This is a genomic window from Streptomyces sp. NPDC006743 (genome assembly GCF_040703815.1).
Classification (GTDB): domain Bacteria; phylum Actinomycetota; class Actinomycetes; order Streptomycetales; family Streptomycetaceae; genus Streptomyces.
In genome coordinates, this window is record NZ_JBEYJA010000045.1 from 1 (window position 1) to 56,512 (window position 56,512).

The following is a 56,512-nucleotide window of genomic DNA, read 5'->3' on the forward strand; positions in this document are numbered from 1 at the left end:
CGCTCCCGCAGCCCCGAAAGATCATCGCGCCCAACGGCCACGGTCCTCGCAACTCCCACAGATCGCGGGTGTTGCGAGGACCGTTAGAACCCAAGTTCGGCCGGGGCCCTTGCGCGTGTACGGGCGCACCGCCTGCGCGTTCACCCGTGGCGCCCGTCAGAGCAGTTTGCGCGCGGCCCTTCTCAGGTCGTACTCGTGGATGATCGCCTTGGCGTGGCCGTACGCGAGGTTGTGCTCCTGGCGGAGCCAGCTGAGCCGCTCCTCGAAGCAGAGGGCGGGGCCTTCCTCGACGGTGCGCAGCCAGTCGGAGACCTCACGACCGGTGCACTGGGGGATGCGGGCGAGCAGATTGCGGTGGGTCTCTTCGGAGAAGACTTGGGACATCGGCGCCTCCGGACGCTTTCGAAGCCGGTCCTTCACGTCACCGTGCCTGAGCGGCGCCGCGTTGGCAACAGTCCGGGTGCGGCGCGTAGTCTCGCGGCGTGGTGGACACGACATCTCTGACCCGGGCAGTGGATCACTTCGCCGACCGTCTGAGGGCGGCTCCGCAGAGCCGGCTCCAGCGCGCGGGCGCCGCCGAGGCGCTGGGGCTGGCCAGGGAGTTCGCCCGGCGGGCGCAACTGCTGGAGGACCCCGGGGCCGAGCCGCGCGAGATGCCCGACGCCGGGATGTTCGCGGCGGCGGACCAGGTGACCGTCGCCGGACACGATCTGGCGCTCCTGCTCACCAGCGACGCCGAGGTCGAGGAGGCGGTACGGCTGGTGGAGGAGGCACAGAAACGCGCGGGCGTGTGACCGCCCGCGCGAGCAGGACACCGGATCAGCCCCTCAGAGCGAGGCGATGACCCGGTCCGCCAGGATGTACACGTTCTCCTCGCCGCAGGCGAAGGTCAGGGTGTAGGCGCCCGACACGCCCGAGCCGCCCAGCAGCACCGGGGACTCGCCCGCCTGCAGCGCCGCGGCCAGCCGTTCCGCGGTCTCGCGGTGGCCCGGGGTCATGCACAGCGTCGTACCGTCGGCGAAGACGTAGACGTCGAGGGTGCCCAGCGGGCCCGGGCGGACGTCGGCCAGCGCGACCCGCTCGTCGGCCAGCTCCTCCAGCGTGGCGACGGTGCGCTCGTGGTCGCCCACGACCGGAGAGGGGTGCGGGGTGAAGTCCGGGTGCGAGGGGTGGCGGCGGCGGGCCGCGGCCAGCTCAGGGGAGTCGCCCGCGGTGCCCGCGGCCGGGTCCTTGCCGGACAGACCGGAGAACTCGTCGGCCTCCGCGCCGGACTCGGTCACCGGCTCCAGGTACTCCAGGCCGGCCAGGTCGGCCTGGCGCGGCAGGAACAGCTCGCTGTCGGGCAGTCCGAGCAGGGACGGGGTGTCGGCGGCGTCCCGCGCCTCCTGGGCGGCCCAGAAGGCGCGCGCCTCGGCGAGTTCCCGCTCCCGCTCCTCCGCGAGCGCCTGGACCACCGCGGTGCGTATCTGCTCGGTGTCGGCGTGCCCGCGGGCGGCGGGCAGCAGGGCGCGCGCGGTGACGGCGTGGTTCTCGGCGAGCTGGTTCTGCAGGGCCGTGACCTGGCGGCGCAGGGCGAAGAGGGTGCGCAGGACGGCGACGCCCACGGCGCCGGTGGCGGCCGTGGTGACCAGCAGGGCGATGGGCATGGCGCTCACTGACGTACTCCCGGGTTCATGGTCGACCCCCGACTTCCTACATCAGCTTGAAGGGTGGACTATCAAGCTGTCAGTGCGTAACGTCACGAAACGGACAGGAATGTGGCGTGCGGGACGCTTGAGCCGCCAGTGGGGCCATCGCTGACCTGCGGAGATCTCCTCCCCGAGGGAGATAGGTCACACTCTGGGGGAGATTGGATCACAGAACGGCCCGGAATCCGCGAGTTTTCCGGATTCCGGGCCGTTCGTTCACGGTGGGTGCTATGGCGGCCACTGACGGTGCATCAAGTGGCCGTGCGGGTGGGGCGGAAGGGTCAGCTGAGGCGCTCGACGACCATCGCCATGCCCTGGCCGCCGCCGACGCACATCGTCTCCAGACCGAACTGCTTGTCGTGCCACTGCAGGGAGTTGATCAGCGTGCCGGTGATGCGCGCGCCGGTCATGCCGAACGGGTGGCCGACCGCGATGGCGCCGCCGTTGACGTTGAGCTTGTCGAGGTCGATGCCGAGGTCGCGGTAGGAGGGGATCACCTGGGCGGCGAACGCCTCGTTGATCTCCACCAGGTCGATGTCGTCGATGGTCAGACCGGCCCGCCGCAGCGCCTGCCTGCTGGCCTCGACCGGGCCGAGGCCCATGATCTCCGGGGACAGGCCGGAGACGCCGGTGGAGACGATCCGGGCGAGCGGGGTCAGGCCCAGCTCACGGGCCTTGGTGTCGGACATGATGACGAGCGCGGCGGCGCCGTCGTTGAGCGGGCAGCAGTTTCCGGCGGTGACCAGGCCGTCGGGGCGGAAGACCGGCTTGAGCCCGGCCACGCCCTCCATGGTCACGCCGGCGCGCGGGCCGTCGTCCTTGCCGACGACCGTGCCGTCGGGCAGCGTCACCGGGGTGATCTCCCGCTCCCAGAAGCCGTTCTTGATGGCCTGCTCGGCCAGGTTCTGCGAGCGGATGCCGAACTCGTCCATGTCCTGGCGGGTGACGCCCTTGAGCCGGGCCAGGTTCTCGGCGGTCTGGCCCATCGCGATGTAGGCGTCCGGGACCAGGCCGTCCTCGCGCGGGTCGTGCCAGGTCGTGCCCTCCTGCTCGGCGACGGCGGCGGTACGGGCCTCCGCCTCGGCGAAGAACGGGTTGTGCGTGTCCGGCAGGCTGTCGGAGTTGCCCTTGGTGAAGCGGGAGACCATCTCGACACCGGCCGAGATGAACACGTCGCCCTCGCCCGCCTTGATGGCGTGCAGCGCCATGCGGGAGGTCTGCAGCGAGGAGGAGCAGTAGCGGGTGATCGTGCAGCCGGGCAGGTGGTCCATGCCCATCTGCACGGCGACGATCCGGCCGAGGTTGTTGCCCTGCTCGCCGCCGGGCAGACCGCAGCCGAGCATCAGGTCGTCGATGTCCCGCGGGTCCAGCTCGGGGACCTTGGCGAGCGCGGCCTGGATGATCGTGGCGGTGAGGTCGTCCGGGCGCAGGTCCTTGAGGGAGCCCTTGAAGGCGCGGCCGATGGGCGAGCGGGCGGTCGAGACGATGACGGCTTCGGGCATCACGGCTCCACGGGAGGGGGAGAGGACGGGCAGGGCTGGATGGGAAGTTACCCGTACGTATGGTCCTGGTCACGGGGATGGCGGTGTGACCCTGACCGCAGTTTTCTAAGCGCTTGCTTTGCTGGGCGGCGGACGATCGGCGCGAGGGTGCCGCGCCGCCGGGCCGCCGGTCCACGGCGGCGCGCTCACGCCGAGGGGGTGACCTGGGCCGGGCCGGGTTCCGTGACCCGCCGGCGCCGGCGGCGTTTGAGGAGGGCCCAGGGGCCGCGCGGGCCGGTCGGCATCGCGGCCGCGACCTCCGTGCCCGCCTCGGACGCCGCCTCCGCCGCCGCCCGCGCCACCGGCAGGAAGCCCTCGCGCCGCGACACGTCCGGCCGTTCCTCCTCCGCCGGCCACAGACCGAGCGCCGCGCACACCGTCGGCAGCACCGCCATCGCCGCCGTGGCGTACCCCTCGGCGGACGGGTGGTAGTTGTCGGGGCCGAACAGCTCGCGCGGGTTGGCCGCGAACTCCGGGCCCAGCAGGTCGCCCAGCGACACGGTGCGGCCGCCCTGCTCCACCACCCCGATCGTCTGCGCCGCCGCCAGTTGCCGTGAGGCGCGCCGGGCCAGGTAGCGCAGCGGCTGCTGCACCGGCTCGATCGTGCCCAGGTCGGGGCAGGTGCCGACCACCACTTCCGCCCCGGCCGTGCGCAGCCGCCGTACCGCCGCCGACAGATGGCGCACCGAACGCGTCGGCGGCATCCGGTGGGTGACGCCGTTCGCGCCGATCATGATCACGCAGACGTCCGGCACCTGGTCCGGGCCGGCCAGCACCAGGGCCACCTGGCGGTCCAGGTCGTCGGAGCGGGCGCCGGGCACCGCGACGTTGCGCAGCCGCACCGGACGCTCGGCCACCGCCGCCAGTCCGGACGCCAGCAGCGCGCCCGGGGTCTGCCCCGCCCGGTGGACGCCCTGCCCCGCGGCCGTGGAGTCACCGAGCATGGTCAGCCGCAGCGGCGGTGCGCCGGGGGTGTCGTAGACCTGGCCGTACAGACCGGCGGCGACCGGTACGTGGTTGTCCGTGCCGTTGCCCACATGGCGCCTGGCCATCTGCACCTCGGCCACCAGCAGCCCCACGGCGGCGGCCCCGACCAGCCCCAGCCCGCCGCCCCCGTACGCCGCGCCGGCCGCGATCCGCCGGGCCACCCGCGCCCTCGACATGCTCGTCATGCCGCCGCCACCTCCCGCATAGCCGTCCACCCAGTGCTTGCCCCGTACCGACCGTCGCCCAATCTCGACAGGGAGTGAACAGCCGCCCCGGGCGCAGTCCCAGCCTTTAGGCTGGCGGAACCACCACGACCACACCTTTTGCAGCGACCGGAGACAACGGTGCGATTCCACGACTCGATGATCAGCCTCGTCGGCAACACCCCGCTGGTACGGCTCAACAGCGTCACCAAGGGCATCAAGGCGACCGTCCTGGCCAAGGTCGAGTACTTCAACCCGGGCGGCTCCGTGAAGGACCGCATCGCCCTGCGCATGATCGAGGCGGCCGAGCAGAGCGGCGAGCTGAAGCCGGGGGGCACGATCGTCGAGCCGACCAGCGGGAACACCGGGGTGGGACTTGCCATCGTGGCCCAGCAGAAGGGCTACAAGTGCATCTTCGTCTGCCCGGACAAGGTCTCCACCGACAAGATCAACGTGCTGCGCGCCTACGGCGCGGAGGTCGTGGTGTGCCCGACGGCCGTGGCGCCCGAGCACCCGGACTCCTACTACAACGTCTCCGACCGCCTCGTGCGGGAGACCCCCGGCGCCTGGAAGCCCGACCAGTACTCCAACCCCCACAACCCGCTCTCGCACTATCACTCCACCGGCCCCGAGCTGTGGGAGCAGACCGAGGGGAAGATCACCCACTTCGTGGCGGGCGTCGGCACCGGCGGCACCATCTCCGGCACCGGCCGCTACCTCAAGGACGTCAGCGACGGCCGGGTCAAGGTCGTCGGCGCCGACCCCGAGGGCTCGGTGTACTCCGGCGGCTCCGGGCGGCCGTACCTCGTCGAGGGCGTCGGTGAGGACTTCTGGCCCACCGCCTACGACCGGGACGTGGCCGACGAGATCGTCGCCGTCTCCGACAAGGACTCCTTCCAGATGACCCGCCGCCTGGCCAAGGAGGAGGGCCTGCTGGTCGGCGGCTCCTGCGGCATGGCGGTCGTCGCGGCGCTGGAGGTGGCCGAGCGGCTCGGCCCGGACGACGTCGTCGTGGTGCTGCTGCCCGACAGCGGGCGCGGGTACCTCTCGAAGATCTTCAACGACGAGTGGATGGCCGACTACGGCTTCCTGGAGGACGAGGGCCCGAGCGCCCGCGTCGGCGACGTGCTCAGCGACAAGGAGGGCGGCTCCATCCCCTCCCTCGTCCACATGCACCCGGACGAGACGGTCGGTCAGGCCATCGAGGTGCTGCGGGAGTACGGCGTCTCGCAGATGCCCATCGTGAAGCCGGGCGCCGGGCACCCCGACGTCATGGCCGCCGAGGTGGTCGGCTCCGTCGTCGAACGAGAGCTGCTGGACGCCCTGTTCACCAAGCGGGCCTCGCTGGAGGACCCGCTGGAGAAGCACCTGTGCGCCCCGCTGCCGCAGGTCGGCTCGGGCGAGCCGGTCGCCGACCTCATGACGGTGCTCGGCACCGCGGACGCGGCGATCGTCCTGGTGGAGGGCAAGCCGACCGGCGTGGTCAGCCGTCAGGACCTGCTGGCCTTCCTCGCCAAGGGCGGCAAGCAGTAGCGGACGCCCGCCGCGAGCAGGAGGGACGCCCGGTGAACGGGGGCGGCCCGGTCCAGGGGAACGCGCGGTGACCTGCGGCCGAGGGGCGGTCGCGCAAGCGCTACGCGGGTGTCACGTGCCCGCAGCACCCGCTTAACACGCGTCCGGCACAGTGGTGGTTGTCGGCAGGGAGGCGGGGCCACCGCCCGGGCGTCACGACACGCTCCGGGAAGGCACTTCCTCCGGGCCGGCGACCCGATACGGCGTCAAGGACAACCGGAGCGGCTCCCGGACCTCCATGGACGCCCCGGACGCAGGGCCCGGCCTGACCCGGCCCGCGTCCCCCGCGGGGACCGCCGTCGTCCCGCCCCCCAGTGCTGGGGGTGCGGCGGTCCCCGCGCACCTCTCCTGCGCCGGTCCCGCGCACCTTCCCCGGCGGCGCTGCGCGGGCCGGCGGCCGCGCAGCGTGCCTGCCGGGGTCAGCTGCCTGCCGTGCCTGCCTGGTGTCAGTCGTCCCAGTCGTCGTTCCCGGAGGGGCGGTGGCGCCGGCCGAAGAGGCCCGGGTTCGTCCGGGCGGCCTGGACGGCGTTGACGCCGACGATCCCGGCCCAGGCGACGATCAGGCCGGGCAGGTGGGCGGTGCCGGCACCGATGGCGGAGAGCGGCACGGCCAGCACCAGGGAGACGATGCCGAAGCCGAAACGCTCGCCGAAGGAGTCGGTGGCCCGGGGCGAGCGGGCGCCGCGGGTCGCCGTCATCTGCTGCTCGGCGAGGTGACGCCGCAGGCGGCGCTCCACGGCGCCGTCGATGCGCTGGTCGACCTTCTCCAGGAACGAGTCGACCAGCGCGGACTCGTACTCGGCGCCCAGTTCCCCGCGGGCCTGCAGGGTGGCGTTGAGTTCCTTCTTCAGATCGGTGTCCCGCGTGTCCATTCCGGTCATGCCGACCAGGCTAGGCAGCGCGGCGGCCCGGCGCACTGGGGCTAGCCCCCCTGCCCGCCGGGGGCCGGCCGCCGTCGGCGTCACCCGGACTGCGGCTGCGGTGGGCACGCCGACGGCGGTGGCCGTCGCAACGGCCCCGGGTCGGGGCCGGTCCGCGGTCGCAGGGGTCGCGCGCACCGCGTCCGTCCAGGATCAGCACGCAGACGGTCACGCACCGCGCCGACCGGGCGACACTTGGTGGTACTTGGTGGTTTCCTTGCCCGGCCTGTATGACTTCATGCAGAGTTCTTGGTGTCTGAATACCAACTGGTCGGGGAGTACTCTCCCGGGGCGTCGACGACTTCTGGAGGGGGAGCACGTCATGAGCGTGACCGACAGCCCTGCCGCACGGCTGCAGGCGCTCTTCGAGGGGCACCGGCTCACGCCGACCCAGCGGCGCATCGCGCACAGCATGGTCCGGCGCGCCGCCGAGGTGCCGTTCCTGTCCAGCGTCGAGCTGGCCGAACTCGCCGGGGTCAGCCAGCCGTCGGTCACCCGCTTCGCGGTCGCGCTCGGCTTCGACGGCTACCCGGCGCTGCGCCGGCACCTGCGCGAGGTGGCGCCCGCCGAACCGGCGGACCGCCCCGCCTCGGCCAACGAGTACCAGCAGGCCGTCGAGGCGGAGATCGAGAACCTCCGCCACCTGGCCGAGGCCCTGGCCGACCCGGGGCCGGTGCAGGAGGCGGGCCGCCTCCTGGCCGCCTCGCGCCCGCTGCCGGTCCTGGGCCTGCGGGCCGCGGCCTCCCAGGCGTACGGCTTCGCGTACTTCGCCGCCAAGGTGCACCCGGACGTACGGCTGCTCGACGAGGGCGGCACGATGATCCAGGACCGCATCGACGGCGCCGTACGGGCCGGGGCGTCGGCGCTGCTGTGCTTCGCGCTGCCGCGCCACCCGCGCGAGGTGGTGGAGACCCTCGCCTACGCCCGGCAGGCCGGTCTGGCCGTCGTCACCGTCGCCGACTCGGCGTTCGCCCCCGTCGCCCGCCACTCCGACCTGCTGCTGCCCGCGGCCGTCGGCACCGGGCTCGCCTTCGACACCGCCTGCGCCCCGATGCTGCTGGGCCGGGTGCTCCTGGAGGCCATGTGCGACGACCTGCCCGACGCGCAGGCACGGCTGGAGGAGTTCGACGCGAAGGCGGCGGCCCGCGGACTGTTCGAGGACTGAACGGACCGGGGACTGCGATCTCTTGGTCCCGTGTTCGCGGGCTCGGTGCTCTCAGACTCGTCTCACGAACGCTCGCTAGCCTCCCGCCCGGACCGACCGGAGGGTGCCGGGGAGAGAAGGAGGCAGCACGTGGCACGCGGAACGCGCGGGGACCGTGGGGGCCGAGGAGAGCGTGGAGACCGTGGCGGACGGGGGCTGGCCCGGGTGGCCGTCGTCGTCCGGGCCGGGGCGGCACCGATGTGGTGGCTGGGGGTGGTCGCCGCGGGGGCCGGAGCGCTGCCGCCGGGGCTGACCGGGCGGCGGATCGGGGTGCTGTCGGGAGCCGCGCTGTTCCTGGTGGCCGCGGCCGTCGTGGCCTGCGCGCGGCGCCGCCGCTACCTCGCGCTCGCCCGGGGTGCCGCCCGAGCCGGACGGCACGACGTGCTCCAGGACCGCGCGGTCAGCGTCCGCGCCTGGCGCCGGGGGCACCGCTGGTGGCTGCTGCTGGCGTTCGCGGCCGCGCTGGGCAGTTCCTTCGCCCTGCCGGCGGCCGGCGGCATGCTCCTGGCGGGCGCCGGGACCGGGCTGCGGCTCAAGGCCGCCTGGCTCGGACGGCGCGAACGGGCCGGGGACGCGCTGCTGTGGGTGCGCGTGGACTGGCTCGGCCGGGACGGCGGGCGCCCGGCGGGCAAGGCGGTCAGGGCCTACCGCAGCACGGGCATCGCGGCGGGCGACGCGGCCCCCGGAGGGACCCGCCGCCGCACCGCGGCACTCGTCTAGTACGGCCTCGCCCTGCCGGCAGGGCCTCGTTCGCTACGGCCTCTCGGCATACCGGCGCGCCGTACGGCCGGGGACGGGGGCGACTCCGAGCCGTCTGGCTCGGGCTGCGGTCCGGCTCGGGGCTGCCGCCTGGCTCGTGCCCGCACTCCGGCTCGGGGCTGCGGTCCGTCTGGCGCCTGCCGCCTGGCTCGTGCCCGCCATCCGGCTCGGGGCGCCGCCAGGCTCGCGCCTGCCGTCCGGCTCGCGCCTGCCGTCCGGCGGCTCAGACCTCCAGGTCCTCCTCGATGCGCTTGAGCTGGTGGCGGGCCATCGCCAGGTTGGCCCGCTTCGCGTCCAGCACGAGGTAGAGGAAGAGCCCGTTGCCGCTCCGTCCGCTGATCAGGCGGATCACGTGGTACTGGTCGGTCAGGGTGATCAGGATGTCCTCGATCTGCCCCTTGAGGCCGAGGTGCTCCATGGTGCGCATCTTGGCCCGTACGACATCGGTGTTGCCGGCGGCGGCGACGTTCAGGTCGAAGGTCTTGCTGCCGCCCATCGTGCCCAGCGCCATACCGGTGGTGTAGTCGACGAGCGCGACGCCGGTGGCACCCTCGATGGAGGCGAGCGCTTCCTTCAGGCAGGTCTCGGTGTTGGCCATGGCCGTCTCTCCTTTTTCCTTCGTCAGCTTTCGGTGGTGGCGGTGCCGGCGGGCGCGTGACCGCCCGGCGGGATGCCTGGGGTGGCCGGACCGCCGGGGGCGGCGCCCGGTTCGGCGCCGGGTGCGGCGCCCGCGGTGGACGAGGCCGGTTCGGGGCATTCGGGGGATTCGGTGGATTCGGTGGGCGCGGCGGTTGCGGCCGTCGAGGTGGTGCGGGGCGCACGCGGGGTCCTCGTCCGCAGGGGAGCGGGGCGCGCGGGCGGTTTCACCGGTCTGGCCGGGGCCCTGCCGGGGACGGCTGCCGCCGCCCCGGCGTCGACCAGTTCGCCGATACGGGCCCCGGCCCGGCGGCCCTCCAGATGGAGGCGGCCGACGTTGACGCGGTCCTCGGCGAGCAGCGTCAGCACGGCGCCGCGTCCCGCCGCGTAGGTGGCGACGTAGCCGTGCACGCCCCGTACCAGCAGTTCACGCAGCCCGCCCCGGCCGGTCACGTCCGCCATGCGGACGGCCACACCCAGCGCGGTCGCGGTCAGGGCCGCCACGCCCTCCGGTTCCACGCCCGGGGTGTCGTGGGCCAGGACCAGGCCGTCGACGCTCGCCGCCAGCGCGCCGGTGAGCTGGGGTACGCGCGCCCTCAGCCGCCGCAGTTCCTCCAGGATCTCGGGCTCGGCTGCCATCCGGTGTCTCCTCTCAAAGGGCCTCCAGCGCATCCCTGAGCCTCTTCAGCAGCGTGATGTGGGGGTCGGTGCCGTGCGCCGGCTGCGTGAGCCAGGGGTCGGCGGAGCCGGCGGGCGACGGCAGGGCGACCGTGGGCCCGGTGTCCCCCGGCCCGGTGTCCGGGGGGCCGGTCTCCGTGAGCCGTGTGTCCGGGGGGCCGGGGAAGGCGGGCACCGGCGCCGCATACGGGTCCGGCGGGCCGGGCGTTCCGGGCGGTGGGTCCGGCCGCCGCTGTGGTGCGAGGAGGCCCGCGGCGGCCAGGCGCCGCACGTCCACCAGGGTGTGGAACGCCTGCCGCCCCAGGTCCCGGGCCAGGTCGGCGGCCGTGCGGGTGCCGTCGACCAGGTCCAGCAGGGCCCGCTGACGGGAGGTCAGCCGCGGTGCGGCGGTGACGGAGGTCCGCAGCAGCGGGGCGCTGTCCGGCCGCGCGTCGGGCCAGATGCGGTCCAGCAGCGCACGCCGACGCAGGGTCGCGCGCTCCAGGGCGTCGACCGGGACCGTCGGGACGGTGCCGAGTCGGTGGGCGGCGGCCCCGTAGCGGAAGCGGCCCGGGGTGCTGCTCGGCGCGAGGACGAAGTAGGCGGCGTCGTAGAGCGTGCCGAGGTGGCACAGGTGCAGGGCACCCTCGGTGAGGCGGCCGTCGGCCAGCAGGACCTGCGCCGCGCCCGGCGGGCCGCCGGCCCGGGAGACGGCGTCCCGCCAGACCTCGGGGCGCAGCGTGCCGTGGGTGGTGAGGAGTATGTCCAGCCCGGGGGCCAGCGGGCTCTCGGCGTGTGCCACGCGGCCCTCGTCGAGGTGGAGCGTGCCGCGTTCGCGGACGAGGAGGCCGGTGGCCCGCTCGGCCGCCAGGCGGGTCAGCATCGGTGAGACGCCGCCCCAGGCCCGCTCGCTGTCCGCTCTGTCCCGCACGGGCAGCGGGGGAGGAGTGTCGACCACGGTCATCCCAGCACCAGCCGCTCGGCCATCTCGCCCAGGCGTATGCGGGCGAGGGCGAGGTTGCCCTCGGCGCGGGTCAGCCACAGGTGCAGGAACACGCTGCTGTCGAACGTGGTGTCCACGAAGCGCAGCAGGTGGTAGCTGTCGCGGTTGCTGACGATCAGGTCCTCGACCGGCGGGCGGTCGCCTCCCTCGGGGTCGTCGGCCGCGGCGAACGCGCCGTGTTCCGCGGCCAGCCGGGCCAGTTCCGCGGCTTCCGCCGCGGTGGTCTCGTGGTCGCCGCCCGGGGGCTCCCCGACGGCGCCCAGGGCCAGCCCGCTCGTCCAGTCGACCAGCGCGGCGCCCCGCGCTCCGGGCAACCGCATGGCTTCCAGCAGGCACTCGTCGATTCCGGGCACGGTCGTTCCCCTCCCGCCTGGGGTTTCGGCTGAGTGAGGCAGACGCTACGCAGGGTGTGCGGGGGCGGTGGGGGTTACGGCATTTTCCAGTGGAACATGCGCCCGAGGAACTAACGTGGGTCGGCTGACCCCGGCAACACGCCCCCCGCACACGGCAGTACGCCCTCGCGGCAGCCCCCCGTCCCTGGCAGCACGCCCGCCCTCCGCACCCCCCAACCCCTGGCGGCACGCCCTCCCTCGGCAGGAGGACACCCGCCGGGTGACACGCCCGCCCTCGACAGCAGGGCACCCGTCGGCGGCACGCCCAGCCGCCGGCTGGACTCCCTCAACGGCCGGGCCCGGTGGTCCGCACCGCTGATCCCCTGTGGGTGCCCCGCCCGTCACCCCGCCCCTTCCGTCCCCCGCCCCTTCCGCCCATCCCGCACTCCGCGTCCCCGCCCCGCGCCCCTCGCGCAGGGCTCCGCCGGCTCCCGCAGGGCTCCTCCGTGTCTCCCCCGATGACGTATTGACTAGTTCTATTCAACGGGTCAGGATGTGAATAGAAGCCGTAACAATCCCTCGGGAGCAACCGCCAGGAGGCAGACCATGTCAGGACCCCGCCCCGTTCGAGCACCGCGCGGCACGGAACTGAGCGCCCTGGGATGGCAGCAGGAGGCCGCCCTGCGGATGCTGCAGAACAACCTCGACCCCGAGGTCGCCGAGCACCCCGACAAGCTCGTCGTCTACGGCGGCACCGGCAAGGCCGCCCGCGACTGGCGCTCCTTCGACGCCATGGTCCGCACCATGAGGACCCTCAAGGCCGACGAGACCATGCTCGTGCAGTCCGGCCGCCCCGTCGGCGTCATGCAGACCCACGAGTGGGCCCCGCGCGTCCTGATCGCCAACTCCAACCTCGTCGGCGACTGGGCCAACTGGGAGGAGTTCCGCCGCCTGGAGGCCCTCGGCCTGACCATGTACGGGCAGATGACCGCCGGCTCCTGGATCTACATCGGCACCCAGGGCATCCTCCAGGGCACCTACGAGACCTTCGCCGCCGTCGCCGCGAAGAAGTTCGGCGGCACGCTCGCCGGGACCATCACCCTCACCGCCGGCCTCGGCGGCATGGGCGGCGCCCAGCCGCTCGCCGTGACGATGAACGACGGCGTCGCCCTCTGCATCGACTGCGACCCGCGCGCCATCGACCGCCGCATCGAGCACCGCTACCTCGACGTGCGGGCCGACAGCCTGGAGCACGCCCTCCAGCTCGCCACCGAGGCCCGCGACCAGCGCAGGCCGCTGTCCATCGGCGTCCTCGGCAACGCCGCCGAACTGGTCCCGCAGCTCCTCGCCATGAGCGCGCCCATCGACATCGTCACCGACCAGACCAGCGCCCACGACCCGCTGGCCTACCTGCCCGTAGGCGTCGCCTTCGAGGACATGGCCGACGCCGCCGCCAAGGACCCGGCCGGCTTCACCGCCCGCGCCCGTGAGTCGATGGCCAGGCACGTCGAGGCCATGGTCGGCTTCCAGGACGCCGGGGCCGAGGTCTTCGACTACGGCAACTCCATCCGCGGTGAGGCCCAGCTGGCCGGGTACGAGCGGGCGTTCGCCTTCCCCGGCTTCGTCCCCGCCTACATCCGCCCGCTGTTCTGCGAGGGCAAGGGCCCCTTCCGCTGGGCCGCCCTGTCCGGCGACCCCGCCGACATCGCCAAGACCGACAAGGCGATCCTGGACCTCTTCCCGGAGAACGAGTCCCTGGCCCGCTGGATCAAGATGGCCGGCGAGCGCGTCCACTTCCAGGGCCTGCCCGCCCGTATCTGCTGGCTCGGCTACGGCGAGCGCGACAAGGCCGGCGAGCGCTTCAACGACATGGTCGCGAGCGGTGAGCTGGCCGCGCCGGTCGTCATCGGCCGCGACCACCTCGACTGCGGTTCCGTCGCCTCCCCGTACCGCGAGACCGAGGCCATGCTCGACGGCTCCGACGCCATCGCCGACTGGCCGCTGCTGAACGCCATGGTCAACGTGGCCTCCGGTGCCTCCTGGGTGTCCATCCACCACGGCGGCGGCGTCGGCATGGGCCGCTCGATCCACGCCGGGCAGGTGACGGTCGCCGACGGCACGAAGCTCGCGGGGGAGAAGATCCGCCGCGTCCTCACCAACGACCCCGGCATGGGCGTCATCCGGCACGTGGACGCCGGGTACGACATCGCCGACTCCGTCGCCGACGAGCGCGGCGTGCGCGTGCCGATGCGTGAGGGTGAGGGCGCGTGACCGTGCGGGACGGCGGGCGCGCGGGCGACCGGCCGGCGGGACCCGGAACCCGGCCCCCGGGCGCGGGTCCTGCCGCGCCCGCCCTCCCCGCCGGGCCGGCGGCGAACGCCGGCCCGGCGGGGACCCCCGGCGCGGCGCGGAACGACTTTGCACCGCGCGCAGGGGGCGCCGGCGCGTCCTTCCACGAGATGTGGCGCGACCTCGCCCCCATCGGGCGGCACGCCGGGTCCGGCGGTTACCGGCGCTTCGCCTGGACCGGGGCCGACGCCGAGTGCCGGGCCTGGTTCGAGGAGCAGGCCCGCGCGCGCGGACTGGCCTACGAGGTCGACCGCAACGGCAACCAGTGGGCCTGGCTCGGTGACCCGGCCGCCGGGGACGCCGTCGTGGCCGGCTCCCACCTGGACTCCGTACCCGACGGCGGGGCCTTCGACGGGCCCCTCGGGGTGGTGTCGGCGTTCGCCGCGCTCGACGAACTGCGCCGCAGGGGAGCACAGTTCGGCAAGCCGCTGGCCCTCGTCAACTTCGGCGACGAGGAGGGCGCCCGCTTCGGGCTCGCCTGCGTCGGCTCGCGGCTGACCGCCGGGCAGCTCACCGTCGAGCAGGCGCACCGGCTCACCGACGGCGACGGGACCACGCTGCCCCGCGCCATGGAGGCCGCCGGCTACGACCCGGACGCCATCGGCCCGGACCCGGAACGTCTCTCCCGCATCGGCGCCTTCGTCGAACTCCACGTCGAACAGGGCCGCGCCCTGGACCTGACCGGCGACCCGGTCGGCGTGGCCAGCGCGATCTGGCCCCATGGGCGGTGGCGGTTCGACTTCCGCGGCGAGGCCAACCACGCCGGCACCACCCGGCTGGCCGACCGGCGCGACCCGATGCTGTCGTACGCCGAGACAGTGCTCGCCGCCCGCCGCGAGGCCGAACTCGCCGGCGCCGTGGCCACCTTCGGCAAGATCGCCGTGGAGCCGAACGGCGTCAACGCGATCCCGTCCCTGGTGCGCGGCTGGCTCGACTCCCGCGCCGCCGACCAGGCCACCCTGGACACGGTGGTCACCGGCGTGGAGAAGGCGGCCCGCGCGTACGCGGCGGCGCACGGCATCGACCTCGACGTGGTCCGCGAGTCCTTCACGCCCGTCGTCGAGTTCGACCACGCCCTGCGCGACGAACTCGCCCGCATCCTGGGCCACCGCGCCGGCCTGAAGGTGCCCGTCCTCGGCACAGGGGCCGGACACGACGCGGGGATCCTGTCCGGGAGCATCCCGACCGCCATGCTGTTCGTGCGCAACCCCACCGGTGTCTCGCACTCCCCGGCCGAGTTCGCCGCCGAGGACGACTGCGTGGCCGGGGTGCGCGCCCTCGCCGACGTACTGGAAGGACTGGCCTGCACGTGACCACCACCGAGCGGACACGGACGTACTGGCTGGAGCACGCCTGGCTCGGCACGCACGTCGAGCCGGACGTGGCGCTCGACGTGCGCGACGGCCGCATCGCGGCCGTCCGCACGGGGGTCGCCGCCCCGCCGCCGGGCGCCGAACCCCTGCGCGGCCTCACGCTCCCCGGCCTGGCCAACGCGCACAGCCACGCCTTCCACCGGGCGCTGCGCGGCACCGTCCAGGTCGGCTCCGGCACCTTCTGGACCTGGCGCGAGGTCATGTACGCCACCGCCGACCGGCTCACCCCGGACACCTACCGGGCCCTGGCCCGCGCGGTGTACGCCGAGATGGCGCTCGCCGGGATCACCGCCGTCGGCGAGTTCCACTACGTGCACCACGCGCCCGGCGGCGCCCGCTACGCCGACCCGAACGCGATGGGCGAGGCCCTGGTCGAGGCCGCCGCCGAAGCCGGCATCCGCATCACCCTCCTCGACACCTGCTATCTCTCCGCCGGCTTCGGGCAGCCGCCCGACGAGCACCAAAGACGCTTCTCCGACGGGACGGCCGAGGCCTGGGCCGAACGCTGTTCAGTTCTCAAGGAACGGGATCACGCGCGGATCGGTGCCGCCGTGCACTCGGTGCGGGCGGTGCCCGCGCGGGAACTGGCCACGGTGGCGCGCTGGGCCGAGGAGCGGCGGGCCCCGCTCCACGTCCACCTCTCCGAGCAGACCGCGGAGAACGACGCCTGCCTGCACGCCCACGGGTGCACCCCCACCCGGCTGCTGGCCGACCACGGCGTCCTCGGCCCGCGCACCACCGGCGTGCACAACACCCACCTCACCGAGGACGACATCGCCCTGCTCGGCACCACCGGCACCGGCACCTGCATGTGCCCGACGACCGAACGCGACCTCGCCGACGGCATCGGCCCGGCCCCCGCCCTCCAGCGCGCCGGCTCCCCCCTCAGCCTCGGCTCCGACAGCCACGCCGTCATCGACCTGTTCGAAGAGGCCCGCGCGATGGAGCTGAACGAGCGCCTGCGCAGCCGCACCCGCGGCCACTGGACGGCCGCCGCCCTGCTGCGCGCGGCCACCGGGGACGGTCACGCCGCCCTCGGCTGGGACGACGCGGGCAGCCTCACCGCGGGCGCCCTCGCCGACTTCACGACGATCGCGCTGGACTCGGTCAGGACAGTGGGGCCGCTGCCACGGCTGGGCGCCGAGACGGCCGTATTCGCCGCGAGCGCGGCGGACGTGCGCCATACGGTCGTGGGCGGGCGCCATGTCGTACGCGACGGGGCGCACGCCCTGGTCCCCGACGTGCCGTCAGAGCTGGCCGCAGCGGTCGAAGCCCTGCGCGGCTGAACCCCACCGTCATCCCCGAGGACACCATGAGCAGCAGGAACGCCGGCAGCAGCACCGGCACCAGCACCGTCATCACCAACATCGCCACACTGGTCACCAACGACCCCTCCCTCGGTGACACGCCGTCCCCCCTCGGCCTGGTCCGGGACGCGGCCGTCGTCATCGAGGGCGACCGCATCGCGTGGACCGGTGAATCAAGCAAAGCACCCGCCACTGACAACCGGGTCGACGCGGGCGGCCGGGCGGTGCTGCCGGGCTTCGTGGACTCCCACTCCCACCTGCTCTTCGCGGGCGACCGCACCGAGGAGTTCAACGCCCGGATGTCCGGCCGGGCCTACAGCGCCGGCGGCATCCGCACCACGGTCGCCGCCACCCGCGCCGCCGGCGACGGGGAACTGGAGGCCAACCTCACCCGTCATCTCGCCGAGGCCCTGCGGCAGGGCACGACCACGTTCGAGACGAAGTCCGGCTACGGCCTGACCGTCCCCGACGAGTCCCGCGCCCTGCGCATCGCCGCCGCGCACACCGACGAGGTCACCTACCTCGGCGCCCACATCGTCCCCCCGGACCACGCCGAGGACCCGGCGGCCTACGTGGAACTGGTCACCGGCGAGATGCTGGAGGCGTGCGCCCCGCACGCCCGCTGGATCGACGTCTTCTGCGAGAAGGGCGCCTTCGACGGCGACCAGGCCCGTGCGATCCTCACCGCCGGCCGGGCGAAGGGACTGCACCCGCGCATCCACGCCAACCAGCTGTCCTACGGCCCCGGTGTGCAGCTCGCCGTGGAGCTGGACGCGGCCAGCGCCGACCACTGCACCCACCTGACGGACGCGGACGTCGACGCCCTGGCGCACAGCGACACCGTCGCCACGCTGCTGCCCGGCGCCGAGTTCTCCACCCGCGCCCAGTGGCCCGACGCCCGCCGGCTGCTGGACGCGGGGGCCACGGTCGCCCTGTCCACCGACTGCAACCCGGGCTCGTCGTACACCTCGTCGGTGCCGTTCTGCATCGCGCTCGCCGTACGGGACATGGGCATGACCCCCGACGAGGCGGTCTGGTCGGCGACGGCGGGCGGGGCGGCGGCCCTGCGCCGCACCGACGTCGGCCGCCTCACGCCCGGTGCCCGCGCCGACCTGCTCGTCCTGGACGCCCCGAGCCACGTCCACCTGGCCTACCGTCCGGGCGTGCCCCTGGTGAGCCAGGTGTGGCGACGCGGCGTGCGCGAGGTCTGAGCCGAAAACCGGCCCCCAGGGCGGGGGCCGGGCCGGCGGTCACTCCTCGACCGTCAGCGCCTTGCGCAGCCGTACCAGCGTCCGCGACAGCAGCCGTGAGACGTGCATCTGGGAGATGCCCAGCTCCTCGCCGATCTCCGACTGGGTCATGTTGGCGACGAACCGCAGCGAGAGGATCTTCCGGTCCCGCGCGGGCAGTTCGGCGATCAGCGGCTTGAGCGACTCGACGTACTCGATGCCCTCGATCCCGTGGTCCTCGTAGCCGATACGGTCGGCGAGGGTCCCCTCGGAATCGTCGTCGTCCGGCTGCGCGTCCAGCGACGAGGCGGTGTAGGCGTTGGACGCGGCCATGCCCTCCACCACCTCGTCCTCGGTCAGACCGAGATGGCGGGCCAGCTCCGCCACCGTGGGGGCGCGGTCGAGGCGCTGGGCCAGTTCGTCACCGGCCTTGGCCAGGTCGAGCCGCAGCTCCTGCAGCCGGCGCGGCACGCGCACGGACCACGAGGTGTCCCGGAAGAAGCGCTTGATCTCGCCGATGATGGTAGGCATCGCGAAGGTGGGGAACTCGACGCCGCGGGAGAGTTCGAAGCGGTCGATCGCCTTGATCAGGCCGATGGTGCCGACCTGGATGATGTCCTCCATCGGCTCGCTGCGGGAGCGGAAGCGGGAGGCGGCGAACTTGACCAGCGCCAGGTTGAGTTCGACGAGGGTGTTGCGGACGTAGGCGTACGCGTGCGTGCCTTCCTCGAGGGACTCCAGCCGCTCGAAGAGGGTCTTGGACAGGGCCCGTGCGTCGTCCGGGGCCACTTCGTCGTACGGGGGGATGTCAGGGAGCCCGGCCAGCGCGGCGGGCGGTTCTCCCGCCGGTGCGGCGGCGGGGCCGCTCCGTCCGGCGCGTACGCCGTCGTCGGGGGCGAGGGGATCGAGGCGGTCCGGAGGGAGTGTCGACGTCGCCGTCTGGGTATGCGAGGCGTCGAGCCGGGGTGACATGATGTCCTCCATCGTTCTCGGCATATGGCTGCCGAAGCCAGTTCGTGCACTGCGGTGTGCGGCGCCTCCAAAGCCGGCCGTGTCGGTTACGTGTCCCTACTAGCCCTACCCGCTTTCCCGACACGACCGCAAGTGCGTTCTGTGGACATATGTCCGTTTGTGTGCGGTTGTTCGGGTGTCGGAGCGGTCGGGGAAGGCGTAGTGTTCGAGGGCGTCAGTCAGCAGCCAAGACTCCGGGAGTGAGAGACGGCATGGACCGCGGGACGGTCGGCAGTGCACAGTCGGGCCGGCTTCTGGTGGAAGTGCGGCAAGAGGGCTCCAGCGCCGTGGTGACACCGGCAGGCGAACTGGACCACCACACGGCGGACCTGCTGCGTGAGCCGCTCGAGGCGTGCGTCGACAAGGGCCGCTCGCGCCTGGTGGTGGACTGTTCCCGGCTGGAGTTCTGTGATTCCACGGGACTGAACGTGCTGCTGGGGGCGCGCCTGAAGGCGGAGGCGGCCGGGGGAGGTGTGCACCTGGCGGGGATGCTGCCGGTGGTGGCGCGGGTGTTCGAGATCACAGGGGCGGACGCGGTCTTCACCGTGCACGACACGCTGGAGGACGCCTTGGCCGACGACACCGGCCCGGTCGCCGGGACGGACGCGGCCGGCGGGGCCGACGCGGCCGGACCGGTCGGCGGAGCCGGCTGAAACCGACGGCGGTGCCGTCGGCGTGTCCTCTTCCGTGCTCCTCGCTCCTTTCGGCTCCTTCGGCGCGGCTTCGCGGGACGCCGCCCGGAACCCCTCCGGCCGGTCCGCTGGGCCGGGTCCGCAGCGGCCGCCGCAAAACAGGTGGTGTTCCGAGGGATCGGTCGGGCAGGAGCATCGTGAAACGGATCGACCGGTGGCGTACCGGCCATGTACGAACGTGGTGACTTTTGAATCGTGAACTGGTGAATCGGTGAGGTGAAGCGCTGATGAGCACCACCCGGCCTTGTTCGCCGGGCGACCGTGGCCCGGAGCCCAGCGGCGCTTCCGGGGCGTCCGAGGGGGACGTGCCGGCCGACGACGCCTCCGCAGCAGGGGGTGCGACGGCCGTGCCGGCGACCCCGTCGGAGGGCCGCCAGGTCCGCAGACTGAGCTTCGACGGCGCGAGCGGCGTCGTACCGCTGGCCCGTGACTTCGCCCGTCAGGCGTTGTACGCGTGGGGGTGGCTGCCCGCCGCGACCGCCGACCGGCGCGCCGCCGCCGAGGACGTGCTCCTCGTCGTCTCCGAACTGGTCACCAACGCCTGCCTGCACGCCGAGGGACCGGAACGGCTGGAGATCACCTGCGACAACAAGGTGATCCACATCGAGGTGTCGGACCGGGGCTCGGGCCAGCCCGCGCCGCGCACCCCGCACCGGGCCGGCCGCCCCGGCGGCCACGGCATGTTCATCGTCCAGCGCCTGTGCCTGGACTGGGGCGTGATCCGCGTCCCGGGCACGGCGGGCAAGAAGGTGTGGGCGGAGCTGGGCGCACCGGCGTAGGTCCGGGACAGGCCCTGGCCGCGCGCCCGCCCGCGGCGCCCGCGTGCCCGCCCGCGCGCACCCCCTGCGCGCCCGCCCGCGCACCCCGTGGGGGCTCGCGCGGGGGCGCTTGCGCCGGGGCCGCGCCGTCGCGACGCGTCCCGCTCCTGACCGCCGTACGGCCTCTCCTGCCACCGCGCGGCCACCCGGGCCGCCTGCGGCCGCCACCGTCCCCCGGCCCGCCCCCGCCCCATCGCTACGGCACCCCGATCCCGCGCGCACGGCAACCCCCGCACGTGAACTCCCGTACGCGGACCTCAGTACGCGTCCTCCGCACGCGTACCCCTGCACGCACACCGCCGCCCCGCGGAAACCGCCCCACGCAACCCGCCCCACGGAAAGCGCGAGAGCCGCCGCACCCTTGCGGATGCGGCGGCTCTCGGCGAACCGGGCGGGATGGTGTCAGCGCACGTCGCCCATGAGTTCCTTGACCCGCTTGCGGTACATCCACACCGCGAATCCGGCGACGACCGCGAGGGCGGCCTCCAGCGCGACGATGCCCGTCTTGTCGAGGTTGACGTTGGCGATGGAGAGCAGACCGGTCGTGGCGTCACCCGCGCTGACGGCCAGGAACCAGACGCCCATCATCTGCGAGGCGTACTTGGCGGGCGCCATCTTCGTGGTGACCGACAGGCCGACCGGGGAGAGGGTCAGCTCACCGACGGTCTGGACGAAGTAGATCGCCACCAGCCACAGCGCCGCCGCCTTGTGCCCGCCGTCGGCGATGCCCAGCGGGGCGAGGAAGAGGAAGAAGGACGCGCCGATCAGCACGAGGCCCATCGAGAACTTGACCGCGGTGCTCGGCTCCTTGCCCCGCCGGGCCAGCGCCAGCCACGCCCAGGCGAAGACCGGCGCCAGCGCCATGATCATGACCGGGTTGACCGACTGGTACCAGGAGACCGGGAACTGCCAGCCGAAGACGCTGTTCTCGGCCGACTTCTCGGCGAACAGCGACACGGTCGAGCCGCCCTGGTCGTAGATCATCCAGAAGACGGCCGCGGCGACGAAGAACCAGATGTACGCGCTCATCTTCGACTGCTCGGCCCGGTCCAGCTCCTTGTCCCGCTTGATGCGGGCGATGACCAGGACGGGGATGATCACACCGGCGAGCGTGAGCGGGACCATCAGCCAGTTCAGGGTGTAGACCCCCGAGAAGCCGACGATCGCGTAGAAGACGACGGCGACGGCCGCCCACCCGGCCGCCTTGGTCAGCGTGGACCTCTTCTCCTCGGCGGTCATCGGCGTGGGGACGATGTCCGAGCGGGAGCTGAGGTGGCGTGAGCCGAGCAGGAACTGGGCCAGGCCCAGCGCCATGCCGAGCGCGGCGAGCGCGAAGCCGAAGTGCCAGTTGACCTTCTCGCCGATGGTGCCGATCGACAGCGGGGCGAAGAAGGCGCCCAGGTTGATGCCGATGTAGAAGAGCGTGAAGCCACCGTCGCGGCGCGGGTCGTCGGCGCCCTTGTAGAGGTGGCCGACCATCGTGGAGATGTTGGACTTCAGCAGGCCCGAACCGATGGCGACCAGACCGAGACCGGCGAAGAAGGTGCCGCTGAAGGGCAGCGCCAGGGTCACGTGTCCCAGCATGATGACGGCGCCGGCCACCGCGACGGTCCTGCGGGGGCCGAGGATCCGGTCGGCGACCCAGCCGCCCGGCATCGCGAGCAGGTACACCAGGGACAGGTAGACCGAGTAGATCGCGGTCGCGGTGGCCGCGTTCATGTGCAGGCCGCCCGGTGCCACCAGGTACAGCGGGAGCAGGGCCTTCATGCCGTAGTAGGAGAAACGCTCCCACATCTCGGTCATGAAGAGAGTGGCCAGGCCGCGGGGGTGGCCGAGGAAGGTTTTCTCGGAACCGGGGGTGCCCGGGCGGACCGAGTCCTTCGTCAGGCTGGACGCCATGGTCGTTCCTTGCTGGTCGGGACGCGCCACGGCGAGCCGGTACGCGCCCGGTGGGGGGCTGGCCGGCACCGGCGGGCCTGTCGTCCACCCCACGCCCAGGGGAGTTCGCCCCGGATCGCGGGGTGAGGGACGGCGGCCACCGGGATCCACGCCTCGCGACGCGACGATGCGTCCGGTGAGGCCCGGCCCTAGGTCGTTCCTTTCGAGGCCGGGGAGAACCGGCCCGCACGCAAAAGGGACCTTCAGCGTCGAACGAGCGCCAAAGGTCCGCTGCGTGCTACAGGCGTTCAACTCACCATACGGCAGGACAGTGCCGGATATGGAAGGACTTGAGACGGGGATCACAGGAGATGAGGGAACCGCGCGGCCCCTCTCGAGGGTTTCCTCAAGGATGGCATCCCAGGTCAGCGGCCTGGCACGGACGAGGTGAAAGGTCCGTGACCCTGACGCGGGGGCGGGCGCGACCATAGCGCCGCAAGGTAAGAGCACCGGAAGCCGATCACACCGCGGGCCACCCCAGCGGGCGCCACGGGCGGACTACCATCACCCCATGACCCGTGTACTGCTCGCCGAGGACGACGCGTCCATCTCGGAGCCGCTGGCCCGCGCACTGCGCCGGGAAGGTTACGAGGTCGAGGTGCGTGAGGACGGACCCACCGCGCTCGACGCCGGAATGCAGGGCGGTGTCGACCTGGTCGTGCTGGACCTCGGCCTGCCCGGCATGGACGGCCTGGAGGTCGCCCGTCGGCTGCGTGCCGAGGGCCACACCGTGCCCATCCTGATCCTGACCGCGCGCGCCGACGAGGTCGACACGGTCGTCGGCCTGGACGCGGGCGCCGACGACTACGTCACCAAGCCGTTCCGGCTCGCCGAACTCCTCGCCCGGGTCCGGGCCCTGCTGCGCCGCGGCGCCGCCGAGCCCCAGCAGCCGCCCGCCACCCACGGCGTGCGCATCGACGTGGAGTCGCACCGCGCCTGGATGGGCGACGAGGAACTCCAGCTCACCGCCAAGGAGTTCGACCTGCTGCGGGTGCTGGTGCGGGACGCGGGCCGGGTCGTCACCCGCGACCAGCTGATGCGCGAGGTCTGGGACACCACCTGGTGGTCGTCGACCAAGACTCTCGACATGCACATCTCCTGGCTGCGCAAGAAGCTCGGCGACGACGCGGCCAACCCCCGCTACATCGCCACCGTGCGGGGCGTGGGTTTCCGCTTCGAGAAGAGCTGAGTCCGCCGTGCGGGTCCCCCCGGGTCCGGGCACCGTCAGGTAAGAGGTCATGCGCCGCAGACTGATCCAGTCCACGCTCGCCGTGGTGCTCGTCGTGATCGCCGTCTTCGGCGTCTCCCTGGTGATCGTGGAGACCCGCACGATCAGCAACAGCGCGCAGGAGCGGGTCGACTCCGAGGCGCTGCGGCTGGCCAGCATCGTCGACAGCAGACTGCTCGGGGACGAGACCGTCAACGCCGGGATCCTGGCCGAACAGGTGGCCGCGGGCCAGTACGCGGTGATCGGCCTGCCCGGGCACCCGCCGATCGAGATCGGGACCAAGCCCTCCGGTGACGTCATCCACTCCACCGCCACGGGCGAGCAGGGCGAGACGGTACGGATGGAGGAGCCGCGTTCCTCCGTCACCCGCGAGGTCGGCCGGACACTGCTGATCATCGGGCTGGTGGCGCTGCTCGCGGTGGTGGCCGCGGTGCTGCTCGCCATCCGCCAGGCCAACCGGCTCGCCTCCCCGCTGACCGACCTCGCGGAGACCGCCGAGCGGCTCGGCTCCGGCGACCCGCGGCCCCGGCACAAGCGCTACGGCGTCCCCGAGCTGGACCGGGTGGCCGATGTGCTGGACGGCTCCGCCGAACGCATCGCCCGGATGCTGACCGCCGAGCGGCGCCTGGCCGCCGACGCCTCCCACCAGCTGCGCACCCCGCTGACCGCGCTGTCCATGCGGCTGGAGGAGATCACCCTCACCGACGACCCGGACACGGTGAAGGAGGAGGCGAACGTCGCGCTGACCCAGGTCGAGCGGCTGACGGACGTGGTGGAGCGGCTGCTGACGAACTCCCGCGACCCGCGCACCGGCTCCGCCGTCTCCTTCGACCTGGACGAGGTCATCCAGCAGCAGATCGCCGAGTGGCGTCCCGCCTACCGCAGCGCGGGCCGGGCGATCGTCAGCTCCGGCAAGCGGCACCTGCGGGCCGTGGGCACGCCGGGCGCGGTCGCGCAGGTACTGGCGGCACTGATCGAGAACTCGCTCATGCACGGCGGCGGCACGGTGGCGCTGCGCACCCGCGTGACCGGCAACCAGGCGGTCGTCGAGGTCACCGACGAGGGCCCCGGCGTCCCCGCCGACCTGGGCGCCCGCATCTTCGAGCGCACCATCAGCGGCCGCAACTCCACCGGCATCGGCCTCGCCGTCGCCCGTGACCTGGCCGAGGCCGACGGCGGCCGCCTCGAACTGCTCCAGGCCCAGCCCCCGGTCTTCGGCCTGTTCCTGTCCCGCACGCCCCCGACGAAGAGGGCGGCGGAGGACGAGCCGACGGTGCGGTAGCGCCTTCCCCGAGCGGCGGTGGCCCCCGGCATGGCGGTGGCCCCCGGCGCGGCGGCGGCCCGCGCGGCCGGCCGTCGGCCGTGCCGCGGCGGTCGGGCTGAGCCGGGGGCGCCGGTGCGGCTCAGCGAAGGGTGCCGGGTCCGGCTCAGCGGAAGGCGTCGGTGCGGGGCTTCTTCGTCTCCGCCCGGTGGCCCGCCTGCGTCCGGCTCGTGCGCGGGGCCGCCTCACCGGCCGCCGGCAGGGCGCGGAAGACCCAGGAGCGGTACGACCAGAAGCGGAACAGGGTCGCGATGCCGATGCCGAGGAACTTGAAGACGTTGCTCTGCAGCGGGCTGTCCCAGCCGAAGCCGTACGTGGCCAGGTAGAGGACGCCGTTCTCGATCACCAGGCCGATCGCGCTGAACAGCAGGAACAGGGTCAGTTCCTTGGTGCGCCCGCCCTTGTCGCGGTCCCGGTAGGTGAAGTAGCGGAAGCCGATGTAGTTGAAGACGATCGACACGATGGTGGCGATGACGCTCGCCCGCACCACCTGGAGGTCGGTCGTGTGCCGCACCAGGTTGAACACGAGCAGGTTGACCAGCAGCCCCGCTCCGCCCACCGCGCCGAACTTGGCGACCTCCCGCCACAGCCGCCCGACGCGGCCCAGCACCGGGTTCGGGGGCGCCGGTGGCGCCGATCGGTGCCCCGAGGAACCACGTCCCATGGTCGTGCAGGCCCCCGTCCGGGTCGGTGTCGTCAGCCCGCCCATGCTATCCAGCGCGGGCGGGTGCCGCCCGCGCACCGGGCCAGGGAGGAGAAACGGGTCGCGCCGGCCGCCGCGGAGCGGGCCGGAGCGGCGGTACGGGGCGCGGAATCCGGCCGCACCCAAGCGGCCGATACGCTAGGGGCGTGACGTTCCCGGTAGTCGGCATGGTCGGCGGTGGCCAGCTCGCTCGTATGACACACGAGGCGGGCATCCCGCTGGGCATCAGGTTCAAGCTTCTCAGTGACACCCCCCAGGACTCGGCGGCCCAGGTCGTGAGCGATGTCGTCATCGGCGACTACCGCGATCTGGAGACGCTGCGTGCCTTCGCGCGGGGCTGCGACGTGATCACCTTCGATCACGAACACGTACCCACCGAACACCTGCGCGCCCTGGAGGCGGACGGCATCCCCGTCCGGCCCGGGCCCGACGCGCTGGTGCACGCCCAGGACAAGGGGGTGATGCGCGCGCGGCTCGACGCGCTCGGCGTGCCCTGCCCCCGGCACCGGATCGTGACCGATCCGGCCGACGTGGCGGCCTTCGCGGCCGAAGGGGACGGCTTCCCCGTCGTCCTCAAGACCGTCCGCGGCGGGTACGACGGCAAGGGCGTGTGGGTGGTGGACTCCGCCGAGGAGGCCGCCGACCCCTTCCGCGCCGGCGTTCCCGTCCTCGCCGAGGAGAAGGTCGACTACGTCCGCGAGCTGGCCGCCAACGTCGTGCGCTCCCCGCACGGCCAGGCCGTGGCCTACCCGGTGGTGGAGTCCCGGCAGGTCGGCGGCGTCTGCGACACCGTGATCGCCCCGGCACCCGGCCTGGACGAGGACCTGGCGCTGCGGGCCGAGGAGATGGCCCTGCGCATCGCCAAGGAGCTGGGCGTCGTCGGTCACCTCGCGGTCGAGCTGTTCCAGACCCGCGACGGCCGCATCCTCGTCAACGAGCTGGCGATGCGCCCGCACAACTCCGGCCACTGGTCGATGGACGGCGCGGTCACCTCGCAGTTCGCCAACCACGTCCGCGCGGTCCTGGACCTGCCGCTGGGCGACCCGCGCCCGCGCGCGCCGTGGACGGTCATGGTCAACGTCCTCGGCGGCGACTACCCGGACATGTACTCGGCGTACCTGCACTGCATGGCCCGCGACCCCCAGCTCAAGATCCACATGTACGGCAAGGACGTGAAACCCGGCCGGAAGGTCGGACACGTCAACACCTACGGCGAGGACCTGGACGACGTGCTGGAGCGCGCCCGTCACGCAGCCGGCTACCTGAGAGGCACGATCACCGAATGAGCCCAGTTGTTGGCATCGTCATGGGGTCGGACTCCGACTGGCCCGTCATGGAGGCCGCCGCGAAGGCGCTCGACGAGTTCGAGATCGCCTACGAGGTCGACGTCGTCTCCGCGCACCGGATGCCGCACGAGATGATCGCCTACGGCGAGCAGGCCGCCGAACGCGGGCTCAAGGCGATCATCGCGGGCGCGGGCGGCGCCGCCCACCTGCCCGGCATGCTCGCCTCCGTGACCCCGCTGCCGGTGATCGGCGTGCCGGTGCCGCTGAAGTACCTGGACGGCATGGACTCGCTGCTGTCGATCGTGCAGATGCCGGCCGGGGTGCCGGTCGCCACGGTGTCGGTCGGCGGCGCGCGCAACGCGGGCCTGCTCGCCGCGCGCATCCTCGCCGCGCACGACGAGGACCTGCTGGCCCGGATGCGCGAGTTCCAGCAGGACCTCAACGACCAGGCCACCGAGAAGGGCAAGCGGCTGCGCGCCAAGGTCGAGGGCTCGGCCGGCTTCGGCTTCGGCACGGGGAAGTGAGCACGGTGAGCCGACTGGAGGAGGCCCGGGAGCTCCTGCGTGAGTTCCCGGTCGTCGACGGCCACAACGACCTGCCCTGGGCGCTGCGCGAACAGGTCCGCTACGACCTCGGCGCCCGGGACATCGCCGGCCGCCAGGACGCCCACCTGCACACCGACATCCCCCGCCTGCGCGCCGGCGGGGTCGGCGCGCAGTACTGGTCGGTGTACGTCCGCTCGGACCTGCCCGACGCGGTCCCGGCGACGCTGGAGCAGATCGACTGCGTACGGCAGCTGCTCGCCCGCTATCCGGAGCACCTGGCCCCGGCGCTGACCGCCGCCGACATGGAGGCGGCCCGCGGGCAGGACCGGATCGCCTCCCTGATGGGCGCCGAGGGCGGCCACTCCATCGCGAACTCGCTGGGCACCCTCCGTGGCCTGTACGCGCTCGGCGTGCGCTACATGACGCTCACCCACAACGACAACGTGGCGTGGGCGGACTCGGCGACGGACGAGCCCGGCGTGGGCGGCCTGTCGGCGTTCGGCCGCGAGGTGGTCCGCGAGATGAACCGCCTGGGCATGCTGGTCGACCTGTCCCACGTGGCCGCGACCACCATGCGGCACGCGCTGGACACCTCGGCGGCCCCGGTGATCTTCTCGCACTCCTCCGCCCGGGCGGTCTGCGACCACCCGCGCAACGTCCCGGACGACGTGCTCGAACGCCTGCCCGCCAACGGCGGCATGGCCATGGTGACGTTCCTGCCCAAGTTCGTGCTCCAGGCCGCCGCCGAATGGACGGCCGCCGCGGACGAGAACATGCGCGCGCACGGCCTGCACCACCTCGACACCACCGAGGAGGGCATGAAGGTCCACCGGGCCTTCGAGGAGTCGAACCCGCGCCCGGTCGCGACCGTGGCGACGGTGGCCGACCACCTGGACCACATGCGCGAGGTGGCCGGCGTCGACCACCTCGGCATCGGCGGCGACTACGACGGCACGGCCTTCACCCCGGAAGGCCTGGACGACGTCTCCGGCTACCCCCGCCTGGTCGCCGAGCTGCTCGACCGGGGCTGGTCGAAGACCGACCTGGCCAAGCTGACCTGGCAGAACGCGGTCCGCGTGCTCGGTGCGGCCGAGGACGTGGCCCGCGACCTCCAGGCCACCCGCGGCCCGTCGAACGCGACGATCGCGGAACTGGACGGCTGACGGACGCCGTCGCTACGCGTGCTCGATCCGGCAGAGGCAGAACGGATGCCCTGCCGGATCGGCGTAGACCCGGAAGTCCTTCTTCTCGCTGTCCTCCACGTCCAGCGGACGCGCCCCGAGCGCGAGCACCTTCTCGTGGGCGGCGTCCATCTCCTCCCAGGTGGAACCGGCGTCGAAGTCGACGTGGAACTGCTGCGCGTTGCGGTCCGCGCGCGGCCACTCCGGCGGAGTCAGGCCGGGCGCCCGCTGGAAGGAGAGCCGGGGGCCGTCCGGGACGGGCAGGACGACCCAGTCGTCGTCCTGCGCCTTCGGTGTGCCGCCGCTGATGCGGGCGTAGAAATCGGCGAGCGCGTGCGGGTCGGGGCAGTCGATCACGATGGAACGCAGACGTGCCACGGCGGGCATGGGAACCTCCTGGTGTCGTCCCTCGGTCAGCCGGCGCAGAGGCAGAACGGGTGCCCGGCCGGATCGGCGTAAACCCGGAAGCCCGTGGCGCCCTGCTGGGCCAGCGGCCTGGCGCCGAGCGCGAGGACGCCCTTCTCGGCCGCGTCCAGGTCCTCGACGTCCAGGTCCAGGTGGAACTGCTGCGAGGCGTCGGCGGAGGGCCACTTGGGCGGCACGAAACCGGGCGCCTTCTGGAAGGCGAGCGCCACACCGCCCGGCACCTTCAGGTCCACCCAGTCGCCCTCGCCCTCGACGGTCCCGCCCAGTACCTCGGCGTAGAAACCGGCGAGTGCGCGCGGGTCGGGACAGTCCAGTACGACGACACCCAGCTTGGCGAGAGCCATGTCTTCCTCCCAGTGTTCGGGGTCACTCCTGCGGTTACCTGTAGAGCCGGGTAACCAGTAACCGTTACCGCATGCTCGCCGGTCGCGGGTAACGACGCAATCGTTCCGGAGGTACCGTCGCTGACATGAGTGACAGATCGCCCGCACCCGGCGGCCTGGCGCTGGTCGAGTCCCTGGTCAACACCCTGGACATCGAGGCGGCCGCCGACTCGCTCGACACGGCGCAGGGCCGCGCCCGCCTCGGGATCGGCGAGGCGGAACTGCCGCAGGCGCGCGAGCTGCGGGAGTCCCTGCGGGCGGCGCTCCTCGCGCACGCCGGCCACCCCCCGCACCGCCCGGTGACACCGCTGGGCGACCTGCTGGCGCGGGCCCCGCTGCTGCTCGCCGTCGACGACCGGGACGGCAGTGCCACCCTCACCCCCGCCGACGGCGGGCCGCTGCTCTCCCGGGTCGCCGCCGCCGTCGCCGAGGCACTGGTCGCCGGCACCTGGAGCCGCCTGAAGGCCTGCGAGGCCGGCACCTGCCACTGGGCGTACTACGACCGCAGCCCGGCCGGCCGCCGCCGCTGGTGCTCGATGCAGGTGTGCGGGGCGCGCGCGAAGATGCGCCGGTACCGCGCCAGGGAGCCCTGATCACCGGCCCGGTGGTGCAAGAATGCGGGAAGACGCCGGTTCGGCCGACTGAGCCTCGGCCGAACCGGCGTCGCCCGTACGGGGTCCGCCGCGCTACGCCGTCGGGCGTCCCATCGCCCGGTACGTCCACCCGGCCCGCCGCCACAGCTCCCCGTCGAGCGCGTTGCGCCCGTCGAGGACGAGCCGGGCCGCCGCGGCCTCGCCCAGCTCCGCCGGGTCCAGCTCGCGGAACTCCTGCCACTCGGTGAGGTGCAGGACCGCGTCGGCGCCGCGGACCGCCTCCAGCGCCGAGCCGGCGTAGCCGAGCGTCGGGAAGAGGCGGCGCGCGTTGTCCATGCCCTTGGGGTCGTAGACGGTCACCTGACCGCCCTGGAGGTGGATCTGCCCGGCCACGTTGAGCGCGGGGGAGTCGCGTACGTCGTCCGAGTCGGGCTTGAACGTGGCGCCCAGCACCGCGATCCGCTTGCCGAGGAACGGCCCGCCGCCCAGCGCCTGCCGGGTCAGCTCGACCATCCGCCCGCGCTGGCGCATGTTGATCGAGTCGATCTCGCGCAGGAACGTCAGCGCCTGGTCGGCACCCAGCTCACCGGCGCGCGCCATGAAGGCGCGGATGTCCTTGGGCAGGCAGCCGCCGCCGAAGCCGATCCCGGCGCGCAGGAACTTCCGGCCGATCCGGTCGTCGTAGCCGATCGCCTCCGCGAGCTTGGCGACGTCACCGTCCGCGGCCTCGCACACCTCCGCCATGGCGTTGATGAAGGAGATCTTGGTGGCCAGGAAGGAGTTCGCGGAGGTCTTCACCAGCTCGGCGGTGGGGAAGTCGGTGACGACGAAGGGGGAGCCCTCGGCGACCGGCGCCGCGTACACCTCCCGCAGCAGCTTCTCGGCCCGCTCGCTGCGTACGCCGACGACGATCCGGTCCGGGTGCAGTGTGTCGCGGACGGCGAAGCCCTCCCGCAGGAACTCGGGGTTCCAGGCCAGCTCGGCGTCCTCGCCCGCGGGCGCCAGGGCGGCGAGCGTGCGGGCCAGCCGGTCCGCGGAGCCGACGGGCACCGTGGACTTGCCGACGACGAGGGCGGGCCCGGTCAGGTGCGGGGCGAGCGAGGCGACCGCCGAGTCGACGTAGGACATGTCGCAGGCGTACTCGCCGTGCTTCTGCGGGGTGTTCACGCAGAGGAAGTGGACGTCGCCGAAGGCGCCCACCTCAGCCCAGTCCTGGGTGAAGCGCAGCCGCCCGGTGGAGCCCTCCAGTCCGGCCACGTGCCGGCGCAGCAGGTCCTCGAGACCGGGCTCGTACATGGGGACCTCGCCCCGCCGCAGCATCTCGATCTTCTCCGGGACGACGTCCAGGCCCAGCACCTCGAAGCCCATCTCGGCCATGGCCGCGGCGTGGGTCGCGCCGAGATAGCCGGTGCCGATCACGGTGATCTTCAGGCTCATGGATGCTCCAGGAGGGATGATGGCAATGCGCTGCCCGAGCATATCGGGGGCGTGCGCGTAGCCCGTGCCGGGCAATGTCCCACCTGTCACCCGCTGTCGCCAAGCTCACGTACCGCTCACGTGAGCAGGCCCCTAAAATTCGAGTTACTTAACGGTAATTAGCATCACCGCAACACGGCACCACCGCTCGTCATCACCTGACACACCTGTCATCACCTGTCATCACTGGTCGTCTTTGGAGCGTGAGAGACCTTGGCCGGATCGGCTGACTTCGACCTGTACCGCCCGTCCGAGGAGCACGACATGCTCCGCGACGCCGTCCGCTCGCTGGCCGAGGCGAAGATCGCGCCGTACGCCGCCCAGGTGGACGAGGAGGCCCGCTTCCCGCAGGAGGCCCTCGACGCTCTGGTCGCGAACGACCTGCACGCCGTGCACGTGCCGGAGAGCTACGGCGGCGGGGGCGCGGACGCCCTCGCGACCGTCATCGTCATCGAGGAGGTGGCCCGCGTCTGCGCCTCCTCCTCCCTGATCCCCGCCGTGAACAAGCTGGGCTCGCTCCCGGTGATCCTCTCCGGCTCCGAGGAGCTGAAGAAGAAGTACCTGGGCCCGCTCGCCAAGGGCGACGCGATGTTCTCGTACTGCCTCTCCGAGCCGGACGCCGGTTCGGACGCGGCCGGCATGAAGACCAGGGCCGTCCGCGACGGCGACCACTGGGTCCTCAACGGCGTCAAGCGCTGGATCACCAACGCGGGCGTGTCCGAGTTCTACACGGTGATGGCCGTCACCGACCCGGAGAAGCGCTCCAAGGGCATCTCCGCCTTCGTCGTCGAGAAGTCCGACCCGGGCGTCTCCTTCGGCGCCCCGGAGAAGAAGCTCGGCATCAAGGGCTCCCCGACCCGCGAGGTCTACCTCGACAACGTGCGCATCCCCGCCGACCGCATGATCGGCGCCGAGGGCACCGGCTTCGCCACCGCGATGAAGACCCTCGACCACACCCGCATCACCATCGCCGCCCAGGCCCTCGGCATCGCCCAGGGCGCGCTCGACTACGCCAAGGGCTACGTCAAGGAGCGCAAGCAGTTCGGCAAGCCGATCGCCGACTTCCAGGGCATCCAGTTCATGCTCGCCGACATGGCCATGAAGGTCTCCGCCGCCCGCGCCCTGACCTACCAGGCCGCCGCCGCCTCCGAGCGGGTCGACGCCGACCTCACCTACCAGGGCGCCGCCGCGAAGTGCTTCGCCTCGGACATCGCCATGGAGGTCACCACGGACGCCGTCCAGCTCCTCGGCGGCTACGGCTACACCCGTGACTACCCGGTGGAGCGCATGATGCGCGACGCGAAGATCACCCAGATTTATGAGGGCACGAACCAGGTCCAGCGGATCGTGATGGCGAGGAACCTGCCGTAGCAGGGCTTTGCGGGTCAGGAGCGCGGATCGTGAGGGCGAGGAACCTGCTGTAAGGAGCCCGCAGCCGGGCCCGGTGCGCAGCCGGCCGGTGCTCCGTCCCGCGCCGTCTGTGTTCGCCGGGCGCCGTCCGCCTGCCCGCGTCCCGGCCTGCGCCGCCGTTTCGCCCCGCCGTCCTCCGTCCCCGCCGGGCGGAGGGCGGCGGCGCCCAGTGGTGAGCGCGGTCGGCGGCTCGGGGTCCCGCGCCCTCTCGGCACACTCGAACGGACGCAGCGGAACCGGAACCTCCGTCGAATGGCGGGCCGGGGTCGGCGGGCGTACGACGGAAGGGCACGGGGCCCGCCCCGGGGCCCCTCCGGCCTCCAGGAGAAGCCATGACCCACACCCAGCCCGGAGCCATGACCGCCATGAGCAAGGAGATGCAGGACTGCGTCGACGCCTGCATGACCTGCCACAACATCTGCGAGGAGGCCATGAGCTCCTGCATGCAGATGGGCGGCCAGGCGCAGATGCAGATCATGCGCGCGCTCATGGACTGCTCCGAGACGACGCGGATGTGCGCGGACATGATGATGCGCCGCTCGCCCATGTCCTCGGAGATGTGCGCGATGTGCGCCAAGGCCTGCGACATGTGCGCCGAGGCGTGCATGTCCATGCCCGACGACCAGACGATGATGCGCTGCGCGGAGGCGTGTCGCCGCTGCGCGGAGATGTGCCGGTCGATGACGGGCGCCCGGATGTGATCCGTCCCCCGGTACGGCGACGGGGCCCCGCGGGCATGTTTTCCGCGGGGCCCCGCTGCCGGCGCCGTCCGGCCGGGCGTGTCCGTCCGGTCGTGCGTCGGTTCGGTCGTGCGTCGGTTCCGTCGTGCGTCCGCCCGGTCGTGCGTCGGTTCCGTCGTGCGTCCGCCCGGTCATGCGTCCGTCCGGTCGTGCACCGGTCCGCCCGGAGGTGGCAGGTGGCTCGGCGGTCCGGTCAGTTGCCGGAGACGGTCACCTTCTGGTCGTTCTTCAGCTCGTCCACCAGGGTCTTGACCTTCGCCTGGTCCCAGCGGACGTTTCCGCCGATGAAACCGGCGACGGGCATGTTCATGGAGGTGCCGTCACCGCCGCTGACGCCCTTCATCGCCCAGAACATGGACGCCAGGTCCCACAGGCTCATGTCCTTGTCGACGATGAGGGAGTCCAGGCCCGCGCCCATCGTCGGGTAGAACTTGAACGGGTTCAGGACCGTCGTCGGGGTGGCGACCTCGTGAGCCAGCGCGGAGAGGAACTTCTGCTGGTTCTTGGTGCGCTGCAGGTCGGAGGCGGCGAAGGCGTGCCGGGTGCGGACGAAGGCCAGGGCCTGCTCGCCGTTCAGCGTCTGCTTGCCCGCCTTGAAGTCGGCGCCGGACCACTTGTCCTTGAAGGGCTTGTCGATGGTCATCTCGACGCCGCCGACCGAGTCCACGATGTTGGCGAAACCGGCGAAGCCTATCTCGACGTAGTGGTCGATGTGCAGACCGGTGTTGTACTCGATGGTGCGCACCAGCAGGGTCGGGCCGTCGTAGGCGTAGGCCGCGTTGAGCTTGTTCTGCCCGAGGGGGCCCTTGATCTTGCCGGACTCCGAGCCGCGGAACTGCGGGATCGTGACGTTGGAGTCACGCGGCAGCGAGATCAGCGTGTCCCCGTTGTCCCCGACGTGCAGGATCATCATGGAGTCGGTGCGCTTGCCCTCGGCGGAGCCGGTGTGCAGCTTCTTCTTGTCCGCGGCGGAGAGGCCGTCGCGGCTGTCCGAGCCGACGATCAGGTAGTTCGTGCCCTTGCCGGCCTCCGGCCGGTCGATGACCTTCGACAGGTCGACCTCGCGGTTGAGCTTGGAGTCGGCCCAGAAGTAGGTGCCCACCGAGGTGACCACGAGGAGGGTGACGAGCGTGATCGCGGTCCACTTGATGCGGCGGCGCCAGTTCGGCGCGGGCCGCGGCCCGCGGGTGCCGCCCGCGCCCGGACCGGTCGGCCCGCCGGGACCGCCGCCTGGCCTGCCGTAGACATGTCCGGTGTTGTAGCCGCTGTCGTAGCCCTGGCCGTCGTCGTAGCCGGGGCCCTCGCCGCCGTCGACGTACGACGGCTGCTGCGGGACGCCGTACGGCGGCGCCGCGGGACCCTGGCCGCCGGGGCCACCGCGCCCGCGCTGCCCGGGCGGAACCGCCGGACCGCCGCGCCGCACCTGGCGCATCACCCGTGCGCCCTCCGGCTGCGCGCCGGCGCTGCCGCGTCCGTAACCGGGTCCGCGGTTGTCGTCGGACCACCCCTCGGGCCAATCATTCATGTGGCCCAGTGTGCCGGGCTGCGGGGTGTGCCTTACAAGGGCCGTCGGAAAATAAGGTCACGGCTGTTGCCAAGCTGACACAAATTCCCCGGATGCCGACGCGGCATAAGGTGGAGCCCATGACAGATCAGGCCACCGTCGCGGAATCCGGAACACCGGAGATACCGGGCAAGCCGACCTCGGCGTCCCGGACCACCCTCAGCCACATCATGACCCACAGTGACACCAACCTGCTGGGCACGGTGCACGGCGGAGTGATCATGAAGCTGGTCGACGACGCCGCGGGTGCGGTGGCCGGGCGGCACAGCGGCGGGCCCGCCGTCACCGCCTCCATGGACGAGATGGCGTTCCTCGAACCGGTCCGCGTCGGTGACCTGGTCCATGTGAAGGCCCAGGTCAACTGGACCGGCCGGACCTCCATGGAGGTGGGCGTCCGGGTGCTGGCCGAACGCTGGAACGAGTCCGCCCCGGCCACCCAGGTCGGCTCCGCCTACCTCGTCTTCGCCGCCGTGGACGCGGACGGCAAGCCCCGCGCGGTGCCGCCGGTGCTGCCCGAGACCGAGCGGGACAAGCGGCGCTACCAGGAGGCCCAGATCCGCCGCACCCACCGCCTGGCCCGCCGCCGCGCGATCAAGGAGCTGCGGGAGAAGCGGGCGGCGGAGGGCATCGAGGACTGAGGCACCGGCACGGAGGACCTGACGCGCCCGGTCGGATTCCGAGGCGCCGCCGTGGCGACCGGTTCCGCGGGCACCGCCGCGGTCCCACAGGCACCGCCGCGGTCCCACAGGCACCGTCCAGGCCCCGGTGCCCCGCGCGTCTCAGTCGCACGCCACCTGGTCGCCCCGCACCACCTCGTTGGCGTCCTGGACCGTGGTGCGCACACGCACCTTCCGCACCTCGCGGAAGCCACTCCCGGCGATCACCCGCAGCGTGGCGCCCTGCCCCGGTACGGGCCGCAGCTCGCTGCCCGGCAACGCCGCGGCGAGCGACCTGGCCGAACGGTCCCACCGGGGGTCGTAGAGCACGACGGTCCGCTCGACCCCGCGTTCCTTCGCGTCGACGGGCGCCTTGGTGGTGCTGAACCCGGCCCCGGCCAGCGCGGTGTCCACCCGCCGGGCGAGTCCGGCCGTCCCGGTGCCGTTCTCCACCTGGACCCGGATGCGCTGCGGGGGGACCTCCACGGCCGCCGTGCCGTCCGGTGTGCGGGCCGGTCTGCGCACGGCCAGCGGATGGTCGTCGCGCAGCGCGCTGAAGAGCCGGTCCGCCTGTGCCCGGTCCCACTTCACGGTGGAGCCGAGCCCCTTGACCGGGAAGGACGTCTGGGCGACCGGGACGGTGGTGAACTCGGACGAGGACGGCGAGAAGTTCCGCATCGCCCGCCCGAGGTCGAGCAGCTCGTCGGTGTGGAAACCCTGGTCGGCGCGGACCGAGCCGAGCACGGCCCGGGTCACGTCCCGGAACTTCATGGGGTTCAGCAGCACCCGCGAGGAGGTCGCCCGGTCGATCAGCGCGGCCAGGAAGAGCTGCTGGCGCTTCATCCTGCCGAAGTCGCTGGCCCCGTCGACGTGCCGGGAGCGGACGTACTGCAGCGCCTGGCCGCCGGTGAGGGTGTGGACGCCCGCGGGCAGGTCCAGGCCGGTGTAGGTGTCCTTCATCGGCAGCGCGGTGCAGATCTCGACGCCGCCGAGGACGTCCACGGTCCGCATGAAGGTGGTGAAGTCCACCTCGAGGTAGTGGTCGATCTTCAGGTGGGTCATGCTCTCGACCGTGCGCACGGTGAGGCTCGGGCCGCCCTCCGCGTACGCCGCGTTCAGCTTGACGGGGTGCGGCGGGTGCTGCTTGCCGGTGTTCCGGTCGAGGTGGGCGGGCAGGTCGACGTAGGAGTCCCGGGGCAGGCTGACGACGCTGGCCCGCTCCCGGTCCTGGGAGAGGTGCACGATCATCATCGTGTCGGTGCAGTGGCAGGGCTGGCCGCCGAGCCGGTAGCGCTGCCGCTCCTGCTCGCTGATCTTGTCGCGGCCGTCGGTGCCGACCAGCAGGACGTTCATGCCGTGGCCCGTCGGCGGCCGGTTCTTCATGTCCTTGAAGAGGTCGATCCGCGTGATGTCGGCGTCCAGGCTGGAGACCACCGCGTGCCCGATCCCGGCGGAGGCGAGGACCACCACGGAGACCGTGGTCGCCGCCCGCATGGCCCAGCGCGGCCTGCGGCGCGGCGGGGGCGCGTACGGCGTGCGGGCCGCCCGCGAAGGCGCGGCGGGCTGCCGCGGTCCGCGCCGCGGGGGGGCGGGCGGCCGGGGCGGCCGGGGCGACGTGGTGGACATGGGGGACACCTCCGCATAGGGCGTGGGTGGACACCGTGAGCACCGTAGGCCCATACGATCTGCTGCCCGACCAGGCGGACCCCGCGGCGCGCACCGGTGTCCCCCGTTCGCGGTAACGTGAGCACCGATGAACGCCAACTCCGACGTGCGGTTCCCCGCCGTTTCTGTGATCATGCCCGTCCTCAACGAGGAGCGGCATCTGCGCGGGGCCGTCGAAGCGATCCTCGCGCAGGAGTACGACGGCGAGATGGAGGTCGTGATCGCCCTGGGTCCGTCCACGGACCGCACGGACGAGATCGCCGCCCAGCTCGTCCGTGACGACCCGCGCGTGCACACGGTCCCGAACCCCACCGGCCGCACCCCCGCCGCGCTCAACGCCGCGATCAAGGCCTCCCGCCATCCGATCGTGGTCCGCGTCGACGGCCACGGGATGCTCTCGCCGAACTACATCGCCACGGCGGTGCGGCTCCTGGAGGAGACCGGCGCGCAGAACGTGGGCGGCATCATGCACGCCGAGGGCGAGAACGCGTGGGAGCACGCGGTCGCCGCCGCCATGACGTCGAAGATCGGTGTCGGCAACGCGGCCTTCCACACCGGCGGTCAGGCCGGCCCGGCCGAGACGGTCTACCTGGGCGTGTTCCGCCGCGAGGCGCTGGAGCAACAGGGCGGCTACAACGAGGAGTTCATCCGCGCCCAGGACTGGGAGCTGAACTTCCGCATCCGTGAGGCGGGTGGCCTGATCTGGTTCTCGCCCGAGCTGCGGGTCTCCTACCGGCCCCGGCCGAACGTGAAGGCGCTCGCCAAGCAGTACAAGGACTACGGCCGCTGGCGGCACGTCGTCGCCCGGTACCACGAGGGCTCCATCAACCTGCGCTACCTCGCCCCGCCGACCGCCGTGTGCGCCATCGCCGCCGGGATCGTGGTGGGCGCCGCGGTGACCCCCTGGGCGCTCGTCGTCCCCGGTGGCTACCTGGCCGCCATCGTCGCCGGTTCGCTGCCGGCCGGGAAGGGCCTGCCCCTGGCGGCGCGCCTGCGCATACCGGTGGCCCTGGCCACCATGCACATGTCGTGGGGCTGGGGCTTCCTGACCAGCCCGAAGTCCCTGGCCAAGAGGGTCATCGCCTCGCGTCGGCCGGCGGTCGTCACCACCGGCTGAACAGCCGTCCCACATGCGAGGGGCCCCTCACCGCGCCGCGGTGAGGGGCCCCTGCGCAGACGGACCCGCTCCTACCACCGGTAGGGCGCGTACACGTCCATGCACTGCGTGGTGTCAGCGCCGTTGATGGCGTCGGAGTTCTCCGGGATGTCGCCTGCCTTGGGGGCCTTCTGCTTCGGGTAGCTGCTGCCCTGGCGCCAGTCCGCGCCCACGACGACGGTGACCCCGGAGACGTCCGTCGACTTCTCCACCGACGTCGTCGGGATGCCGAGAGCGGTGGCGACCCGCTCGGCGTCGCCCTTCAGCTCGGCGCTCGGGTAGCGCACGACCGTCTCGGACGCGGACGGGGTCACCGAGCTGTCCGCTGCCGCCTTGCCGAAGCCTTTCTGCGCCAGCTCCTGGCTGATGGCGGTCGCCCGGTGCGGGACGGCGGCGAGGGTGGAGGTGCCGGTGCCGTTCTGCACCGCGACGCCGATCTGGCCGTCCGGGTGGGCCGGCTGTGTGGCGGGCGGGCTCTTGTCGCCGCCCCCGTCCCCGTTCTTGCCGGCGCCCTTCTTCGCGTCCTCGGGCTTGCCGTTGGAGTCGAAGGCCACGTCGTCGCGGAGCAGCTTCCACATCTTCTGGGCGTTGGCGCCGTCCGGAACGCGGTGGTCGCGGTTCTGCGGGTCCTCGACGTTGGGCATCGTCGTCATGGTGATGCGGTCGGTGGGGACCGTCTTGAGCTGCATGCTCAGGTCGTACAGCTTCTTGGGGGTACCGATCTCCTCGGACACCCCCAGCGACTTCGTGGCCGCCTCGGTCAGGTTCAGCAGCCGGCCGGTGTCGGTGAAGATGCTCTGGCTCTTGAGCGTGCGGATCATCGAGTTCAGGTACATGTGCTGGGCCCGGGCCCGCAGCAGGTCGCTGCCCCAGGCGTGCCGGGTGCGCAGCCACTGGAGGGCCTGCACGCCCTTGACCTTGTGGGTGCCGGCCGTCAGCTTCAGACCGGACCCGCCGCGCTGGGCCGCCGTCGAGTGGTCCCACACGTTCTGCCTCACGCACACGTCCACGCCGCCGATGGCGTCGGCCATCTTCACCACGCCCGCGAAGTCGATCGTCATCCAGTGGTCGATGTACACACCGGTGAGGTTCTGCCAGGTGGCCAGCGTGCAGCCGGCTCCGCCGCGCGCGAGGGACTCGTTGATGATGGTGTTGACCGGCGGATACTCCTTGCCGGTCTTCGGGTCCCTGCACTTGGGGATGTCCACGCGGGTGTCGCGCGGGATGCTCACGACCTCGGCGCTCTTGCGGTCCGCGGCCAGGTGGATCAGCATCTGCACGTCGCCCAGCGGCGGGTTGCCGCGGTTCTCCCGGCTGCCGCCGAGCGCGACGTTGGCGTCGGAGTTGCGGCTGTCGGAGCCGATCAGCAGGATGTTCACGGGCGTCTGGCCGTCGGCGTTGGCCTTCGTCTTCTGGGCCTTGGAGTCGCCGCTGTCGCGCTCGCCCTTGCGTATGTTGCCGTTGAGGTGTTCGTAGTAGAGGTATCCGGCGCCGGCCGTGCCCAGTATGACCACCGCGAGCACCGTGGCCGACCAGCGCAGCACGCGCCGTCTGGGTCCTCTGCCGCCGGTGCCCCGGCCGCCGTTGCCCCGTCCGTGTCCGCTTCCGCCCCGACGGCTGTGTCCGCCTCCGGCGCTCTTCTCGTGCTGCGCCAGAGGCATCGTGTCCTCGACCGCGGGCCCCTCCCCGCGCAGACCGCTCTGCGTCAACTCCCCATCCTCCCCGCCCTCATGTCATCGAACAGGCCTGTCGTACGCCGTGTTAGACGTACGACAGGCCCGTCAGGTCACACGGTGCGCTCAACTGGCGCACTGAACCTTGTCCGCCGTGTGCTGTCCCTCCACCGTGGGTGCCTTCTGGGGTGCGGTGAGTGACACTCCCGCGCCCTTGTAGTCCTTGCCCAGGGTCAGCGTCATCGTCGGCAGGCCCTGGGAGTTGGTCACGCTCTCGCCCGGCTTCAGCGCGGAACCCGGCAGTCCCATGAGCGCGGCGAGTTCACGGGCCTGGGCGGCCTGGTCGGGCCCGTACTCCAGCGTGGTCTTGGCCAGCTTCTCGGGCGCGTTGCTGCCGTTCTCCGACTTGAGCACGCCCTGCTGGTTCTGGAGCCAGGTGAGGGTCTCCTGCGCGGCGCCGGCCTTGGCCCCGCCGTTGAGGATGCGCACCCGCACCTCGGAGGCGGCCGACCGGGTGCCCTTGAGCCGGGCCGCCTGCGCGTCCTTCGCCTGCTGCTGCTTCTTCTTCACCTCGGTGAAGGAGACGTCGCTGCCGATGGCGTCGAAGACCTGGGGGGCGAGGGTCTGGTCGACGATGACCGTCTTGTGCACCGGGCCGTCGTCCGGGTTGTCGCGCACCGGCACGGTCAGGAAGGTGATGTTCTTCGTCGGCACCTTCTTCAGCTCCAGCGCCACGTCCTTGAGCGTGCTCGCCTTGCCGATGCCGGTGTCGACGGTCAGCGACTTGGTGGCCGCGTCCGCCAGGTCGTACAGCTTGACCGGGTTGGTGAGGGTGTCGCTGGAGGCCATCTTGCGCATCAGCGAACTGAGGAACTGCTGCTGCACCTTGATCCGGTCCAGGTCACCGTGGTTGCCGAAGCTGTGCCGGGTGCGGACGAACGCCAGCGCCTGCTCGCCCTCGATCTTGGACGAACCGGCGGGCAGGTCCAGGTGCGAGTCCTTGTCGTTGACGGGGTGCTTGAGGCACACCTCGACGCCGCCCACCGCCGACGTCAGGGTCTTCACCGCGTTGAAGTCGGCCATCATGAAGTGGTCGGGGGCGATGCCCGTGACTTCCTTGACCGTGCGCATGGTGCATCCCGGGTCGCGCCCGTCCTGGCCGAGGCTCTCGTTGAACCGGACCTTCGACGAGCCCGGGATGACCTTGGTGCTGCCGTCGGGCTGCTTGGTCGGGCAGTCGGGGATGTTGACGATCAGGTCGCGGGGGATGCTCAGCGCGGTCGCGTTCGTACGGTCCTTGGCGACGTGCAGCAGGATGTTGGTGTCCGCGTGGCCGACGCTGCCCTTGTCGCCGTAGCCCTCGTTGCCCGCCCCGGTCCGCTTGTCGGTGCCGATGACGAGGATGTTGAAGGCCTCGTCCTTGCTGAAGCCGTCCTTGGCCGCGCTGCCCACGTCGGTGGTGGTGACGTTGCCCTCGAGGTGCTTGAAGATCAGGTAACCCGCGGTGCCGACCCCGACCAGGACGAACGCCATGGTGCCGCCGGTCCACACCAGGACCTTCTTGGTCCTCGACTTCTTCTTCTTTTCCGGGCGGCGTCCCCGCCGGCCGGGCGGCTGCGGCTCCTCCGCGGGCGCGCCGCGGCGGCGGCGCGGACCGGGCACGGTGGGCGCCGGGGCCGTCTCGTGCGTCTGTTCCCCGCCGGGCGGGGCACCGCGCCGGCCCGCGGCGGTGCCCTGCGCCCCGGGGGCGGAGGGTCTGCGCGGGCCGGGGACCGCCGACTGCGGAGGGGAAGGGTTCAGTCGCAGTTCGTATTCACCAGTGGCCGGATTGAGTACCCACTGGTCTGCGGGATCGATGTTGTCCGCCCGCCCACGGCCTTGCGCGTCCACGGTTGTCCGAACCCTCCGTCGGGGCCACGCGGCGCCTTCCCCCCAGGCGCTCAGGTCTGGTTCACAGTGCACGACCCCAGGGTGACCTCGCGGCCGGTAGCACCGGATCGCTCACACTATCCGGCCTGTTGAGGCCTGAGCGACGTCGGTGACGAATTCCACGCCCCTACAACTGGGCAATCCGCCCATTTCTCTGGACAAAAGTTCGCCCTTGGCCGCAGTTTTACCCGCGAGGTTCCCGGGCGGCGCTATTCCGGTGAGGACGGGGGCGGGTGAGGACGTCACGCCGGGGGCGTGGACCGGGCCGATCGCGCCCCCGACGTGCCCGCGGAAATGCACTGAACGTAGTCGTACGGCTGCGGAGGCGATTCCCCGGCCGGGGGTCTCCGGTCGGGAAAGCGGGAACGCGAGCGGGACGGGAAGCTGCCCCGGAAGCCGGTCCGGAAGGGCAATCCGCGCAGCTGAATTACCGCTGTTCGCCCCGTAATCCCGTGAGACCTCCACGACCGCCTCCGCCGGCCGGCCCCGGGCGGCTGCCGGGCATTGGCTCGCGGCGCCCAACTCCGGGCAGCCGGCCGGCGGTTCACGCCCTCATGGCTGACGAGCGGTCACGCGCGGGTGTGCGCCCGCGGAGCGGAGGTCACCGCGCGGTCGCCGTGATCCGTTCGCTCTCGATGCGCTTGGCCAGGCCGGCCTCGTCCAGCCGGTCCAGGTTCCGGCACAGGACGACGGATCCGCCGGCCGCGAGCGGTGCGTACAGGCCCGCGCTCAGCCCCTCCCAGGTGTCGTACGGCAGCCCCGACAGCAGCCGGGAACCCGGTCCCGTCAGGCCCAGTCCGGGGGCGTCGGCGCGGGCCCGTTCCACGACCTCGGCCGCCGTGTACTCCGCACCGGCCACGATCAGCGCGGGCGCCTCCGGGTCCACGGGCGCGAACGGCGCGAACCGGTCGCCCTGCCCCGGCACCTCGACGGCGTAGTCGGCGAAACCCGCGGGCGGCTGCGGGAACCGCCCGCCCAGCGGCCTCAGCGCCAGCGCGACCCGCTCGCCCGTGCAGGCGCGCGCCGCCTCCAGCGTGTCCGGCCCGCTGACGACGACATCGGCGGCCGCCGGGTCCCCGCCGGCGTCCGCGACCGCGCCCACCGACGCGCACGCCAGCAGCCACACCGCCGTCTGCCAGTGCGCGGGCAGCAGCAGCGCGACCCGGTCACCGGGCCCCGCGGCGAGGTCCCCCTGGAGGAGGTTCGCCGTCTTGGCCACCCAATTGCCGAAGGTGGCCACCGACAATTCGACGCGTTCGCCCGTCGCGTCGTCGTAGAAGGTCACCAGGGGGCGTCCCGGGTCCGCGGCGAGCGCGGAACGCAGCAGGTCGGCAGGGGTGCGTTCGGTGGCGTTCACCCGCGCAAGCGTACGCGGCGGCGCGCGCCCGCACCCGGGGACTACGGCCCACGGGGGCCCGTGGGGCCACCGGTTCGGGGGAACGACACCCGACGCACCGTCAGTTCGTAGATGGACATATATGTCTGACTATGTCCAAGATCAGGGGCATGCGTCGATACGGATTCCTTGCGTCCTCGATCGGTGTCACCTGCGTGGCCGGCCTCGCTGTCGCGCCCGGTCTGCCCGCGGCCGCCGCGACGGCCACGGCGGCGGGGGCGGCGGTGCCGCGGGCGGCGGCCCACCTCGTCCCGGCCGCCGTTCCCGCCCAGGCCCCGGCCGCCGCCCCGGCCTCCGTTCCGGCGACCGTGCCGGCGGCCGTCCCCGGCAGCACCCAGTCCCTGCCCCTCGCCCCGCGCACCGAGGGCCGCGTCCGCGGCCGGGCCCGTGGCGCGGCCCCCGGCGCCGCCCTCGAACAGGGCCTGTACCGCGCGGACGTCCGCCACTTCTCCCTGGTCGGCGTCGTCTGGGACAACCCCGGCACCGAACTCCACGGCACCGTCCAGATCCGCACCCGCTCCGCCGCCACCGGCACCTGGTCCGACTGGCAGGACGTCGACACCCACAACGCCGACCACGGCGCCGACCCCGGCACCGCCGAGCGCGCCACCGGCCACGTCCGCGGCGGCACGGCGCCGCTGTGGGTGGGTGACAGCGACGGCGTCGACGTGCGCGTCCGCGCGGACACCGGCGACCGGGAGACCGGCGCCCCGGCCGATCCGCCCGCCCCGCTGCCCTCGGGGCTGCGCCTGGAACTCGTCGACCCCGGCGACACGTCCGCGGCGGACTCCCCGGCCGACCAGTCGCGCACCGGCGAGCTGTCCGAGGCGGCGACCGCCGCGTCCGCGGCCAACTCCGGCCTCGCCTCCCTCGGCGCCACCGAGATCCCCGCCCTCGACCGCGCGGCCACCGAACGCGAACTGCTCGACCTGCGCGGCGACGAACTGACGGACGCCCAGCGGGCCAAGCCGCACATCGGCGCGCGCCCGCGCATCGTCACCCGCCGCGGCTGGGGCGCGGACGAGTCGCTGCGCTCGCGGGGGTTCGTCTACACGAAGAAGGTGAAGGCGGCGTTCGTCCACCACACCGCGACCGGCAACAAGTACCGCTGCTCGCAGACCCCCTCGGTCATCCGCAGCATCTACCGCTACCACGTCAAGAGCATGGGCTGGCGGGACATCGGCTACAACTTCCTGGTCGACAAGTGCGGCACCGTCTACGAGGGCCGCGCCGGGGGCGTGGCGAAGCCGGTGCTGGGCGCCCACACCATGGGCTTCAACAGCAACAGCGTGGGGATCGCCGTCATCGGCACCTACAGCAAGTCCAAGCCCTCCTCGGCCGCCGTCAAGGCCGTCGCCAAGCTCACCGCCTGGAAGCTGGGCCTCTACGGGATGAATCCGCGCGGAAAGACATATCTGAAGTCCGGCGGTGGCAACCTCTATCAAAAGGGAAAGAACGTACACCTGAACGTGATCTCCGGCCACCGGGACGGCTTCGCCACCGACTGCCCCGGACGGAAGCTCTACGGCAAGCTCGGCACGATCCGCTCGACCGCGGCGCGCTATCAGGGCCGCTGAGCCCGGTCTGCATACACTGGCCGGCCGAAAGACAGCTCGGCCGGTCCCGGCAGGAAGCGGAGACGACAGGTGACAGAAGCGATCCTCCTGGTCGGCGGCAAGGGCACCCGGCTGCGCCCGCTCACGGTGCACACTCCCAAGCCCATGGTGCGGGCGGCCGGCGTGCCGTTCCTCACCCACCAGCTGGCGCGGGCCAGGGCGGCGGGCGTCGAGCACATCGTGCTCGCCACCTCCTACCTGGCCGAGGTCTTCGAGCCGTACTTCGGTGACGGCTCCGCCCTCGGACTCCACCTGGAGTACGTGACGGAGGAGGAACCGCTCGGCACCGGCGGCGCCCTGCGCAACGTCGCCCCGCGGCTGCACTCCGGCCCCGACGAGCCGGTCCTCGTCTTCAACGGCGACATCCTGACCGGTCTGGACATCCGCGCCCTGGTGCGCACGCACGAGGAGACGGGCGCGGACGTCTCCCTGCACCTGACGAAGGTGGCGGACCCGCGTGCGTACGGCCTGGTCCCGACGGACGACACCGGCCGGGTCCTCGCCTTCCTGGAGAAACCGCAGACGCCGCAGGAGATCGTCACCGACCAGATCAACGCGGGGGCGTACGTCTTCAACCGCTCGGTCCTCGACACGATCCCGCCGGGGCGCCCGGTGTCCGTGGAGCGCGAGACCTTCCCCGGTCTGCTGTCGGCCGGGGCCCATCTGCAGGGCATGGTGGACTCCACCTACTGGCTGGACCTCGGCACCCCGGCCGCCTTCGTCCGCGGCTCGGCCGACCTCGTCCTGGGCCGCGCCCCGTCCCCGGCGGTCCCCGGCCGGTGCGGCGACCGCCTCGTCCTGCCCACGGCCGTGGTCGCGCCCGACGCCAAGCTGACCGGGGGCACGGTGGTCGGCGAGGGCGCGTTCGTCGCCGAGGGGGCGCGCGTGTCCGGCAGTACGATCCTGCCCGGCGCCGTGATCGAGCCCGGTGCCGTCGTCACCGACTCCCTCATCGGGGCCCGGGCCCGCATCGGCACCCGCTCCGTGCTCACCGGCACGGTGATCGGCGACGGCGCGGTCGTCGGCGCCGACAACGAACTGCGGGACTGCGTACGGGTGTGGTGCGACGCCCGGATCCCGGCAGGCGCGGTCCGCTTCTCCTCGGACCAGTGACGCCCTCGGTTCCGGTCACCCTCCGCCGGACCGCCCCGGCCCGGCGGGCCTGGTGATCCCGGCGGGCCGCGGGGGTCAGAGAGGCCGGGGCGCGCCGGCGGGGCCGCAAGGGCGGACGCGGCTCGGGGGCGGGTGGGCCGAGGGGCTCCGGGCCCGGTCGGCCCAGGGGGTGCGTGGGCTGAGCGAGCCGAGCCGGCTGAGCGGGTCGGGCGGCCTCAGCGCGCCAGAAGGCTCAGGGAGCGGAGTGGGCTCAGCGGCCGGGTGAACCGAGTGGGCGGCCGGTCAGGGGCGCAGGCGCTTCAGCAGGTGGAGCGGGCTGAGCCGGGCCGGGGGCCGAGTGACCTCAGTGGTGCCTGCGGGCCCACCGGCCTCGACGGATCGTGTCGGCCGAGCCGAGCCGGGCCGAAGGCCGAAGCCGGGACCGTGTCTCACAAGCGCCCCATGTCCCGCACCGGCATCCGGGGGGCGCGCCGCGGCGGCACCCGCCCGCTCAGCAGGATCAGCCGGGCAGCCCGGTGCCGCTGCCCGGCGTAGGGCTCCAGCAGCCGCAGCATCTGGGCGTCGTCGGTCTCGCGGTCCCCGGCCAGTGCGAAGCCCACGATCCCCGGCAGGTGCAGATCCCCGACCGTCACCGCGTCCGCCGCGCCATGACTGCGCTGCACGGTCTCCGCCGACGTCCACGGTCCGATCCCCGGTACGACCTCCAGCCGTTCCCGCGCCGCCTCCGCGGGCATCCGCAGCGCCTCCTCCAGCCGCGCGGCCACCCGCACCGCCCGCAGCACCGTCGACGCCCGCTTGTCGTCGACGCCGGCGCGGTGCCAGTCCCACGAGGGGATCAGCGCCCAGGTACGCGGCTCGGGCATCACGTACATCTGTACGGGCACAGGTCCGGGCGCCGGTTCCCCGTACGTGCGCACCAGCGTCCGCCACGCCGCGTACGCCTCGACCGTCGTGACCTTCTGTTCCAGGACCGACGGGATCAGCGACTCCAGCACCAGTCCGGTCCGCGTCAGCCGCAGCCCCGGCCGGCGGTGCCGGGTCAGCGCGAGCAGCCGGTGCCGGGGCACGAACTCCGACGGGTCGTCGGCCGCTCCGAGCAGTTCGGGCAACCGCTCCAGCAGCCATTCGGCGCCCGGCCCCCAGGCCTGCCCGCACACCTCGCCGCCGTCCGCGGACACCCGGAGCGTTCCCGGTCCCGCCGGGGTACGGCTGGCCCGCCACACGGATCCGTCGGGCATCGCGCGGAACGTGGGATCGCCCGGACCGCGCCGCAGCGGCCCGAGCACCAGCCCCAGGTCCAGCGGCCCGTCCGGCACCCAGGTCCGTACCCGCGCGGGGGCGGCCGCCTGGTGCGGCACGGCCCCGGCGCGGGCCGCCGCGGTGGGCGCGCCGGCATGGCCGCCGCGCACGGTGGTGCGCGCGGGCCGCGGTCGCGGGGCGAAGCGTCCTGCCACGAATCAGATCCCAGGGTCGCCGGTGGTGCGCCAAGAGCCTAAACGGTCAGCGGCGCCGGACGGGACGCCTCACCGCACACCGGCTCACCGCCCGCCGCCTCACCGCACCTCGATGAACGTCCCGGCGTCGCGCTCCGCGCGGGGCTTCGGCCGCTCGGCCGGGTGCCCGACCGCCACCGCGCCCATCGGGTCCCAGTCCGCGGGCAGCTCCAGCACCTCGCGCACCACGTCCCGGCAGAACATCGTCGAGGACACCCATGCCGAGCCGAGGCGCTCCCCGGCCAGGGCGACCAGCAAGTTCTGCACGCCGGCGCCGGCGGCGACCACGAACATCTCCCGCTCGGCACCGTCGCGCCGCGCGTCGCCGTAGGTGTGCGAGCCGTCCATGACCAGGCACGGGACCACCAGGTACGGGGCCCGGCGCAGGACGTCCCCGCGGCGCACCCGCTTGGCGATCGACTCCTCGCTCTTGCCGTCCCGCCGCAGGTCGGCGATCCAGGCGTCGCGCATCGCGTCCAGCAGCCGGGTCCGCGTCCCCTCGGACTCCAGCAGCACGAACCGCCACGGCGTGGTGTGGTGCGGTGCGGGCGCGGTCACCGCCGCGGCCACCGCACGCCGTACCGCACCGGGGTCGACGGGCTCGTCGGTGAAGGACCGCACGGTACGCCGCTGGGTCACCGCCTCCCGTACGGCCTCGGAGGTGCCCAGCCGGAACATGTCGTCGCGCGCCTCGCGCACCAGGGCGCGCGCGCCCGGGCCGTCGCCGTCCGCCACGAGCGTGTGCCCCAGGCCGCGCACCACGGCGACGGGCAGTCCGGCGGCCTTGCCCTTGACCAGGTCCCCGGCGGCGGCCAGTTCGTCGGCGGTGGCGACGACGGTGGCACTGAGCGGGTTGCCGTGGGCGTCGGTGCCGCCGCGCAGGTCGTCCAGGACGCGCAGGCCGGCGGCGCCGATGGCGACGTCCGTGAGCCCGGCCCGCCAGGGGCGGCCGAAGGTGTCGGTGACGACGACCGCGACATCGACCCCGAGGGCGGCGCGCAGGCCGTCGCGGATCGAGCGCGCGGAGGCGTCCGGGTCCTCGGGCAGCAGCAGCACCGTGCCCGAGGGGGTGTTGGAGGCGTCCACCCCCGCTGCCGCCATGACGAGGCCCTGGCGGTTCTCCACGATGCGCAGGAGTCCGCGGCGCGCCACGACCCGGACGGTCTCGGCGTCGATCGCGGCCTCCCGGTCGGCGGCCTCGACGACGCGTCCCTCCGCCTTGGAGACGATCTTCGAGGTGACCAGGAGCACGTCCCCGTCGGCCAGGGCGGGCTCGGCGGCGGCGATCAGCTTGGCCAGGTCGTCCCCCGGGGCCACCTCGGGGATCCCGGGCACGGCCCACACCCGGAAGGCGGGCGCCGCCGCACCCCCGGGGCCGTCCGCGGGCGGCGTCGCGCTCATGCTCCCCGCACCTCCTCGGCGAGCGCCAGCGCCTCCCGCGCCATCTGCGCGGTGGCCTCGACGTCGGTCATCATCAGCGGCACCGCGCGGCAGCGGATCCCGGCCGTCTCGATCTCCTCGACCGCGCCCGCGTCGACGGTGTCGACGAGCCAGCCGTCGAGCAGCCCCGAACCGTAGTGCTCGGCGACCGCCGCGGCGGTGGACTCCACACCGACGGCGGCGAGGACCTTGTCGGCCATCCCGCGCACGGGCGCGTCCCCGACGATGGGGGACAGGCCGACCACCGGCACCCCGGCGTCGGCGATGGCCTCCCGGATGCCGGGGACGGCGAGGATGGTGCCGACGGAGACGACGGGGTTGGACGGCGGGAAGAGGATCACGTCCGCCTCGGCGATCGCCTCCAGGACACCCGGAGCGGGCTTGGCCTGCTCGGCGCCGACCGGCACGACCGCCTCGGCCGGGACCGACGCCCGCAGCCGCACCCAGTACTCCTGGAAGTGGACCGCCTTGCGCTCGCCGTCGATCTCCACCGCGACGTGCGTCTCCACCCGGTCGTCGGACATGGGGATCAGCCGCACGCCGGGCTTCCACCGGTCGCACAGGGCCTCGGTCACCGCGCTGAGCGGATAGCCCGCGCCCAGCATCTGGGTCCGCACGATGTGTGTGGCGAAGTCCCGGTCACCGAGCCCGAACCACTCCGGCCCGACGCCGTAGGCCGCGAGTTCCTCCTTGAGGTGGAAGGTCTCCTCCGCCCGGCCCCAGCCCTGTTCCTCGTTGATGCCGCCACCGAGCGTGTACATCACCGTGTCGAGATCCGGGCAGACCCTCAGCCCGAAGAGGTGGATGTCGTCGCCGGTGTTGCCGATGACCGTGACGTCCGCGTCCGGCACGGCCCGCTTCAGACCGCGCAGGAACCGGGCACCACCGATGCCGCCTGCCAGAACCACAATGCGCATGGGGCAAGTCTGGCAGGCGGGTACGACAGCGGGGGACGCGGTGGGCGCGGAAGGCGTCACGCGTCGGCGGCGTCCGCCGCTTCCCGGCCGGCGGGGGCGGCGGCGCACCGGGCGGCGCTGTGCGCCGGGTGCGCGGAGTGCATGGGCATCTCGGTCAGTCCCGGGAAGTAGACGTGCAGGCTGACGGCGGGTTCGAGCGCGTCGTTGGTGACGTCGTGCGCGTACCCCGGTGCGAAGACGTGCTGTTGACCGGCGCGCAGCGCGCGCGTGCCCTTCCGGGTGCGCTCGGTCAGGGTGCCGTCCAGGACGGTCAGGACGCCGGAGGAGCGGCCGTGGTCGTGCGGTCCGGTGCCCTGTCCGGGCACCCAGGACAGCAGCCACACCTCGTAGCCGGTGGCGGGCTGTCCCGGCCGGGCGGCGCCGTGCGCCCCGGGGACGGCGCGCAGCCGGTGGTACCAGCGGGTCGTCGCGTCGTAGCGGACGAGGTGCTCCCACTGGGCGCGGTCGGCCGCGATGGACCTGGCCAGCCCGACGAACTCGGCCACGGTGACCGGGTGCTCGCGTGGGGCCTGGAGGAGGTGGGGGACCTCGAGGAGGTCGCCGGCGATCTGGAGGTCGCTGTCGCTGTTCATGAGGTGCGGTGGTTCCTCGGAGGGGGTCGGAGAAGACCGGGGGAGGGGGCGGAGACCGGGGCCGGAGGCATCGGCAGGGCCGGGGCAGTCCGGTGATCCGCTGGGAGGGGCGGGGTGCCGGGCCGTGCAGGGGCCCGGACGGCGACTGGAGCGGGCGCCCGGGGGCGCGGGGCTCAACAGCCGCAGCAGCGACAGCTACAGCGAGCGCGGGCAGCACCGTGGGACCCGGCGGTGCGGGTCGAGGTGAGTACCGAGTTCGCGAGCATGCCCACCAGGACACCGGTTCACACCAACGCTGTCAACTCGGTGCCCGGAATGTGGGACATGTTTCACCTCATCCGGTTCATCTCGCAGGTGAAAGGTTTGCTCAGCGGGAGTCCGGGACACATGGCGCACATGCCGGGCGCGCAAGCCCCGTTGCGATCCCGTGATCCGAATGTGATCCGGTTCGCTTCGGGGGGCGATCCGGAACGGGATCGAAGGCCTGGGCGTCCTTCCTTCTGTGGGCTCCGGCGGGGGCCCGCGCGGGGCGGGAGGTCTTCGGGCCCCTCGCTGTGTGTCAAGGTTTATGCCGATTTGAACACTTTCCGCATGGCCTTGGTTCCGCAGAGTGAATAAGGGGCTCAATAGCAGATCTCGGCTTGACTCGCCCGGAGCAGCACACTTGTAATTTCACTCGTGTCGTTCAGCCGGTATCGGTAACGGCTACATCACGGGGACGCGAAAGACAGACGAGGGGCGCACATGACCGAGCTGGTGCAGCAACTGCTGGTCGACGACGCGGACGAGGAACTCGGCTGGCAGGAGCGCGCGCTGTGCGCCCAGACCGACCCCGAGTCCTTCTTCCCCGAGAAGGGCGGCTCCACCCGCGAGGCCAAGAAGGTCTGTCTCGCGTGCGAGGTCCGCTCCGAATGCCTCGAGTACGCCCTCGCCAACGACGAACGCTTCGGCATCTGGGGCGGCCTGTCCGAGAGGGAGCGGCGCCGCCTGAAGAAGGCCGCGGTCTGACGCCGCCCGTCCGCCCGCCGGGCACCGCACCTCCCCGCACAATCCTCACGAACGGCCCGTCGCAGGTGGGTTATCCACAGGCGGCGGGCCGCCGTCATGGCCAGCCAGTAGTGTGGTCGCTCGTCCGAGACGCCCCGCTGCCCGAGGGGCACAGGCGTCCACCGCATCCACCGAACCGGGGCCGTGTATCTCGATGTCCGTGCACAGCCGTACGGCAGCCCACTACGACGCCGCAGCGCCGTCGGACCCCCCGCGCGCCATGCCGTTCGCCCCCGCGCAGTCCGATCCCGAGCGCCCGCCGGAGTTCCCGCGGCACGTCGTGACCGCCGTCCTCGTCTCCCATGACGGCGCCCGCTGGCTGCCCGACGCCCTCGCCGGGCTCCTCGGCCAGGAACGCCCGGTGCAGTACGCCGTCGCGGCCGACACGGGCAGTGCGGACACCTCCGCTCAAGTGCTCGGCGAAGCCCTCGGTGACGACCGCGTGCTCCACCTCGCCCGCCGTACCGGCTTCGGCCAGGCCGTCGAAGAGGCCACCCGCACCGCCCCGTACCTCACCCCGGACGAACTGCCCTACCTCAAGCGCCCCAGCGGCTGGGACCCCGTCGGCCGCACCTGGCGCGACGACGCCTACGACCTGCCCGACCTGCCGCACGGAGAACCGGTGCGGTGGCTCTGGCTGCTGCACGACGACTGCGCCCCCGAACCCGACGCCCTCGCCCAGTTGTTGCGGGTCGTCGACAACGAGTACGAACTCGGCCGCGACGACGTGGCCGTCGTCGGCCCCAAGCTCCGCGGCTGGTACGACCGCCGCCAACTCCTCGAAGTCGGCGTCAGCATCGCCAACTCCGGCCGCCGCTGGACCGGCCTGGACCGCCGCGAACAGGACCAGGGACAGCACGACCACGTCCGGCCGGTCCTGTCGGTGTCCACCGCCGGAATGCTGATCCGGCGTGACATCTTCGAACAGCTCGGCGGATTCGACCGCAGGCTGCCCCTGATGCGCGACGACGTCGACCTGTGCTGGCGCGCCCACGCCGCAGGCCACCGCGTCCTCATCGCCCCCGACGCCGTCGTACGACACGCCGAGGCTGCCTCCCGCGAGCGCCGCACCGTCGACTGCGTGGGCCGCACGGCGGCCTCCCCGCACAAGGTCGACAAGGCCGGCGCCGTCTACACCCTGCTCGTCAACACCCGCACGGCGGCGCTGCCCTGGGTGCTCGCCCGCATCGTCCTGGGCACCGTGCTGCGCACCGTCGCCTACCTCGTCGGCAAGGTCCCGGGACAGGCCCTCGACGAGATCCGCGGCCTGGCCGGCACCCTGCTGCGCCCCGAGCGGATCATCGCCGGCCGGCGCGCGCGCGGCGCCTCCCACATCGACAAGGGCGAGCTGCGCGCCCTGTTCCCGCCGCCCGGCGCCACCGTCCGTGCCACCGTCGAACAGGTCGCGGGCAACCTCGTGGGCCGCTCCGACCCCGAGGCCTCGGCCGCGGGCCGGCACGGCGGCGCCGTCGAGTCGGGGCCCGGCGGAGAGGACGCCGACTACCTGGAGATCGAGCAGTTCGCCCGCCTCAAGCGCATCGCCCGCAAACCGGGCCCGGTGCTCTTCCTGGTACTCCTGCTCGTCTCTCTGATCGCCTGCCGGAGCCTGCTCGGCGGCGGCGCGCTCGCGGGCGGCGCCCTGCTGCCCGCCCCCGCCGACTCCGGCGACCTGTGGTCGCGCTACCTCGACGCCTGGCACCCCGTCGGCGCCGGCGGCACCCCGTCCGCGCCGCCCTACCTGGCGCTCGTGGCGATGCTGGCCTCCCTGCTGCTCGGCTCCACGGGCCTCGCCGTCACCGTGCTGCTCATCGGGTCGGTGCCGCTGGCCGGATTCACCGCGTACTTCGCCTCCCGCCCCCTCGTCCCCTCGCGCCTGCTGCGCGCCTGGGCGGCCGTCGTCTACGCCTTCCTGCCCGCGACCACCGGCGCCCTGGCCGGCGGCCGCATCGGCACCGCCGTGCTCGCCGTCCTGCTGCCGCTGATCGCCCGGGCGGGCATCGCGGCCGGCGGCCTCACCGCGCCCCCCGGCGCACGCGGCAGCTGGCGCGCCACCTGGGCCTACGCCCTGCTGCTGACCGTCACCACCGCCTTCACCCCCATCGTCTGGCCCATCGCGCTCGTCCTCGGCATCGCCGTGCTGGCCGTGCGCCGCCGCGACCTGGTGGCCCACCTGCCCCGCTTCCTGGCCCAGTTGCTCACCCCGCTGCTGCTGCTCGCCCCCTGGTCGCTGACGCTGCTGCCGTCCGGCTTCTTCCAGGAGGCCGGTCTCGAGTACGGCTCCTCGGCGGCCTCCGCCCTGGACCTGCTCGGCGCCACCCCGGGCGGCCCCGGCACGGTGCACGGGCTGATGCTCATCGGCATCGTGCTGGCCGCGCTCGCCGCCCTGCTGCGTGCGCAGCGCCAGTTCGCCGTCTGGGCAGCCTGGGCGGTCGCCCTGGTGGCGCTGGTCTTCGCCGTCCTGTCCAACGGCTCCGCCTGGGCCGGCCCCGCCACCCTCGTCTACGGCCTGGCCCTGCTGACCGCGGCCCTGCTCGGCGCGGACGGGGCACGCGCGCGCGTGGCCGAACAGAGCTTCGGCTGGCGTCAGCCGGTGGCCGCGCTGATCGCCTTCGCCTCGGCCGCCGGCCCGCTGCTCGTCGTCGCGGGCTGGATGATCCGCGGCGCCGACGGCCCGCTGGAGCGGCGCGACGCGGTCCAGGTGCCCGCCTTCGTCGCCGAGGAGAGCAGCACCCGTGACCAGGCGCGCACCCTGGTCCTCGCCAGCGACTCCCCGGCCCACGTCGGCTACATGCTCGTCCGCGGCTCCGGCGTCCGCATGGGCGACGCCGAACTGGCGGCCGACGGCGGCAACAGCAGACTCGACAAGGTCGTCGCCAACCTGGTCGCGGGCTCCGGCGCCGACCAGGCCGGCCAGCTCGGCGGCTTCGCCGTGCGCTACGTCCTCGTCCACAAGGGCGCGCCCCGCGAGATCAGCCGCGTGCTGGACGCCACCCCCGGCCTCTCCCGGCTCAGCCAGCAGGACGGCAGCGCCCTGTGGCGGGTGAACCAGGAGGTCTCCCGCGCCGCCATCCTGCCCGCTCCGGACGCCGCCGCAAAGGGCGGCGCCGCCGGCTCGGGCACCGCCGCCGCGCAGCCCGTCGCCGCCGGCCCGGTCGAGATCCACACCACCGTCCCGTCGGGCTCCGCGGGCCGCGTGCTGCGGCTGGCCGACTCCGCCGCCGCGGGCTGGACCGCCACCCTGGACGGCAAGCCGCTCACCCGCACCACCGTCGACGGCTGGGCCCAGGGCTTCCAGCTCCCCGCCTCCGGCGGCAAACTCGACGTCACCTTCGACGCCCCGCTCGCCCGCACCGCCTGGCTGTGGGTCCAGGGCGCCCTCGCCGTCGTCCTGGTGGTGCTCGCCCTGCCCGGCCGCCGCCGCGACGTCGACGACGACCTGCCCGAGGAGCAGCCCGTGCCCGCGCAGGCCGTGACCGGCGAGGGCCGCCGGGCCCGCAGGCTGCGCGCCCAGGCGGAGGCCGGGTCCGAGACCGACGAGCAGGACCGGCAGGCCCCGCCGCAGGAGCCGGGCGGCGTGCCGCCGGTCCCGCAGCCCGCCCCGGCCGCCGTACCGCACCAGCAGTCCTACGGCGAGTGGGACGCCACCGCCTACGCGGGCACCGGAGCGGAGACCGGCTACGGCGCCTACGGCGACCAGCAGTACCAGGCGGCCGCCCCGCCCCAGCAGTACCCGGCGGGCACGTACGACCAGGCGTACCAGGGCGGCCAGGCCGACCCTTACCAGAGCGGTCCCTACGACCCGTACGCGTACGGCGGCGGCCAGGTCCCGGCCGACTCCTACGGCCAGACCTACCACCAGGGGTACGAGGAGCAGCCGTACGACCCCGCGCAGCACCACCCGCACGGCAACGGCAGTGAGCGCCCCGACGGGAGCCAGCAGTGAACCGCACGACCCTGTCCCTGATCGCCGGTGTGGCCGCGCTCGCCGCCGTCACCGGATTCGCCGCGCTGGAGAGCCCGGACGCGGCGGGCGCCGGCACCGCGAAGGCCGCAGCGCGGCTGCCGGTCGAGCGCACCACTCTGGTCTGCCCGGCGCCGAGCAGCTCCGACATAGCCGACACCTCGTACACGTCCTTCACGCCGGTGACCGCGGGGACGGGCAGCGGCGGCAAGGCCGAACTCCGGTCCGCCACCGAGGAGTCCGACTCCGCCACCGGCGACAGCGCGGGCAAGGGGAAGGGCAAGGACGGCGGCAAGAAGGCCGACCGGCCCGCGCTGCAGCCCAAGGCGCCCGGTACGCCGGTCACCGGGGACACCTCGGGCGGGGACACGCCCGCGCTGATCGGTACCGCCGAGGGCAAGTTCGCGCCCGGCTGGACCATGCAGCAGACCACCGAGGTCGCGGCGGGCGCCGGACGCGGCCTGCTGGGTGTGGACTGCACGGCTCCGGACACCGAGTTCTGGTTCCCCGGCGCGAGCACCGCCTCCGGCCGCTCGGACTACGTCCACCTGACCAACCCGGACGACTCCGCCGCCGTCGTGGACATCGAGCTGTACGGCAAGGACGGCGCCGTGAAGTCGACCGCGGGGGAGGGCATCACCGTCGCCCCGCACTCCAGCGAACCCGTCCTGCTGTCCACGCTCGGCGACACACCGCAGGAGGACCTCACGGTGCACGTGAGCGTGCGCAGCGGCAGGGTCGGC

The 56,512-nt window shown here is 73.0% G+C and carries 49 protein-coding genes (1 of these 49 cut by a window edge); 25 read left to right on the plus strand and 24 right to left on the minus strand.

Annotated features, from left to right (window positions below; all coding sequences use genetic code 11):
- Positions 1-156: 156 nt before the first annotated feature.
- Positions 157-384, minus strand: a complete 228-nt coding sequence (locus ABZ719_RS28590; RefSeq protein WP_037852866.1) for a DUF4287 domain-containing protein — start codon at positions 382-384, stop codon at positions 157-159.
- A gap of 98 nt (positions 385-482) precedes the next feature.
- On the opposite strand from ABZ719_RS28590, the gene ABZ719_RS28595 reads away from it, so the two are divergent.
- Entirely contained in the window at positions 483-794 is a 312-nt protein-coding gene (locus ABZ719_RS28595) for a hypothetical protein (protein WP_366728059.1), read from the plus strand.
- A gap of 33 nt (positions 795-827) precedes the next feature.
- Here the strand turns inward: ABZ719_RS28595 and ABZ719_RS28600 are convergent, their stop codons facing one another.
- From ABZ719_RS28600 to ABZ719_RS28610, 3 genes are all read right to left on the minus strand, one after another.
- Positions 828-1,655 carry a hypothetical protein gene (locus tag ABZ719_RS28600; protein ID WP_366728060.1) on the minus strand — a complete coding sequence of 276 codons (828 nt, stop codon included), beginning with the start codon at positions 1,653-1,655 and terminating at the stop codon, positions 828-830.
- Between the two features lie 314 nt (positions 1,656-1,969).
- Positions 1,970-3,190 (minus strand): acetyl-CoA C-acetyltransferase, encoded by a 1,221-nt coding sequence (locus tag ABZ719_RS28605; protein WP_366728061.1) that lies wholly within the window; start codon positions 3,188-3,190, stop codon positions 1,970-1,972.
- Positions 3,191-3,375: 185 nt separating this feature from the next.
- Positions 3,376-4,401: an SGNH/GDSL hydrolase family protein gene (locus ABZ719_RS28610; RefSeq protein WP_366728062.1), complete on the minus strand. Its 1,026-nt coding sequence runs from the start codon at positions 4,399-4,401 to the stop codon at positions 3,376-3,378.
- Positions 4,402-4,560: 159 nt separating this feature from the next.
- On the opposite strand from ABZ719_RS28610, the gene ABZ719_RS28615 reads away from it, so the two are divergent.
- Entirely contained in the window at positions 4,561-5,952 is a 1,392-nt protein-coding gene (locus ABZ719_RS28615; RefSeq protein WP_366728063.1) for a cystathionine beta-synthase, read from the plus strand.
- Positions 5,953-6,437: 485 nt separating this feature from the next.
- Here ABZ719_RS28615 and ABZ719_RS28620 read toward each other — a convergent pair whose 3' ends face one another.
- The gene (locus ABZ719_RS28620; RefSeq protein ID WP_366728108.1) at positions 6,438-6,863 is read right to left on the minus strand and encodes a hypothetical protein; all 426 of its coding nucleotides are present in this window, start codon (positions 6,861-6,863) and stop codon (positions 6,438-6,440) included.
- Between the two features lie 370 nt (positions 6,864-7,233).
- On the opposite strand from ABZ719_RS28620, the gene ABZ719_RS28625 reads away from it, so the two are divergent.
- Positions 7,234-8,076, plus strand: a complete 843-nt coding sequence (locus ABZ719_RS28625) for a MurR/RpiR family transcriptional regulator (protein WP_366728064.1) — start codon at positions 7,234-7,236, stop codon at positions 8,074-8,076.
- 237 nt (positions 8,077-8,313) lie between these two features.
- Positions 8,314-8,835 carry a hypothetical protein gene (locus ABZ719_RS28630; RefSeq protein WP_366728109.1) on the plus strand — a complete coding sequence of 174 codons (522 nt, stop codon included), beginning with the start codon at positions 8,314-8,316 and terminating at the stop codon, positions 8,833-8,835.
- Between the two features lie 262 nt (positions 8,836-9,097).
- On the opposite strand, the gene ABZ719_RS28635 is transcribed toward ABZ719_RS28630, so the two are convergent.
- The 4 genes from ABZ719_RS28635 to ABZ719_RS28650 are packed head-to-tail and all read right to left on the minus strand — an operon-like array spanning position 9,098 to position 11,523.
- A complete protein-coding gene (locus ABZ719_RS28635) occupies positions 9,098-9,472 on the minus strand; it encodes a hypothetical protein (protein WP_366728065.1) in 375 nt (124 codons plus the stop codon).
- Between the two features lie 23 nt (positions 9,473-9,495).
- A complete protein-coding gene (locus ABZ719_RS28640) occupies positions 9,496-10,149 on the minus strand; it encodes a roadblock/LC7 domain-containing protein (RefSeq protein WP_366728066.1) in 654 nt (217 codons plus the stop codon).
- 13 nt (positions 10,150-10,162) lie between these two features.
- Positions 10,163-11,131, minus strand: coding sequence for a hypothetical protein (locus tag ABZ719_RS28645; protein ID WP_366728067.1), 969 nt, complete (start codon positions 11,129-11,131; stop codon positions 10,163-10,165).
- Positions 11,128-11,523, minus strand: a complete 396-nt coding sequence (locus ABZ719_RS28650; protein ID WP_037852888.1) for a hypothetical protein — start codon at positions 11,521-11,523, stop codon at positions 11,128-11,130. The genes ABZ719_RS28645 and ABZ719_RS28650 overlap by 4 nt, the downstream gene beginning before the upstream one ends.
- Positions 11,524-12,108: 585 nt before the next feature.
- Here ABZ719_RS28650 and hutU point away from each other — a divergent pair.
- The 4 genes from hutU to hutI all read left to right on the plus strand — a co-directional run bounded on the left by hutU (position 12,109) and on the right by hutI (position 17,742).
- Entirely contained in the window at positions 12,109-13,773 is a 1,665-nt protein-coding gene (hutU, locus tag ABZ719_RS28655; RefSeq protein ID WP_366728068.1) for a urocanate hydratase, read from the plus strand.
- Between the two features lie 188 nt (positions 13,774-13,961).
- Positions 13,962-15,164, plus strand: coding sequence for an allantoate amidohydrolase (locus ABZ719_RS28660; RefSeq protein ID WP_366728069.1), 1,203 nt, complete (start codon positions 13,962-13,964; stop codon positions 15,162-15,164).
- Positions 15,161-16,510, plus strand: a complete 1,350-nt coding sequence (locus ABZ719_RS28665) for a formimidoylglutamate deiminase (RefSeq protein ID WP_366728070.1) — start codon at positions 15,161-15,163, stop codon at positions 16,508-16,510. The genes ABZ719_RS28660 and ABZ719_RS28665 overlap by 4 nt, the downstream gene beginning before the upstream one ends.
- A 26-nt stretch (positions 16,511-16,536) precedes the next feature.
- Positions 16,537-17,742: an imidazolonepropionase gene (hutI, locus tag ABZ719_RS28670; RefSeq protein WP_366728071.1), complete on the plus strand. Its 1,206-nt coding sequence runs from the start codon at positions 16,537-16,539 to the stop codon at positions 17,740-17,742.
- A gap of 39 nt (positions 17,743-17,781) precedes the next feature.
- Here the strand turns inward: hutI and ABZ719_RS28675 are convergent, their stop codons facing one another.
- Positions 17,782-18,744: an RNA polymerase sigma factor SigF gene (locus tag ABZ719_RS28675; protein ID WP_366728072.1), complete on the minus strand. Its 963-nt coding sequence runs from the start codon at positions 18,742-18,744 to the stop codon at positions 17,782-17,784.
- 239 nt (positions 18,745-18,983) lie between these two features.
- Between ABZ719_RS28675 and ABZ719_RS28680 the strand changes: the two genes are divergently transcribed.
- Entirely contained in the window at positions 18,984-19,424 is a 441-nt protein-coding gene (locus tag ABZ719_RS28680) for an STAS domain-containing protein (RefSeq protein ID WP_366728073.1), read from the plus strand.
- Between the two features lie 266 nt (positions 19,425-19,690).
- Positions 19,691-20,242: an ATP-binding protein gene (locus tag ABZ719_RS28685; protein ID WP_366728074.1), complete on the plus strand. Its 552-nt coding sequence runs from the start codon at positions 19,691-19,693 to the stop codon at positions 20,240-20,242.
- 441 nt (positions 20,243-20,683) lie between these two features.
- Here ABZ719_RS28685 and ABZ719_RS28690 read toward each other — a convergent pair whose 3' ends face one another.
- Complete coding sequence (locus ABZ719_RS28690) at positions 20,684-22,180, minus strand: oligopeptide:H+ symporter (protein ID WP_366728075.1); 1,497 nt, start codon at positions 22,178-22,180, stop codon at positions 20,684-20,686.
- Positions 22,181-22,730: 550 nt separating this feature from the next.
- On the opposite strand from ABZ719_RS28690, the gene ABZ719_RS28695 reads away from it, so the two are divergent.
- Together ABZ719_RS28695 and ABZ719_RS28700 are read left to right on the plus strand one after the other, a co-directional pair.
- The gene (locus tag ABZ719_RS28695; protein WP_018566970.1) at positions 22,731-23,408 is read left to right on the plus strand and encodes a response regulator transcription factor; all 678 of its coding nucleotides are present in this window, start codon (positions 22,731-22,733) and stop codon (positions 23,406-23,408) included.
- 49 nt (positions 23,409-23,457) lie between these two features.
- On the plus strand, positions 23,458-24,729 hold the full coding sequence (locus tag ABZ719_RS28700) for an ATP-binding protein (protein WP_366728076.1): 1,272 nt from the start codon (positions 23,458-23,460) through the stop codon (positions 24,727-24,729).
- Between the two features lie 145 nt (positions 24,730-24,874).
- Here the strand turns inward: ABZ719_RS28700 and ABZ719_RS28705 are convergent, their stop codons facing one another.
- A complete protein-coding gene (locus ABZ719_RS28705; RefSeq protein WP_366728077.1) occupies positions 24,875-25,432 on the minus strand; it encodes a GtrA family protein in 558 nt (185 codons plus the stop codon).
- Positions 25,433-25,617: 185 nt separating this feature from the next.
- On the opposite strand from ABZ719_RS28705, the gene ABZ719_RS28710 reads away from it, so the two are divergent.
- From ABZ719_RS28710 to ABZ719_RS28720, 3 genes are read left to right on the plus strand one after another with little or no spacing between them, the layout of a single operon-like run.
- Entirely contained in the window at positions 25,618-26,757 is a 1,140-nt protein-coding gene (locus tag ABZ719_RS28710; protein ID WP_366728078.1) for a 5-(carboxyamino)imidazole ribonucleotide synthase, read from the plus strand.
- Positions 26,754-27,281 carry a 5-(carboxyamino)imidazole ribonucleotide mutase gene (gene purE / locus ABZ719_RS28715; RefSeq protein WP_366728079.1) on the plus strand — a complete coding sequence of 176 codons (528 nt, stop codon included), beginning with the start codon at positions 26,754-26,756 and terminating at the stop codon, positions 27,279-27,281. The genes ABZ719_RS28710 and purE overlap by 4 nt, the downstream gene beginning before the upstream one ends.
- On the plus strand, positions 27,278-28,465 hold the full coding sequence (locus tag ABZ719_RS28720; RefSeq protein ID WP_366728080.1) for a dipeptidase: 1,188 nt from the start codon (positions 27,278-27,280) through the stop codon (positions 28,463-28,465). Before purE ends, ABZ719_RS28720 begins: the two co-directional genes overlap by 4 nt.
- Positions 28,466-28,477: 12 nt before the next feature.
- Here the strand turns inward: ABZ719_RS28720 and ABZ719_RS28725 are convergent, their stop codons facing one another.
- Both ABZ719_RS28725 and ABZ719_RS28730 read right to left on the minus strand, forming a co-directional pair.
- Positions 28,478-28,870: a VOC family protein gene (locus ABZ719_RS28725; protein WP_366728081.1), complete on the minus strand. Its 393-nt coding sequence runs from the start codon at positions 28,868-28,870 to the stop codon at positions 28,478-28,480.
- 26 nt (positions 28,871-28,896) lie between these two features.
- Positions 28,897-29,253, minus strand: a complete 357-nt coding sequence (locus tag ABZ719_RS28730) for a VOC family protein (RefSeq protein WP_366728082.1) — start codon at positions 29,251-29,253, stop codon at positions 28,897-28,899.
- A gap of 125 nt (positions 29,254-29,378) precedes the next feature.
- Between ABZ719_RS28730 and ABZ719_RS28735 the strand changes: the two genes are divergently transcribed.
- Positions 29,379-29,885: a CGNR zinc finger domain-containing protein gene (locus ABZ719_RS28735; RefSeq protein WP_366728083.1), complete on the plus strand. Its 507-nt coding sequence runs from the start codon at positions 29,379-29,381 to the stop codon at positions 29,883-29,885.
- Between the two features lie 93 nt (positions 29,886-29,978).
- Here the strand turns inward: ABZ719_RS28735 and ABZ719_RS28740 are convergent, their stop codons facing one another.
- Positions 29,979-31,322 (minus strand): UDP-glucose/GDP-mannose dehydrogenase family protein, encoded by a 1,344-nt coding sequence (locus tag ABZ719_RS28740; protein ID WP_037852915.1) that lies wholly within the window; start codon positions 31,320-31,322, stop codon positions 29,979-29,981.
- Between the two features lie 252 nt (positions 31,323-31,574).
- Between ABZ719_RS28740 and ABZ719_RS28745 the strand changes: the two genes are divergently transcribed.
- Together ABZ719_RS28745 and ABZ719_RS28750 are read left to right on the plus strand one after the other, a co-directional pair.
- Entirely contained in the window at positions 31,575-32,732 is a 1,158-nt protein-coding gene (locus ABZ719_RS28745; protein WP_366728084.1) for an acyl-CoA dehydrogenase, read from the plus strand.
- 371 nt (positions 32,733-33,103) lie between these two features.
- Entirely contained in the window at positions 33,104-33,472 is a 369-nt protein-coding gene (locus ABZ719_RS28750) for a four-helix bundle copper-binding protein (protein ID WP_366728085.1), read from the plus strand.
- A 232-nt stretch (positions 33,473-33,704) separates the two neighbouring features.
- On the opposite strand, the gene ABZ719_RS28755 is transcribed toward ABZ719_RS28750, so the two are convergent.
- Complete coding sequence (locus ABZ719_RS28755) at positions 33,705-35,036, minus strand: LCP family protein (protein ID WP_366728086.1); 1,332 nt, start codon at positions 35,034-35,036, stop codon at positions 33,705-33,707.
- A 119-nt stretch (positions 35,037-35,155) separates the two neighbouring features.
- On the opposite strand from ABZ719_RS28755, the gene ABZ719_RS28760 reads away from it, so the two are divergent.
- On the plus strand, positions 35,156-35,713 hold the full coding sequence (locus ABZ719_RS28760) for an acyl-CoA thioesterase (protein ID WP_366728087.1): 558 nt from the start codon (positions 35,156-35,158) through the stop codon (positions 35,711-35,713).
- 141 nt (positions 35,714-35,854) lie between these two features.
- On the opposite strand, the gene ABZ719_RS28765 is transcribed toward ABZ719_RS28760, so the two are convergent.
- Positions 35,855-37,357: an LCP family protein gene (locus tag ABZ719_RS28765; RefSeq protein ID WP_366728088.1), complete on the minus strand. Its 1,503-nt coding sequence runs from the start codon at positions 37,355-37,357 to the stop codon at positions 35,855-35,857.
- Between the two features lie 127 nt (positions 37,358-37,484).
- On the opposite strand from ABZ719_RS28765, the gene ABZ719_RS28770 reads away from it, so the two are divergent.
- Positions 37,485-38,513, plus strand: a complete 1,029-nt coding sequence (locus tag ABZ719_RS28770; RefSeq protein ID WP_366728089.1) for a glycosyltransferase family 2 protein — start codon at positions 37,485-37,487, stop codon at positions 38,511-38,513.
- 71 nt (positions 38,514-38,584) lie between these two features.
- Here the strand turns inward: ABZ719_RS28770 and ABZ719_RS28775 are convergent, their stop codons facing one another.
- The 3 genes from ABZ719_RS28775 to ABZ719_RS28785 form a co-directional block, all read right to left on the minus strand.
- A complete protein-coding gene (locus tag ABZ719_RS28775) occupies positions 38,585-40,213 on the minus strand; it encodes an LCP family protein (RefSeq protein WP_366728110.1) in 1,629 nt (542 codons plus the stop codon).
- A gap of 138 nt (positions 40,214-40,351) precedes the next feature.
- The gene (locus ABZ719_RS28780; protein WP_366728090.1) at positions 40,352-42,115 is read right to left on the minus strand and encodes an LCP family protein; all 1,764 of its coding nucleotides are present in this window, start codon (positions 42,113-42,115) and stop codon (positions 40,352-40,354) included.
- Positions 42,116-42,755: 640 nt separating this feature from the next.
- A complete protein-coding gene (locus ABZ719_RS28785) occupies positions 42,756-43,511 on the minus strand; it encodes a TIGR03089 family protein (protein WP_366728091.1) in 756 nt (251 codons plus the stop codon).
- Between the two features lie 149 nt (positions 43,512-43,660).
- Here ABZ719_RS28785 and ABZ719_RS28790 point away from each other — a divergent pair, with 149 nt between their 5' ends.
- Both ABZ719_RS28790 and ABZ719_RS28795 read left to right on the plus strand, forming a co-directional pair.
- Positions 43,661-45,127, plus strand: a complete 1,467-nt coding sequence (locus ABZ719_RS28790; protein ID WP_366728092.1) for a peptidoglycan recognition protein — start codon at positions 43,661-43,663, stop codon at positions 45,125-45,127.
- Positions 45,128-45,196: 69 nt separating this feature from the next.
- The gene (locus ABZ719_RS28795; protein ID WP_366728093.1) at positions 45,197-46,279 is read left to right on the plus strand and encodes an NDP-sugar synthase; all 1,083 of its coding nucleotides are present in this window, start codon (positions 45,197-45,199) and stop codon (positions 46,277-46,279) included.
- Positions 46,280-46,707: 428 nt separating this feature from the next.
- Here the strand turns inward: ABZ719_RS28795 and ABZ719_RS28800 are convergent, their stop codons facing one another.
- The 4 genes from ABZ719_RS28800 to ABZ719_RS28815 form a co-directional block, all read right to left on the minus strand.
- The gene (locus ABZ719_RS28800) at positions 46,708-47,733 is read right to left on the minus strand and encodes a DNA-3-methyladenine glycosylase 2 family protein (protein WP_366728094.1); all 1,026 of its coding nucleotides are present in this window, start codon (positions 47,731-47,733) and stop codon (positions 46,708-46,710) included.
- Between the two features lie 99 nt (positions 47,734-47,832).
- Positions 47,833-49,173: a coenzyme F420-0:L-glutamate ligase gene (locus ABZ719_RS28805; RefSeq protein ID WP_366728095.1), complete on the minus strand. Its 1,341-nt coding sequence runs from the start codon at positions 49,171-49,173 to the stop codon at positions 47,833-47,835.
- On the minus strand, positions 49,170-50,129 hold the full coding sequence (gene cofD, locus ABZ719_RS28810) for a 2-phospho-L-lactate transferase (protein WP_366728096.1): 960 nt from the start codon (positions 50,127-50,129) through the stop codon (positions 49,170-49,172). The genes ABZ719_RS28805 and cofD overlap by 4 nt, the downstream gene beginning before the upstream one ends.
- A 56-nt stretch (positions 50,130-50,185) precedes the next feature.
- A complete protein-coding gene (locus ABZ719_RS28815; RefSeq protein ID WP_366728097.1) occupies positions 50,186-50,761 on the minus strand; it encodes a cysteine dioxygenase family protein in 576 nt (191 codons plus the stop codon).
- A gap of 744 nt (positions 50,762-51,505) precedes the next feature.
- Between ABZ719_RS28815 and ABZ719_RS28820 the strand changes: the two genes are divergently transcribed.
- From ABZ719_RS28820 to ABZ719_RS28830, 3 genes are all read left to right on the plus strand, one after another.
- Positions 51,506-51,769, plus strand: a complete 264-nt coding sequence (locus ABZ719_RS28820; protein WP_003975777.1) for a WhiB family transcriptional regulator — start codon at positions 51,506-51,508, stop codon at positions 51,767-51,769.
- A gap of 193 nt (positions 51,770-51,962) precedes the next feature.
- A complete protein-coding gene (locus ABZ719_RS28825; protein ID WP_366728098.1) occupies positions 51,963-55,751 on the plus strand; it encodes a glycosyltransferase in 3,789 nt (1,262 codons plus the stop codon).
- On the plus strand, positions 55,748-56,512 hold the 5' portion of the coding sequence (locus ABZ719_RS28830) for a DUF5719 family protein (protein WP_366728099.1). The gene runs 756 nt beyond the window's last position; 765 of the gene's 1,521 nt are visible here — the first part of the coding sequence; it begins with the start codon at positions 55,748-55,750; the stop codon falls past the right edge of the window. The genes ABZ719_RS28825 and ABZ719_RS28830 overlap by 4 nt, the downstream gene beginning before the upstream one ends.

Coding starts and splice junctions, on each gene's coding strand:
- ABZ719_RS28590 (WP_037852866.1), bottom strand. CDS start 384: ATGTCCCAAGTCTTCTCCGAAGAGACCCACCGCAATCTGCTCGCCCGC.
- ABZ719_RS28605 (WP_366728061.1), bottom strand. CDS start 3,190: ATGCCCGAAGCCGTCATCGTCTCGACCGCCCGCTCGCCCATCGGCCGC.
- ABZ719_RS28610 (WP_366728062.1), bottom strand. CDS start 4,401: ATGACGAGCATGTCGAGGGCGCGGGTGGCCCGGCGGATCGCGGCCGGC.
- ABZ719_RS28620 (WP_366728108.1), bottom strand. CDS start 6,863: ATGGACACGCGGGACACCGATCTGAAGAAGGAACTCAACGCCACCCTG.
- ABZ719_RS28625 (WP_366728064.1), top strand. CDS start 7,234: ATGAGCGTGACCGACAGCCCTGCCGCACGGCTGCAGGCGCTCTTCGAG.
- ABZ719_RS28630 (WP_366728109.1), top strand. CDS start 8,314: ATGTGGTGGCTGGGGGTGGTCGCCGCGGGGGCCGGAGCGCTGCCGCCG.
- ABZ719_RS28635 (WP_366728065.1), bottom strand. CDS start 9,472: ATGGCCAACACCGAGACCTGCCTGAAGGAAGCGCTCGCCTCCATCGAG.
- ABZ719_RS28640 (WP_366728066.1), bottom strand. CDS start 10,149: ATGGCAGCCGAGCCCGAGATCCTGGAGGAACTGCGGCGGCTGAGGGCG.
- ABZ719_RS28645 (WP_366728067.1), bottom strand. CDS start 11,131: ATGACCGTGGTCGACACTCCTCCCCCGCTGCCCGTGCGGGACAGAGCG.
- hutU (WP_366728068.1), top strand. CDS start 12,109: ATGTCAGGACCCCGCCCCGTTCGAGCACCGCGCGGCACGGAACTGAGC.
- ABZ719_RS28660 (WP_366728069.1), top strand. CDS start 13,962: ATGTGGCGCGACCTCGCCCCCATCGGGCGGCACGCCGGGTCCGGCGGT.
- hutI (WP_366728071.1), top strand. CDS start 16,537: ATGAGCAGCAGGAACGCCGGCAGCAGCACCGGCACCAGCACCGTCATC.
- ABZ719_RS28675 (WP_366728072.1), bottom strand. CDS start 18,744: ATGGAGGACATCATGTCACCCCGGCTCGACGCCTCGCATACCCAGACG.
- ABZ719_RS28680 (WP_366728073.1), top strand. CDS start 18,984: ATGGACCGCGGGACGGTCGGCAGTGCACAGTCGGGCCGGCTTCTGGTG.
- ABZ719_RS28685 (WP_366728074.1), top strand. CDS start 19,691: ATGAGCACCACCCGGCCTTGTTCGCCGGGCGACCGTGGCCCGGAGCCC.
- ABZ719_RS28690 (WP_366728075.1), bottom strand. CDS start 22,180: ATGGCGTCCAGCCTGACGAAGGACTCGGTCCGCCCGGGCACCCCCGGT.
- ABZ719_RS28695 (WP_018566970.1), top strand. CDS start 22,731: ATGACCCGTGTACTGCTCGCCGAGGACGACGCGTCCATCTCGGAGCCG.
- ABZ719_RS28700 (WP_366728076.1), top strand. CDS start 23,458: ATGCGCCGCAGACTGATCCAGTCCACGCTCGCCGTGGTGCTCGTCGTG.
- ABZ719_RS28705 (WP_366728077.1), bottom strand. CDS start 25,432: ATGGGACGTGGTTCCTCGGGGCACCGATCGGCGCCACCGGCGCCCCCG.
- purE (WP_366728079.1), top strand. CDS start 26,754: ATGAGCCCAGTTGTTGGCATCGTCATGGGGTCGGACTCCGACTGGCCC.
- ABZ719_RS28725 (WP_366728081.1), bottom strand. CDS start 28,870: ATGCCCGCCGTGGCACGTCTGCGTTCCATCGTGATCGACTGCCCCGAC.
- ABZ719_RS28730 (WP_366728082.1), bottom strand. CDS start 29,253: ATGGCTCTCGCCAAGCTGGGTGTCGTCGTACTGGACTGTCCCGACCCG.
- ABZ719_RS28735 (WP_366728083.1), top strand. CDS start 29,379: ATGAGTGACAGATCGCCCGCACCCGGCGGCCTGGCGCTGGTCGAGTCC.
- ABZ719_RS28740 (WP_037852915.1), bottom strand. CDS start 31,322: ATGAGCCTGAAGATCACCGTGATCGGCACCGGCTATCTCGGCGCGACC.
- ABZ719_RS28750 (WP_366728085.1), top strand. CDS start 33,104: ATGACCCACACCCAGCCCGGAGCCATGACCGCCATGAGCAAGGAGATG.
- ABZ719_RS28755 (WP_366728086.1), bottom strand. CDS start 35,036: ATGAATGATTGGCCCGAGGGGTGGTCCGACGACAACCGCGGACCCGGT.
- ABZ719_RS28760 (WP_366728087.1), top strand. CDS start 35,156: ATGACAGATCAGGCCACCGTCGCGGAATCCGGAACACCGGAGATACCG.
- ABZ719_RS28765 (WP_366728088.1), bottom strand. CDS start 37,357: ATGTCCACCACGTCGCCCCGGCCGCCCCGGCCGCCCGCCCCCCCGCGG.
- ABZ719_RS28770 (WP_366728089.1), top strand. CDS start 37,485: ATGAACGCCAACTCCGACGTGCGGTTCCCCGCCGTTTCTGTGATCATG.
- ABZ719_RS28775 (WP_366728110.1), bottom strand. CDS start 40,213: ATGCCTCTGGCGCAGCACGAGAAGAGCGCCGGAGGCGGACACAGCCGT.
- ABZ719_RS28790 (WP_366728092.1), top strand. CDS start 43,661: ATGCGTCGATACGGATTCCTTGCGTCCTCGATCGGTGTCACCTGCGTG.
- ABZ719_RS28805 (WP_366728095.1), bottom strand. CDS start 49,173: ATGAGCGCGACGCCGCCCGCGGACGGCCCCGGGGGTGCGGCGGCGCCC.
- cofD (WP_366728096.1), bottom strand. CDS start 50,129: ATGCGCATTGTGGTTCTGGCAGGCGGCATCGGTGGTGCCCGGTTCCTG.
- ABZ719_RS28815 (WP_366728097.1), bottom strand. CDS start 50,761: ATGAACAGCGACAGCGACCTCCAGATCGCCGGCGACCTCCTCGAGGTC.
- ABZ719_RS28820 (WP_003975777.1), top strand. CDS start 51,506: ATGACCGAGCTGGTGCAGCAACTGCTGGTCGACGACGCGGACGAGGAA.
- ABZ719_RS28825 (WP_366728098.1), top strand. CDS start 51,963: ATGTCCGTGCACAGCCGTACGGCAGCCCACTACGACGCCGCAGCGCCG.